Raw genomic sequence first — 56864 nt, 5'->3', positions numbered from 1 at the left:
CGAGTTCTGCTTCCGCGAGTTCCGCGAGGTCAAGAATTGGTTCACCATCAACGAGCTCATCAGCCTCTCGCACTCCCAATACATCCAAGGCAACTTCCCGCCCAACCATCACTTTGATGTGACGAGCGGCATCCAGAGCCAGCACAACGAGCTCGTTGCCCACGCCCGCGCCGTCAACCTGTATAAGGATCTTGACGAGACCGAGCACCTGGGCGGCCGCATTGGCATGGTCAACGTCCTGACGCCGGCATATCCTGCCACCGACTCGCCCGCCGACCAGCACGCCGCCGACCTGTACAACGCCTTCTACACCGACTTCATCATGGACGGCGCCTTCCTGGGCCACTACTCCGCGCGCACCCTCTCACTCATCAACGAGATTCTGCGTGCCAACAACGCCACGCTTACGGTTGAGGACAGCGACATGGAGGAGCTCGCCAAGGCGGCGCCCCGCAACGATATGTTCGGCCTCAACTACTATCAGTCGGCGTTTATCGCCGCCTACGATGGCGAGTCCACCAACAGCTTTAACGGCACCGGAGACAAGGGCACCTCGTGCTTTAAGTTTAAGGGCGTCGGGCAGCAGGTCGATATGCCGGGTATCCCCACCACCGACTGGGATTGGCTCATCTACCCGCAAGGCCTCTACGACACGCTCAAGCACATCAGCGCCACCTATCCCAACCTCCCCGTCATCTATATCACCGAAAACGGCCTGGGCCACAAGGACCCCGAGCCCGACGCAAACGGCATCGTCGCCGATCCCGAGCGCATCGACTTTGTCGACCAGCACATGGAGAAGGTGCTCCAGGCGCGCGCCGAGGGCGTCGACGTCCAGGGCTACTTTATCTGGAGCCTGCAGGACCAGTTCTCGTGGGCCAATGGCTATAACAAGCGCTACGGCCTGTTCTACATCGACTTCGACACGCAAAAACGTTACATCAAGCAGTCGGCACTCTGGTACAAGGAGCTCGCCGACACTATGGCGGACGCGCAGTAGCGCATCGCCTCGCTTTCCCCCGAGAAGGGAGCGGCCCTATGCGATACAAACCCAGCCGCTCCCCTCTCTCCCCCTGGGACCGACCCCGCCTGCACCCGGGCTTTTAGCAAGCGGGAGACCATATAGGTTTTCAACGTCCATGCCATTAAGATTTCATGCAAAGAGGAGCGTGAACTATGGAATCGATCGTTAAGTTCTTGGAGAAAGGTCAGCCGTACTTCGACAAGGTCTCTAAGAACATCTACCTTCAGGCCATTAAAGACGGCTTTTTGGCAGCAATGCCCATCATCCTGTCTTCTTCTGTCTTCCTGCTTATTTCGACCCTGCCGGGCGTTGTCGCCACGGTCGGCGGCTTTACGCTGCCCGACTGGTGGAACGTCGACGTCGTGAACTTCTGCAACAAGGTTTACAACTTCACGATGGGCGTCGTGGGCATCATGGTCGCCGGCACCACCGCAAGCGCGCTGACCGGCTCCAAGAACCGCCGCATGCCTGCCGGCAAGGCCATCAACGCCACGAGCACCATGGTCGCCGCCATGTGCGCTATGCTCATCTTGGCCGTTACCCAGACGAGTGCCAAGATCGACGGCGCCGATGTCTCGGTGTTCTTTACCGACAACATGGGCACCAAGGGCCTGCTGAGCTCCTTTGTCGCCGCATTTGCCACGGTCAACATCTATGCCTTCTGCATTAAGCGAGACATCACCATCAAGCTGCCCAAAGAAGTCCCCGGCGCCATCGCCCAGAACTTCCGCGACATCTTCGCCTTCAGCTTCTCCATCCTGTTTGTCGCTGTCATCGACGTTATCTGCCGCACCTGCTTGGCCGTCCCGTTTGCCAACGTCATCTCCACGCTGGTGAGCCCGCTGTTCGCCGCTGCCGATTCCTACGCCGGCCTCGCCCTCATCTGGTTCATGATCCCGCTGTTCTGGTTCATGGGCATCCACGGCCCCTCGGTCGTTAAGCCTGCCCTCAACGCCGCGCTGTTTGGCAACATCACCACCAACCTCGCCACGCTGCAGGCCGGCGGTCACCCCGCCCTCGCCCTGACCGAAAACTTCGGTAACTACATCGGCGAACTCGGCGGCACCGGCGCCACGTTCATTGTCCCGATCATCTTCCTGCTCTTTATGCGCTCCAAGCAGCTCAAGGCCGTCGGCAAAGCCTCTGTCGTGCCCGTGATGTTCGCCGTCAACGAGCCGCTGCTGTTCGCCGCGCCCATCATCCTCAACCCGTACTTCCTGATCCCGTTCCTGTTTGCCCCCGTGGCCAACGTCCTCATTGGTAAGTTCTTCATCGACTTTTTGGGCATGAACGGCTTTATCTATGCCATGCCGTGGGCACTCCCCGGACCGATCGGCACCTTCATCGACACCAACTTCCAGCCGATCTCTCTGGTCCTGGTTGTCGTCCTGCTGGTCGTTGACTTCTTGATCTACTACCCGTTCTGCAAGGCCTACGACAACGTCCTGTGCAAGCAGGAGGCCGAGACCCTGGCCGAAGAAGAGGCCGAGGAGACCAAGGCAGTCAAGACCGCTGCCGCCCCCGCCGTTGAGGCTCCTGTTGTCGAGACCGCTTCTGCCACCGAGGCCTCCGCAGCTCCGTCCGCCCTTAAGGGCAAGGATCTGAGGGTTCTGGTTCTGTGCGCTGGCGCCGGCACCTCTGCACTGCTCGCCAACGCGCTTAAGGAAGGCGCCGACGAGCTGGGCATCGGCATTACCGCCAACGCCGGTGCCTACGGCAGCCACTACGCCATCATGGACCAGTACAACGTCATCGTCCTGGCTCCGCAGGTTCGCACCTATTACAACGAGATGAAGGCCGACACCGACCGCCTGGGCATCACGCTGCTGTCGCCCAAGGGCAAACAGTACATCGACCTCACTAAGGATCCCAAGGGCGCCGTCGCCTGGATCGAGGAAAACCTCGAGGCATAAGACGCTGACACCACCTGCCGCTTGCAGACAATAAATGGCCCGTGCATCGATGTGTGATGCGCGGGCCATTTTGTTTAGACCGCACCCGTCCTCCTGTTCATCTCAATCTGTAACATCTAGCCGAGTTTTTCGGTCCTATCTGTTACAGATCGAGATGAACGCACAGGCCAAGCCGAAAATCTCAATCTGTAACATGTAGACCACTTTTGACCGTCTAGTTGTTACAGATCGAGACAAACGAAATAAGCCGGGCCAAAAATCTCGATCCGTAACATCTAGCCGAGTTTTTGGGTCCTAGCTGTTACAGATTGAGACAAACGGAATAGGCCGAGCACGTCTACGCCCGCAAGTCCTTTACGCTGGAACGCTCGACCAACACGCCCGAGACGAGCGTACGGCTTCTGGAGCTCGGGGCTTCCAGACCTGCGACGACCTCGTTAAGCGCACGGATGCCCAGCTCGCGGTGGCGAAACTTCACCGACGTCAGAATCGAGTTGGGAATCGTCTTGTAGAGCTCATCGTCGAAGCCGATCACGGACACGTCGTCGGGCACGCTGAGCCCTTTGTCACGTAGGGCCATCATCACGCCGTTTGCCATGCAGTCGTTAGCGGCGAGGACCGCCGTGCAATCGGGTTTATCGGCAAGCACAAGGCCCGCGGCATAGCCACTATCCGCATTCCAATCGCCTTGCAGGGGCTCGGGCGGCTCAATGCCACGTGCCTCGAGTGCCGCACGCCAACCTTTCATACGACACTGGCTCGACAGCGACTCTTTCTTACCAGAGACGAAGTACACGTTCTTGTGCCCGTGATTCAAGAAGTACTCGCACGCCATGCGCGCGCCGCCTTCTTGATCGTCACTGACGGTGGAGCAGGTAGGATGCTCCATCGGTGTGATAATCACCGTCTTGAGGTCTTTCGGTGCCTCAAAGGTATCAAAGTCATCGACCATCTGGCGCAGGTTGAAAATCATGCCGTCGACGGGAAGCTGCGACATCCTACGCGCCGCATCGGCAAGGGTCATCTTCTCCCCTGCCCGCTTTTTGATCATCGTGAGCGCAAAGCCGCGTTCTTCGGCGGCATCGGCGATACCGTCAATCATGTCCACGGCACCGCCCGACAAGTGAAACAGCACGACGCCGATGCACCCGTAACGGCCTAACTTGAGCGAACGCGCGGCAAAGTTGGTTCGAAACCCGAGCACCTCCATGGCCGAATGAACCTTATCGCGTGTCGACTCTCGCACGCTATCGGGCTCGTTGATCACACGCGAAACCGTCTTGAGAGAAACGCCTGCGGCAACTGCCACATCATTCATTGAGACATTTTTCTTGTCCATCGTTGCCACTGCTTCTCCACTCGGTTCTCTATCGCTTGTTTTTTTGTGTTCTAGCATACACTACCTGCTCGACTGACAAATCAACCGTTTACCGGACAATATCGACCGCTCACCCGTATATCCTTGTTGCTCTTCCAAAAATGTCTTACGTTGTCATTAACGAAATGACAACGTTGTCATTTCGCAATGCCTTCCTTAAGCAGGAAGGTTTCCGGGCAGTCCTGACCATCCATCGACGACCAGTTCCATCCACATGCATCGCGCATCAAGTAGCAAAGGAGCTCTATGGACGCCATCGTAAAGATGCTCGAAAAGCATCAACCGTTCTTTGAGAAGATCTCGAGGAACATCTATCTCCAGGCCATTAAGGACGGATTCCTTGGGTGCATGCCCATCGTCCTCACCTCTTCGATCTTTCTGTTGATCGCCACCCTTCCTGGCGTAGTTGGCATCACGCTGCCCCAACCGCTCATCGACTGGTGCAACAAGCTGTACAACTTCACCATGGGCGTTATGGGCATCATGGTCGCCGGCACCACTGCCAAGAACTTTACGGCTTCCATGAACCGTCGTATGCCCGCCGGCAAAGTGCTCAACGACGGTTCCACCATGGTGGCCGCCCAGTGCAGCATGCTGCTGCTCGCAGTCACGCAGTTCACCACCAAGTTCAACGGCTCCGAACTTTCGGTCTTCGATTGCACCAGCATGGGCACGCGCGGTCTGTTCTCGGCCTATATCGCCGCGTTCATTACCGTGTGGGTCTACAAATTCTGTGTCTCGCGCGATTTGACTATTAAGCTACCCAAGGAGGTCCCGGGGGCCATCGCTCAGAACTTCCGCGACATCATCCCCTTTGGCGGCGCCGTCATCATCTGCGGCATCATCGATGTCGTCGTGCGCAACCTCATGGGCGTTCCGTTCTCCGAGCTGCTTATCAAACTGCTCTCCCCGCTCTTTACCGCCGCAGAAACCTATCCTGGCCTTATCCTTATCCAGGCAGCCACCGCGTTCTTCTGGTTCATCGGCGTCCACGGCCCCTCGATCGTCCAGCCGGGCATCGACCCCATCCGTCTTGCCAACCAGGCCGAGAACCTGCAGGTTCTGCTGGCAGGCGGTCACCCCGCCCACTCCCTCACCTTTAACATGTCGCTCGTGGGTGAGTTCGGCGGCACCGGCGCCACGTTCATCGTGCCGCTTCTGCTGATTCTCTTTATGAAGTCCAAGCAGCTCAAAGCCGTCGGTAAGGCCTCGATTGTTCCTGTTGCCTTCGCCGTCAACGAGCCGCTGCTCTTTGGCGCGCCGATGATCCTTAACCCCTACATGCTCATCCCCTTTGTTGCCGCCGGTTGCGTCAACGTGAGTGTTGCCAAGTTCTTTATCGATAACGTGGGCATGAACGGCTTCTCCTTCGTGGTGCCTTGGGCTACCCCCGCCCCCATCGGCATCTTCATCACCACGAACTTCCAGCTTATCGCCCTGGTATTTGTCGCGATTATCATCTTGCTGGACGCCATCATCTACCTGCCGTTCTTGAAGGCATACGATAAGCTGCTCTGCGACCAGGAGGCCGAGCGCGCCGCCGAGCTGGGTCTCGAGTCCGATGGTGCCGCTTCCATCGCCGCCAGCACCTCTGCGCCCGCCATCGAGCAGACCGCCGCTGCCGTCGAGCCGACCGCCGCTGCCGCCGACAGCAAGCCTGTCGCCGATCAGCCCGAGCCCGCTGCCGATGCATCCGCCAAGAAGGATGTCGATGGCCTGAAGGTCCTCGTCCTGTGCGCCGGCGCCGGCACCTCTGCCATGCTCGCCAACGCCATCAAGGAAGGTGCCGCGCAGACCGGAGAGAACATCGCTTCCTCCGCAGGCGCCTATGGTCAGCACACTGCCATCATGGATCAGTACGACGTCATCGTGCTCGCCCCGCAGGTTCGTAGCTACTACAACGACATGAAGGCCGACACCGATCGCCTGGGCATTAAGCTGCTCGCTCCCCGCGGTAAGGAATATATCGACCTTACTCGCGACCCCGCTGGCGCCATCAAGTGGCTCCGCGAGAACCTCGACTAGTTCCTCCCTCTGTTGGTGCCCGGATTCCCGGTTCGGGCACCTCTCCCTATTCGTATCCCACAGAAAGGATGACTCATGACCAACCCCATGCAGTTCCCCGACGGCTTTGTGTTTGGCGGCGCCACCGCTGCTTACCAGGTTGAGGGCGAGACCCGTACACACGGCAAGGGCAAAGTGCCCTGGGACGATTTCCTGGCTGCTCAGGGCCGTTTCTCCCCCGACCCCGCAAGCGATTTCTACAACAAGTACCCGGTCGATATCGACCTGTGCCAGCGCTTCGGCATCAACGGCATTCGTGTCTCCATCGCTTGGAGCCGTATCTTCCCCAGCGGCACTGGTGAGATTAACCCCGAGGGTGTTGCCTTCTATCACGAGCTCTTTGCCACCTGCAATAAAGCCGGCGTTATCCCCTATGTCACGCTCGATCACTTTGATACGCCCGAGGCCTTTTACCAGAACGGCGGCGAGGGCTTCCTGACGCGCACGACGATCGACGCCTTTGTCGAGTACGCCAAGTTCTGCTTTGCCGAGTTCACCGAGGTCAAGCACTGGTTTACCTTTAACGAGATTCCCGCGACCGCCGAGGGCAGCTTTATCGTCGGCAACTGGCCGCACGGCGAGAAGTATCGCCTGGACAAGGCCTTCCAGCTCATGCACAACATGATGGTGGCCCACGCCAAGGCCGTCGTCGCCTTCCATGAGGGTGGCTTTGAGGGCGAGATCGGCATTGTCCAGAACCTGGAGCCCAAGTATCCCCTCGACCCCAACAACGCCGCCGACTGCGAGGCAGCTCGCATGGCCGACGTCATCAACAACCGCTGGGTACTCGACGCCACCTTCCGCGGCCACTATGCCGCCGACACGATGGAGGCTGCGACCAAGCTGTCCCATATCGCCGGCGGCGAGCTCGACGTCCGCGACGAGGACATCGCCGCGCTGACCGCCGCGCTCCCCTACAACGATTGCCTGGGCGTCAACACCTACAAGTGCCAGTTCCTGCGTGCCGCCGAGGGCGAAAATGACATCAACCACAATGGCACCGGTGACAAGGGCTCCTCGCGCTGGTTCCTCAAGGGCGTGGGCGAGTCATGCGTGCGCGAAGGCGTACCCACCACCGATTGGGACTGGATCATCTATCCCGAGGGCCTCTACGACCTGCTGCTGCGTATTAAGAACGATTACCCCAACTACAAGAAGATCTACATCACCGAGAACGGCATGGGCTATAAGGACGACTTCGAGGATGGCTTTATCGACGACGCCCCTCGCATCGACTATATGCGCCAGCATCTCGCATGGATCCTCAAGGCAATCGACGGCGGCGTGAACGTCGACGGTTACTTCGTGTGGTCGCTGCAGGACCAGTTCTCCTGGACCAACGGCTATAACAAGCGTTACGGCCTGTTCTACATCGACTTTGAGACCCAGAAGCGCTATCCCAAGGCAAGCGCGTACTGGTACAAGAACGTCGCGGAGACCGGCCTGCTCATGGCCTAACTTTTGCCGCATACCCCCTGTCGGCCGCATACGAATCCCTCCATGGGTTCGCATGCGGCTTTTTTGTTTTGGTGGGCCCGAGCGGATCATTCGTCTCGATCTGTAACATCTAGTCGAGTATTTCGGCCCTAGCTGTTACAGATTTAGACGAACGGGTGGCCCGGGCCGAACAATCTCGATCTGTAACATGTAGACCACTTTTGACCGTCTAGATGTTACAGATCAAGACAATAAGATAGTCAAATCCAAACTTTCCAAGCAGTTATGAAGCATGGTTTCTAGTTTTCGGTATCACGAACATACTTTCGGTATCATTTAATGATATTATGATATCGAAAGTGTGTTCGTGATACCGAAAGGAGCCGCATGCGCCAGTTCGATTACACCACAGTCCCAGCGGAACTCGAAGCAACTCCAATCACCAACCTCCTCCTCTCGATACGCGAGCATAAAGGCCGACAGCTTGCTCTGAGTCAAGTCAAACCCGAACTTCTATCGTCCCTTATGGAGGAAGCTAAGATCCAAAGCACCCAATCCTCCAACGGACTTGAAGGAATTGTTACCACCCAAAAAAGACTCAAAGCGATCATGGCGTATTCCGCCAAGCCAAGCTCCCGCGCAGAGGAAGAAATCGCTGGATACCGAGATGTGCTGTCGCTTATTCACGAGCAACACGATTCCATTCCCGTAACGCCATCGGTCATTCTGCAGTTGCATCGTGACCTCATGGTACACACAGCAATCTCGTATGGGGGCCATTGGAAAGATAGCGATAACGAAATCATCTCCATCGACGATCAAGGCAATCGATTTGTGCGCTTTAGGCCGCCTTCGGCCCTAGCAACCCCCGGACTTATCGAAGAAGCCTGTCGGTCCCTCAACGACGCCTTATCTCGTCAAGTTTGCGACCCCCTCCTTATATCATTCCGCTTCATCTTCGATTTTGTCAGCATTCATCCCTTCAACGATGGCAATGGCAGGATGAGCCGGCTCCTTACAACGCTGCTACTCGAAAAGACTGGATACGACGTTGCGCGTTACATCAGCATCGAACGACTTATTGAAGACAACAAGGCGCTCTACTACAACGCCCTCGCTGCAAGCTCCGCTGGATGGAATGAAAATCAAAACACCGAAGCACCCTTTATCCGTTTCATGCTCGGAACAACCCTGGCCGCCTACCGACAGCTCGAGCAGCGTACCTTAATTGAATCAAGCACTCGTCCCATGTCGAAGCAAGCGCGCATCGCCGTTCTATTTCAACAGAGACCCGGTGTCATTAAGAAATCCGACATCCGATCCAACTGCCCCGATATCAGCGAGGTTACCGTTAAACGAACCCTCGGTCAGCTTGTTAGTTGCAGCGCAATCGAAAAAACAGGAGCGGGTCGTTCGACGGGCTACATACTCAAAGACGTCCATGCTCTAGAACTATTCTTGCAATCCACATTACCCGATAGCGAGGCCGCAATAACAAAAGAGGCTCCAAAGGATAAGCTCCTTGAACGTGTAAACCACGCCGAGGATGAAAGCAGAGAGGGGCTCTATGAAGACTACGATTCATTCTCAAGGGACATAAAGACGAAATACGGAGTCTAGTCATATCCCAGAATAGCCTCATCCTTGTTGCCCAAAGTTATTTACGCGTCATTGTAAAGCGGTACCCCCGCGCCGGCAGGGGGCAGATGTATCGCTTGCAGCGCTAGCTAGCAAATGACCTGCGTGAGTTCCTCGATGGCGGCGCGATCCTCGGCGGCGATGCCCGGCTCGCACACCACGGCGTCCAGGCTGTCCAGACGGCAGAAGGTGTAGAAGTCGCGCTTGCCGATCTTACTGGAGTCGGCGATCAGATAGCGCGAGTCGGCCTTGCTAAAGGCGAGCTGCTGGATACGACCCTCATCCATATTAGACGTAGACACGTCGCCATCCAGAATGCCGTTGGCGCCGATAAACGCCGCGTCGATACCCAGCGCACGCAGGGTATCCTCGGCCGTTGGTCCCACAAAAGCGGCGGTACGGCGACGGTACATGCCGCCCACTAGGCACAGGTCGCAGTCCTCGCGCGCCTCGAGCAGGTTAAACACCGAAAGCGAATTGGTCACGATGCGCAGACGAAATGCCGGCAGCATCGAGGCCATCTGCTCAACCGTGGTGCCCGTACCCAAAAAGATGGTCGAGCCCTCCTCGATGAGCTTCACGGCGCGGCGCGCGATCTGCAACTTTTCCTCGGCATGCTTGGTGCGCTTTTCGCTGTGCGAATACTCATGGCGCAACATAGCATGTGGACGGCCCTGCGCACTGCGGGCTCCACCGTGCACGCGCTCGATCTCGCCCAGGCTCGCAAGCTCCTCGAGATCGCGGCGGATCGTCATATCCGAGACACCTAACGTATCAGAAATCTCTTTAACCGAGACCGTGCCCTGCTCTTCGAGCAGCTGACGAACCTTATCCTGTCGCTCTGCCTTAATCACGATGAATCCTCGCCGTTCTTTGCGCGCATATCATTCAAACAGTAACGAACAAATTGTATCAGACTCGTACGCGTCACAAATGAACGCCCGCGCAGCTCCAATCATCACTTTTTTGAGAAAAATACCCCCTGCTTTAGTGGGGTGTAGTGATAATCTCGCCTGTTCGCGCTACAGTTTGTCGGAAATACCTCGATGTTAGGAACCAAATGATCACTTCCGAGCTTTTCGGCACCGCGCCGTGCGGTACCCCCGTTCATCGTTACACCCTCAACGGGCCCGAGATCTGCGTTCGCATTATGGACTATGGTGCCACCGTGTTGGGCATCGACGTGCCCGACATCCCCGGCAACGTGCGCGATGTGGTGCTGGGCTTCGATAAGCTCGAGGATTACTTTGACAACCCCGCCTGCTTTGGCGCGACCATCGGACCTGTGGCCAACCGCACTGCAGGTGCCACGATCACCATCGCCGGCACGGACTGGCATATGCCCGCCAACGAGGGCACCAACAACCTGCACAGCGATCTTGAACATGGTCTGCACAAGCGCGTATGGGACGTTGAGCTCGACGAGGTCCACAATGCCGTACGCATGACCACCTCGCTTGAGGACGGTGAGCTGGGCCTTCCCGGCAACCGCACCTTTACGGCCGTGTTTACCGTGACGCGCACCGGCTGCTTCCGTATCGAATATGGCTGTGAGAGCGACCGCGCCACGTACGTGTCCATGACCAACCACACGTACTTTAACCTTGCCGGTCACAACGCCGGTATGGACTGTGAGCACTTCTTTGTTGCTAACGCTGCCCGCTACCTGCCCATCAACGAGCAGAACATCCCCACCGGCGAGATTGCTCCGGTCGAGGGCACGCCGTTTGACTTCCGTGAGCTGCGCCCCGTCGCGCCTGGCATGGAGGCCGACGATCCGCAGATTAAGCAGGCACGCGGCTACGACCACTGCTTGTGTATCGATGGCTATCAGTACGGTCGCAACCTGCGCCGCGCGATGCACGTCGAGGAGATGTGGACCGGCCGCGAGCTGGACTACTACACCACCGCCCCGGGTGTGCAGCTCTACACCGGCAACTGGCTGGGCGACGAGCACGCCAAGGACGATGCCAACTATGGCTGGGGCGCCGGCTTTGCCCTCGAGGCAGAGATGTACCCCGACACGCCGCACCAGCCGCTGTTCCCGCAGGGCATTGTGGGCCCGGGTCACCCCTACAGCAATGTGATCGAATACCACTTTATGAGGCACTAAGCCCATAATGCAACATATCGCACAGCAACGCCCGCCGGCACCACCGCCGACGGGCGTTTTGCTACCTAGTCATTGGAGACAGTCTTCACTGCCAGACGAGAAGGACTGTCCCAATCTGCCGGCACTTGGGGACGTTCCTAAAAGGCCGGCACAAAAGGAACGTCCCCAAGTGCCAAGGGTGTCCCCACTGACTAGTTGAACAGATTGCCGATGGGGTCGGGGTCGGAGCTGGGGAGGTAGCGAATTTCTAGCTCTATGCCGACCTTTTGCAGCTCTTTGAAGGCAGCGACGTCCTCCTCGCCCACGGCAACTGCGGACGTCACGGGGCGTCTACCCTCCCCTGCCTGCATATGACCAATGCTGATCTTGCTGATCGGCACACCGCCCTTAACCAGCGCGAGCGCATCGGCGGGTGAGGCCACCATAATCAGAATCCATTGGCGCGGCGTTGCGGTATGAATGATGTCGATGGTCCTTTGCACCGAGAAAAACCGCGTCCACACACCCTCGGGCGCCGCGACCCTCATAGGCGCCCACTTGCGCGAATCAGCCGCAATCTCGTCGTTGACGATTAGGACGAGGTTGGAACCCACAGCCTCGTTCCACAGCTCAACGTCTTGCCCGTAAATAAACCGATCATCGATACGTGTAAGAAGGATCCTGGGTTGAGCCATGGCAGCCCCATTCTGTTTGAGACCCGTAAGAGCAAGACATCGCGTTTCCAATATTAGTGCATTTAAAGTGAGAAAAGCCGTCAGAACACTTGCGCGGATTTGCGATGTCCCGTATCATAGACAGCCGTTGACGCCTCAGTTGCGTCACCACATGGCCGCCAGCGTAGCTCAGTTGGTAGAGCACCGCTCTCGTAAAGCGGGGGTCACCGGTTCGAGCCCGGTCGCTGGCTCCATTGCACAAGATAGCCGCCTTCGGGCGGCTTTTTTGTTGCCGATTTTGAGTGCGCATACGCCAACCCAAGCATCACCACGTCGATCTCTTCCTGCTCAAAAACAGAAAGCCCCGCCAACCGCAATCCCCAAGGGAACTGCGATTAACGGGGCTCAAACGCGCTCCCCAAGGGGAATCACGCTAGTTCACGAGCAGCTCGCTACTCTTCCCAGTAAGCATCTGCAAGCAGCTTAAAGCAAATCTTCTTGACCGGCTGTGCGCCATCGCCCGGGAACTCAAGCGTGGGCATGTGAGGCTCGCCGGCAACGAACAGCGCAAACTTGTCGTCGGCAAGATCGCCGGCGATCGAAGCGTCGGAATCGACCAGATCGTAGTCGTCCTTCTCGTCAAACTCCTGAACCAGCGTCAGGCTGCCCGTGGCGACCTTAAAGGCCTCGCGACCCTCGACGTCGATCTGCAGGTCGTGATAGCGCTGATGCGTCTCATAGTGAGCCTCGGCCTCGGGACGCGTCGTGGGAGCCATGACGTTCGCAAAGACCTTATCGCCCAGAATCGGATGGCTGCCGACCTCGAGCTGCGCCGGGTCGTTCTCCTCGAGCCAGTCAATCAACACGTCGAGGCCCTTGAGCATTCCGCGGTACTCCTCGATATCGCCCAATGCACCGTAAATCATCTAAATCCCCTCTCGGATCGTTTTTTGGCAGCTACTCGGTAAATGCGTTACCGACGCCGTTGCCACACACATACGTCTCGACCAGGGTAAGGTCGGGATTGAACACGACGGGGTCGGCGTCGCGTCACGGCATAATGCTACTGCACTTGCCGTCGACATGAGCTAGCAAGCGATGCCGGGGCCGCAGCACAAGCTCCTACAGCTCGGTCACGACAACGCCGTTGTAGACCTCGTCCCAACGATCCATGACCAAGTGGCCAGTCATAGGATCCATGGCATTGAGCTTGCCGCAGGTATTGGCGGTACGCAGCACCGTCTCATCATCCGCGCCGGCTGCGATGGCGTGCGCGAAGCCGGCAATGGTAGAATCGCCAGAGCCCGTAGCGTTAACGGCGGGGATATCGGGGGTCTTGGCGCGGAACGCGCGGCCGTTATGGAAGCCCACGGAACCGGCGGCACCCATGGACACGACGACCCAGGGGATATCGGAGAAGCGGGCATCAGAGGCGAGCGCGGCGCGAAGCTCGTCCACATCGTCGGTGGTAAAGCTCGTGCCCAGAAGGCCGTTAATTTCGGTCAGGTTAGGCTTAACCAGCTCAGGCTTGACCTCGGACTTGAGCGCAGCCTCAAGCGAAGCACCCGAGGTATCGAGCAGCACCTTGGCGCCGGCGTTCTCGGCAATGCCCGTGATCTTGGCGTAGTAGTCCGCCTCGACGCCGCGGGGCAGCGAACCCGAGATGGTAACGACATCGGCCTTGCTCGCAAGCTCGGCGAACTTGGCGGTAAAGGCATCGAGCTCCTCGGGGACTATCGTCGGGCCGCTCTCGAGCAACTCGGTCTGGTTGCCAGCATGAAGGATATTGAGGCAGATACGAGTCTCGCCCTTAATGGGCACAAAATCATTCTTAATACCGTTGGCATCCATGAGTTCCGCCATATAGGCGCCCATGTGGCCGCCGAGCAGACCGGTTGCCACAACGTCGTCGCCCAGCTGACCCAGCACACGGGCCACGTTGAGGCCCTTGCCGCCGGCGGTCTTTTCGGGCGTCACACGGTTGACGTCGTCGATAACGAGCTCATCGAGCTGATAGCGCGTATCGACAGACGGGTTCATCGTAACGGTGAGGATCATTTTTAGCTCCTTATCTCGCAGGCTCCTTGTGCCTCGCGATACGAGTCGACAAAACGGAATTACAGAATCTCGATCGTGAACGAGCGCACGATGGTTTCTTTGGGCTTGGCGATCAGGCAGCCGCGCTTATGCTCAAGCACGTCATCCTCATCGGAACAGGTCGAAAGGCCACCCCAGGGCTCAACTGCCACAAAATCACCCTCGGGCTTACTCCACACAATAAGATACGGGAAGCCCTCAAAGCTCAGGCGAACACCCTTGTCCTCGCCCTTCTTGGAAAGCGTGACCTGACGGCTCTCGAGCACGTCAAAGATGGTCTCCGCAAAATCGAAGAGCTCATGCGACAGAGGCAGCGTCTTTCCCACCATGGGATTCTTGGAACGCCTGTCCACATCGATCAATCCAGTCGAGGGAACGGCAGTGCAGAGTTCCGCAGCCTCGTCCTTCTCAAAGCGCAGCTCGTAGTCCGTATAGGCCTCACCCTCGTCGAGTGGGCACCTAAAGCCAGGATGTCCACCGATAAAGAACGGCATGTCCTCGGTGCCCTCATTGGTGACCTCATAGGAGACACGCACGGCAGCGTCCTCAAGCGTATAGCGGGCGACGAGCTTGAACGGATACGGATAATCTTTCAGCAATGCAGCGTTATCCTCGGATGCCAGACACACAGCCAGCTCGTTCGTGCTTTGGCTCAGCAGTTTCCACTCCTGCTTGCGCGCAAACCCGTGACGGGCGAGCTTCACATGATGCCCGGCGAACGTCATGGCGCTGCCGTCGCGCAGACCTCCGCAAATCGGGAAGCAAATCGGCGCCTGGCCGGACCACACGGCAGGATCGCCCTGCCACAAATACTCGCGACCGTCGGCCTCAATCGAGGTAAACGAGCCGCCGGCTGTGGAAACCTTGATAGAGATCGAATCGTTGGAGAGAGCGTATTCCATTGCCCATCCTTTCGAACAACTGCTTTTTGCTCGCAAGTACCCGTCTCGGCCCTAACCAAAGGACAAACCCGCATGTTCATCGATGCGTCCGGTATCCTAGCCATGCAACGGGGTACCATACAGACATTGACGTCATTACAGCTGAAAGGCCTTCTTATGCGAACCATCATCCTCTACGCCTCGCGTCACCACGGCAATACGAAAAAGCTCGTGGACGCCATCGTTGAGGCGCACCCCGAGATCGATACCCTCGATGTAAAAACGCTCGGAAAAAACGAGTATCCCGACCTGCACGAATATCATCTAATCGGTGTCGCTACGGGCATTTATTACTCCGAGATCGACAAAGATATGGCACGCGTGCTCACCAACGTGCTGCAGCCGCAGGACAAGGTGTTTGGCCTTATGACCTACGGTGGCAAAAACAAGTGGTACGGCAAGGATATCGATGGCATCTGCCGCATGAGACAGGCCATATTTATGGGCGTCTACGGCTGTCCCGGTTTTGACACGTGGGGACCGTTCAAGATTACCGGCGGCGTCCAAAAGGGACACCCAACCGCCGAGGAAATTAAGGGCGCCGTCGATTTCTTCGACAAAATCGAAGACGAGTACGGCGATATCATCGTCGAAGAGTATGCCAAGCGCGAGAAGCGTCTAGCCTACGAAAAGGAGCATCCTGCGGGAGGTCTTGTGGCCGGCGTCAAGCGCACAGCAAAGAAGATCGCTAACAAGCTGTAACTGTGAAGGTGCTTTTGAGCGTTTAACCCATACGGCGGGTCCGAGCAGATTCGGGCCCGCCGTCTTTTTCTATCGTTACTCGGTAAAGGCGTTGCCGACGCTCTGGCCGCCAACATACGTCTCGACGAGGGTGAGCTCGTGGTCGAATACGACAAAGTCAGCATCGCGACCCGGCATAATGCTGCCGCACTTATCCTCGATGTGCGCGGAGCGAGCCGGCACCTCGGTTGCCATGCGAATGGCGATATCGGCGCTGGCAATGCCCCAGTCGACAATGTTCTTGACGCCCTGGGCAAGCGTGAGCACCGAGCCGGCAATGCTCTTGCCGTCGGCGAGCCAGCACAGGTTGTCCTTCATGATAACGTCCATACCGCCACTGGTGTAGCTGCCCTCGGGCATCCCGCCGCAGCCCAAGCAGTCGGTGATGAGCACCGTATGCTGCCAGCCCTTAGCCTGCAGCAGTGCCTTGATAGCGGCGGGGTTCACATGCTTGCCGTCGCAGATAATCTCGGCGTAGGTCTCGGGGGTGGTCATAGCAGCGCCCACAACACCGGGCTCGCGGTGATGCAGACCGCGCTGGCCGTTATAGGTGTGCGTAAAGCAGCTAGCACCGGCATTGATGGCGGCGACGCACTCGTCATACGTGGCATCAGAGTGACCGATGCTGGTCACGACACCCTTAGCGTTCAGGGCGGCAGCATAGGCAGCAGCACCATCGCGCTCGGCGGCCATGGCGCTCTTAACGATACGTCCGCCGGCAGCCTCCTGCCACTGGTCGAAGACCTCCTCGGAGGGGTCGATCAGGTAAGCGGGGTTCTGTGCGCCCACGTGCTTCATGGTAAAGAAGGGGCCCTCCAGGTAGATGCCCTGAATGCGAGCACCGCAGAAGTCGGGGCCGCGGCCCTCGTCAGCCTGGGCAATAGCGGCACAGGCGTCCTTGATCTGCTCGACGCCATCGGTGAACGTCGTGGGCAGCCAGCTGGTGGTACCGCGACGGGCGAGCTCGGTCGAGCTGATATCGATACCCTCGGGATCGTTGTCAGTAGTTGAGTGGTTGTAGAAGCCATGGATGTGGGTATCGACCATACCCGGTGCGATCCACGATCCCGTGTAGTCCTTAATCTCGCAAGAGGGCTTGTCGGCCTGCCAGGCGCCAAAGACGCCATCCTCGACCATAAGATAGCCGCCCAGCTGCGGACCTGCCGGCAAGAAGAACTTGTCAGCCTTAATTGCGTACGTGCTCATATGCACTCCTTGCTTCTAAAGCAGTTGACTGTGGTGATGCTTATACCCGGTCCTAGTAAAAACAGAAAGCGCCCGCCCGCCGTTATGAGCGGACGGGCGCCCTTACAGGGGGGACGCGATTAAGCGGTGAAGGGGTGAATCGTCACGCCCTTAACCACGCGGTTGACCGTGCCAGTGGGGCTCGGCGTATCGGGCGTGTTGCCCACGCGCACGGAGTTGAGCAGGCTGATGGCCTGGGCAAACATCACGAACGGCAGGGCAAGGTAGCCCTCGGGGAGTGCCTCATAGCCCTTAAAGGTGAAGGACTCGCCCTCGTAGACGGTAGCGCCATCCTGCTGAACGGCAACGGTGTGCTGAGCGATCTCGTCGCCACCGATCTCGTTGAGGATGTCGATATCGTACTGACGGGTGTAGGCATCGTTGTTGACGAACACGAACACGAGGGTCTTGTCGTCGACGAAGGACTTGGGTCCGTGACGATAACCCATGGAGGTGTCGTAGGAAGTAGCGACCAGACCGTGAGCGAGCTCGAGGATCTTGAGCTGGCTCTCCTGGGCAAGGCCACCGAAGGAGCCGGAACCCAAGTAGGTCACGCGGTTGAAGTCGCCAGCCAGGTAATCGGCGACCTCGGGCTCACGATCGATGACCTCCTCGCCCATCTTGGCGATGGTCTCGACCCACTCGGCCTTCTGCTCGTCGGAAGCCTCGTCAAAGATGAGGGTAGAGAGCAGGGTCATGCAGGTGTAAGAACCGGTCATGGCGAAGCCCTTGTCGTTGGCGCGCGGGATGAGCAGCGTCAGCGCATTGGGATCATCAGCGGACTCGACGGCGAGCTTGCCCTCGGGAGCGCAGGTGATGTTGAGGAACTTGACGTTGTGGACGAGCTCCTTGGCAACGGCAACGGCGGCAAGGCTCTCGGGGCTGTTGCCAGAACGGGCAAAGGAAACCACGAGCGTGGGATCCTCGGCGCGCAGGAAGTCGCGCGGGGCGCTCACGATGTCGGTCGTGGCGATGGGCTTAAAGTCGTAGAGATCAGTGTTGCCAGCGTGACGCAGGTACGGGGCGCAGGTATCGCCAACATAGTCGGACGTACCGGCACCGGTAAAGACAACGGACAGACGGCCCTCGCCCATAGCGCGAGCCTCGGCCAGAAAGGCCTCGATGGCCTCCTTGTTCTCGCGATAGATGTTGAGCGTATCACGCCAGAGCTCGGGCTGCTGAGCAATCTCGGCCGTGGTGATCTGGGCGCCGAGCTCGGTGAGCTCCTCGACACTCTTCTCGAACATTTCTAATACCTCTCTCTAGAAGTAATCCTCTGACGTGCAATTATACACTTCAGTTGGTTATCTGGTAGTAACCAGTTAAATGCAAAGAATCATCACATGGAAACGATGTGAACACTAGTCGCCACGCTGGTGGTAAACCTTGTATTTAAACTGATCGGCACGAGCAACCGAGAGCGTATACTCCACAACCTCGTTTGACTCGTTATACGTAGTCCTGACCAAATCGAGCACAGGCGAACCCTCGACAATTCCCAAAAGATGGGCATCGGTGGGACGGGCTATGCTCGCATAAAACTCCTCTTCGGCCACGCGTATCTTTTGCTGAAAGTCCTGCTCAATCACATCGTAAAGCGGCTTACGCTCCAGCAGCGGTCGCTTTAGGGACAGAAATTGACGAACCGGTAGATAGCTACGTTCGACCATCATGGGCATGTTGTCGGCAGAACGAAGGCGCTTGAGCTTAAAAATGCGATCACCGATACGTAATCCCATATGCTCGGCCAGATTCTTATCGGCCTCCATCTCGCAAAACTCGAGAATCGTGGTCTCGGGGTCGCGACCCATCGCGCGCATCTGCTCGGTAAAACTGTAGGACTGCATAAGATTGGTTGCCTTTGCCGAACGGTCGGTCACAAAGGTACCGCGACCGTGCTGCCGAACCACCAGTCCCAAACGCTCCAGTTCCTGCAGAGCCAGGCGTACCGTAGTGCGCGAGAGGCCATAGCGTTCCGAAAGTTCGCGCTCGGAAGGAATCATGTCACCGGCGCGATATTCATGGTCAATCTTTTCGGTCAGAATATCGACCAGCTGATCGTACAGCGGTTGCTTACGCGCTCCGATCGCCATCCTATCCTCCCATTTTCTCAAACTCGGCTACTACCTTGGGTGTTTAGCATTATCTGTCTGCCACACCCGAATCATCAAGAAAACAAAAGCCGCGCGCTCTTTCGAGCACGCGGCTTTTAACATACACATGGCTTAAGGGGTCGGGGTGTGAGCCGCGTAGGGACACACCCCTCAAGCTAGAGCCTTACCAGATGCTCGGCCAGAGACCAAGCGGGCCAGCGCCCAGGATGCCCAGGACGAAGAGCAGCAGAATGCCCTTGGTCGGGGTCCAGCTGTGCTTAGCGAACATGTAGTAAAGCAGCAGCGTAAGCATAAGCGGGACGAGCTTCGGGACGATGGTGTTGAGGGTGTCGGCAACGGAGAAGTTGACCGGATCCTCGGTGACGGTGCCGTAGGTAACGGACTCCATGCCGTTGCCCAGATCGGTGACGCCGCACTCGACAGCGTTGCCGTCGGCATCGGAAGCGGTAAGGGCGTTGCCGTCCTTATCGGTCATGGCGATGGTACCGGCCTCAGCGGTCTCGGTATCGATGCCCTCCATACCGGTGAAGTTCTCGGCCTCCTTCTCGGAGACGATCACGGTAGTAGCGGAGAGGCCACGGGTGGTGCCGTTGGGGATCTGGAGGTTGATCTGGGTGCCACCCATGGTGACGACCAGGCAACCGACGACGAAGACGCCCATGATGGAAGCGGCACGCGTGAAGGCCTGCATGTTGGCAGTCAGAGCGTCAATAGCGCTGGTGCCAAGCTTGTAGGACCAGTTCATGAGCCAGAAGCGCAGAGCGAACTGGACGACGTTGAAGATCACCAGGAAGATGATCGGCGCAGCGGCGTTGCCGTTGATGGCCATGTTGGAGGTGATGCCGGCCGTGATAGGCACGAGCGTCAGCCAGAACAGGGCGTCACCGATACCACCGAGCGGGCCCATTGCGGCGACGCGGACGGCGCGGATCGTGGGGATGTCAACCTTGTTCTGCTCGAGCGAAAGCACGATACCCATAACAAAGGTGACGAGGAACGGGTGGGTGTTGAAGAACTCCAGGTTGTGGCTCATGGAAGCCGCGAGGTCGTTCTTGTTGGTGTGGATCTTCTCCAGACCGGGGATGATGGAGTAAAGCCAGCCAGCGGCCTGCATGCGCTCGTAGTTGAACGATGCCTGCAGGAAGCAGGAGCGCCAAGCCATCTTGTTGAGGGTCTTCTGGTCGAGCTGCGGAGCAGGAGTGAGATCCTCGTAGTGCTCCGGGATCACATACTCATTAGATGCCATCTTCGAAGTCACCTCCGTCAGAAACAGCTGCACCCTTCAGCTCGGTCTGCTGCTGGAAGTCCCAGAAAGCGATGCCGAAGCCGATGAGAGCGAGGATGAGCAGGGCAGGGGTTGCCAGAGAATCGTTGGCAACGGTGATGAGCGCGAGGCCAAAGCCCATGAGGAAGAAGCCCCACATATCGCGGTTCATCATAACCTTGAGCAGGACGGCGAAGCCGACGAAGCGCATCATGCCGCCTGCAGCGGAGAGACCGGTCTGCAGCCAAGTCGGGATGGCGGAAGCGATGGTCTGACCGATGGTAGCGCCAGCGATGAAGAACAGGGTGACGACGACAGCGAAGATCAGGCCGAGCAGAGCCATGGCGAAGTAGTTCAGACGCTCGATGCCCTTGGTGTCAGCGTTATGAGCCATGTTGTCCGCGGAGGACATGAGCGGCGACATAAGCGTGAAGACCAGGGTAACGCCGAGCTGACCAAGCAGAGCGAACGGAATGGCAAGGCCGACTGCCGCGTTGGGCTCGAGGCCCGTAGCGATAGCGAGAATGGCTGCCATGATGCCGCCGATGACGGCGTTAGGCGGCTGAGCGCCTCCGATCGGCATGTTGCCGATCGTCATGAGCTGATAGGTACCACCCACGAGAAGACCGGTGTTGAGGTCGCCAAGGATAAGACCGATGACGGCGCCGGTGACGATGGGCTGATAGAGAGACTCGAGGAAGTTGAACTGGTCGATTGCCGCGACGAACGTGACGATGAAGACCAGAGCGACCTGGATGATCGAGTATTCCATCTTGCTCCTCCTTTCAAAATGTATGTACGCACTTTGGATATCACGTACAGAACGTCAGGGTTTCAATCCTGACAACGTGGATCACGAGGATTACGAGAAGAGCTTGCTCGTGTCCTCAACAGGCGTGCTCGGAACGCGCCTGATCTCCAACTCCACCCCCAATTCCTGCAGCTCTTTAAACGCAGCGACATCCTCGTCGTTAACTGCGACGGAGGTGGCGACTTGGCGCTTTCCTTCCGACATGTGCATGTTGCCGATGTTTACCTTCTTTATAGGCACACCGCCCTTGACGAGCGTAAGCACGTCTTCCGGTGTTTCGGCCACGATGAAGATCTTCTGGCGCGGGCTCGCCTTGCCAATGACGTCGATGGTCTTCTGCAGGGAGAAGAAACGCGTAGCGACGCCGGCGGGAGCGGCCATCTTCATGAGGTTCTGGCGCATGGTGTTGGTCGACACATCGTCGTTGGCGACGAGGATGAGGTTGGAGCCCAGGGTGGAGTTCCACTGGGTAGCGACCTGACCATGGACCAGTCGGTTATCGATGCGGGTAAGAAGAATGTTGGGTTCTGCCATGTTGATCAGCTTCCTTTCGTTATTTGCTGACGACAGTTACTTGATCTCCTGAATCGCGTAACGCGAAACATCTACGACGGCACCGGATCGGACTTTGATCTGGACCTTTTCGCCTTCGATGCCCTTGACGGTTCCGTAGATACCGCCGGCGAAAAGAACCTCCTGACCCGGCTTGAGCTCGGTGTGCAGCTCCTTGAAGTACTTCTGCTTCTTCTTCATGTTGATTTGCGACCAGATGGTGTAAATCAAGCCCATGATGACAAGCAGGCCTAAAAGAGCAACCGAGGAGCTCAGGACGTTGGCTCCGAAATCGGCCATTAGATGCCGTCCTCGTCGCCGAAGATATCCTCTTCGTCGGAGCCGGCAACGGATGCGACCGTCTGGGCGGTGATGCCCGTCTGGCCAACGGTCACGGCCTGCTCGCCAAGCTCGGCGAGCGTGGCATTGCCGCGGAGGAACAGAAGCTCAATAACCATGGGAAGGTTGGTGCCAGTCAGAACCTCAACGTTGTCGACATCCTGGGCAATCATCATCGACTGGTTGAACGGGGTGCCGCCAAGCAGGTCGGTAAAGACGAGCACGCCATCGCACTCCTCGCGCATGGCGGTAATAGCGGCGCGGAGATCCTCACCGTAGGAAGCAGCCTGGTCGCCCTCAAAAGGAACGACGGTAAAAGCAGGCTGGTCGCCGGCAACCATAGCGATAGCGCTTGCAAGGCCGGGTGCGAACTGTCCATGACCGGTAAGAATAAAGCCAACCATTCAAATTTCCCTTCCGAAGGTGTGTACGATCTGTGTCCGATGATTTTCGGAAGCCAGCGGGCGCTCGCCCTTAAAGCTTCTTAGAAAGCGTTCTTTGAAGACCAGTGGTTTCTAAACTGGTAGTAACCACGTGACGTGTTGTTGTCACTATATCACCCCAGAATAGGTCGCTTTCGTTGATTCATACGGTAAAACGTTTTTGCACCGCTCACGGTGATATTTCGACCGTTTACCGGTCGTTAACACTTCTACCTGCGGTTTTGAAACCGTTTCGAAATGTTTTGGCAAAAGATCGGATCTTTTCCTGTGTCTAAACAACGTAGGGCGGCTAAATATAGCGTGTAGGAAAAATGCAGCTCATTGTGAAGATTTGTGAATTGGTCTTTTTGACTTAATACCAGTTAGAACCAGTTTAGAAATTATCGGTGAACGGTAGTTTTTGACCGTTCACCGGTTATTTGCAATCGTTTGCAGCCGTTTTCCCATATGAATTAGGGAGACCCGATGAAGCATTTGCGCGATTGCAGGAAATATCGATCTTTGTCCACCCCACCCGCGTTCCAAACTCCCATTCCCTGAATATGCTATAGCTCTCACTATTCGTCTCACAAACATTACTTACTCTAATCTGTAATTGTTTATCGTTTATCATTAATTATAATATAAGATACAAGTATCATCCAAGACATTGGTTGGAGGAGCTATGATCCGCTGGAACGTATCCAAATCGAATGAAGCCATCAACCGTGAACAGGCAATAGCCAAACTGAGGAAGCTCACTCGCTACTGCAAATGGGGCACAATCTGCACCATCGTGGCGCTCGCTCTGGCACTCCTCGCAGTCATTGCAATCGAACTTCTATTCATATTGCCTAGCCTCTCCCAAGGGTTCTGTCTCCAATCCGTAGAGCTTACGGCTGGCGAAGGGCCAATTCTCGCTCTCGTCGGCGCCAACGAACAGACCCCTCTTATGCTTGTCGCGCACGACGGTCATACTGCCATAGGGAGCGGCATGATGGCATGCCTCGCGCTTGCCATCGCGCTAAGCGCATACAGGTTTTTCTCCGCCATTGAAAAGGCGGGCAGGCCCTTTGACCTCGAATGCATCCGCATACTACGTCAAATAGGACATTTGTTCCTTATCGGCGGCGCCGCCGTGAAACTTTTTGGTGCCATAGTCACAGGGCTGATACTCTCAGGATTTGGCGGTAGCTTTACGGATGCGCTTGGCGGCCAGCATCTCGACCTCTCCATGCTCTTTGCGGGCCTGATTTTTAGCCTGATTGCCAGCATCTTCCGCTACGGGTATATCCTGCAAAAACAAGATGACGAGTTGCTCTAGGGGGAATCCATGATTATTCTGCGGCTCGACCGCATGCTTGCCGAACGCAAGATCTCATCCAAAGAGCTTGCGGAACGCGTGGGCATCTCCCAGGTCAATATGTCGCGCATCAAGACGGGCAAGGTTTCTGCCGTGCGCTTTTCAACTCTTGACGCGATATGCCGGGCACTCGACTGCCAACCGGGCGATGTGCTGGAATATATGCCTGACGATGAAGCCGATAATCTTTTTGGACTTAAAGATTCATAGGCATAATTTAGCCACCAGCGCCTAAACGCAAATAGCCCGCTAGAACAACATCCGTTCTAGCGGGCTATTCAGATATTTCAGCTACGCGCTCGGCGGCTCAGGCAAACCTTACGCAAACAGGCCGTAGATGCTGATGTTGGCCTTGGCGTACAGGCCGTTAGCATACTCGGTCCACTTGGAGCTGGCGCTCGAAGCCTGCGAGGAGTACTGCTGGTAGGCGGTGTAATAGGCGGTCATGGCCTGTTTATAGGTAGCGCTATCGGCAGTAAAGGCATCGTCGGCGAATGCCTTAGCGTAGGTGCCATCGGCGTCCTTCCAAGTGCCCTTTGAGCTATCCCACTCGTCGCCGGCAAGGTTGATGATGTAGTCGGCGTAGTCCTTGCTCGCGGTCTCCTCGTTGCCGTCAGCAGGCTCGGTCGGGGCGGTCGGCATGCTTGCGGAGCTGTCGCCGACCTTCTTCTTGTAGAGCTTCTGCAGCGTCGCGGACTGGCGGACGATCTGCTTGGCCTGGTCCTTGGAGACGCCATACTGCTTGGCCATGGTGTCGTAGTCAGAAGTGCCGATAGAATCCTCGGCGTACTTCTTCATCTCCTTAGAAGAGACGGTAATACCCTCGTCCTCGGCAGCATCGAGCAGAATCTTGTTGCGCACGTAGGACAGGATGACGTCGGCAGAAGGAGCCGTGTAGTTGCCGTCGCCGTCCTTGACGGTGTCGAGGCTGTACTGGCTCTCGATGGCCTCGCGCGCGGTGATGTCACTCTTCTTGCCGTTGTAGCTATAACTTGCCACGGTCGAATCGAGCTGGTCCTCGGTCAGGGTCGCCGAACCGACACCCTTGCCGCCAAAGCCGCCATTGCCAATAAAGAAGCCGACCACGGCAGCGATCACGACTGTAACCACGAAGGCGGCGATCATCGTCTTCTTGTGCTTGGATGCATGATCGTCCGCGTCGGAATCGTCCTCGTCCTGTTCCTCGGGCATGAGGTTCTCGTCAGCGGCATCTGCGGCGATCTGAGCCTCCAGACGGGCGTCCTCCTCCTCGGCCGTCGTACCGGCGGCAATGTGCTCGGCAGACGTACCGGCGACCAGATCGATCTTCTCATCCTCGTCACCATTGGGGCCTTCGCCGCGCTCGATGATCTGGATGCCGTCGATCTCGTCCTTCTCATCCTTCTTTTGAATCAAACCCATATCGGTTACTCCTTGTTAGGAAACATAGTCCCCAATAGAATACGCCCGACGGAGCGCCGGGCGTATTGATTCTTAGGTTATACGCAAACACTTAAGTACTATTTAGGCGTTTGCAGCCTGCATGCCTTAGACCAGGTGCGCGATAACGGCATCGGCGAAGGCCTGCGTACCCACGGCACCCGCAACGGAGCCAGTCTGGGCACGACGCACGTCACCGGTAACTTGCTCGCCCTCGTCGAGCGTGGCAGATACGGCGGCACGAATGCGATTGGCCGCATCGTTCTCGCCCAGATGATCGAGCATCATGGCAGCAGAGAGAATTTCTGCCGTGGGGTTAGCGATATCCTGGCCGGCGATATCGGGCGCGGAGCCGTGCGTTGCCTCAAAGATGGCGCAGTCGGCACCGATGTTGGAGCCGGGGGCCATACCCAGGCCGCCCACCAGGCCGGCGCACAGGTCGCTCACGATGTCGCCGTACAGGTTGGGCAGCACCAGGACATCAAAGTCGTTGGGGTTCTGGACCAGGCCCATGCAGGTGGCGTCGACGATCTTGTCGTTGAACTCGATGTCAGGATAGTTGGCGGCCACCTCGCGCGCAACGCGCAGGAACAGGCCGTCGGTCGCCTTCATGATGTTGGCCTTGTGCACGGCCGTCACCTTTTTGCGGCCGCAGCGGCGGGCGTACTCAAAGGCGTATTCCACAATGCGGCGGCTCTTGGCGATGGAGATGGGCTTGATCGAGATGGCGGAATCAGCGGCGAAGGTCTTCTGACCCGAGCGCTCGACGAGCTGCGAGAGCTCCTCGACCTCGGCAGCGCCCTCATCGAACTCGATACCGGCGTAAAGGTCCTCGGTGTTCTCGCGCACGATGACCAGATCGACGTCGCGGAAGCGCGAGCCGTCGCCCGGCTGCGACAGGCAGGGGCGCACGCAGGCGTACAGGTCGAAGTGCTTGCGCAGGGCGACGTTAACGCTGCGGAAGCCCGTGCCGACCGGTGTGGTGATGGGGCCCTTGATGGCAACTTTGGTCTCGGCGACCGCATCGAGGACGTGCTGGGGCAGCGGCGTACCGAACTCGTCCATGACGCCGGCGCCGGCCTCCTGGACGTTCCAGTTGATCTGGACACCGGTGGCCTCGACCACGCGGCGCATGGCCTGCGTAATCTCGGGACCGATACCGTCACCGGGAATCAGGACTACATCGTGCGCCATAATCTGTTACTCCTCGTCTTCGGCGTCGTCAGATTTCTTAACGCTAGCACGCTTCTTCTTTTTGGAGAGTTCCAGGCCAAAACGTTTAACAAGCATTTCGCAAATCTCGCTCGAACGGGCCTTGAGATAACTGCCCTTGCCGTTCTCGGCATCGAACTTAAGGCGCAGTGCGAGCTTGTCGGCGACCTCGGCGTCGATCTCGCCCTGGCTAAACTCGTACAGGCAACCGAGCATGTCGCGATACTCGAGGTCGCCGTGGTAGCACTGGATGGCCTCGTCCAGGATGGGCCAAGCCTCGCGCGAACGCTCGACGCTCGTGGCGCCCCATAGGCACAGCAGGCGGAAGGCGGCATAGCGCAGCGTGGAGGAAATCTCGTCGAACAGCGCGGTCTCGGCACCCTCAAAGGCATCGCCCAGCTGCTCGGGGCAGGTGGTGGCGAGCGCCGCCAGGGCATCGAGAGCCTCCCAGCGGGTCTGAGCCTCGGGGCGGTCGAGCGCCTCGATCAACGCGGGCACGCAGGGCACGACGCGCTGCGGATCGCGCTCGGCAAGCAGGTGCAGCACGCGGGCGGCAAACTGGCGCATGCGGCGCGTGGGGCAGCCGAGCTCCTGGACCAGTCGGTCGACGGCGTTCTCGTTCTCCTCTGCCAGCTGAAGCTGTGCCAGCTCCTCGTCGGTGAGCTGTTCGTCTTTGTTTTCTGCCATAGTTACCTCTTCTTACTATTTCTTAGCGTGCTTGCCAGCACCCTTGCTGTCATCGGTGACCGAGATGAGCTGTCGGTCTGCCGCGCCATTGCGACGCGCACGGCGGCGCTCCTCGGCGTCACCCGCGTCGGCGGCGGCGCGATGGGCCTTGTTGACGTTAAAGACCTCGTCGTGCTTGCGCCACGGACCGACGGACTCGCCAAAGCTCATCTTAAGACCGGCGATAAAACCGCCGAGCCAGCCGATCGGCGCAAACTGCACCAGCGGGAACAGCGAGAACACCCAGGTCAGCAGGACGACTGCCGCCGCTCCTGCAAAGTTGGCAATCCAGTAGTCGCGCTTGGTGATGACGCGCTTTTCGCAGGCCCACTGGCCGCACAAAAAGCCAATGTAGATCGCAAAGAGAAAGAGCACCAGCGCGAGCACCACGAACGTCCAGCTCATGGGCGCTACTCCTCGTGATGGTGGCCGCAGCAGCACTCGTGGCCGTCATCGTGACCGTGACCGCCGCAGCACTCGTGGTCTTCGCCGTGGTGGTGGCCACAACCGCACTCATGCTCGTCGCCGTGCTCGCCGCAACCGCAGCCCTCCTCGTGAGCACCATGCTCCTCGGGACGATACTGCGACCAGTCCAGTCCGGCGGCGATGGCGTCGGCCTCCTCCTTGTAGAGTACCGTGATGGCCTGGGTGCCCAGCTTGGCGCCGCCGATGGCGTCGAGCATGTCGTAGAGCGTAAAGGCCACGTCGGCGCCGGGCAGCGCAAGCTCGCGATCGTCGGCATAGGCGAGCGCCAAACGCAGGTCCTTAATGAAGTGCTCGACCATAAAGCCGGGCTTGTAGTCGCCGTCGAGCGCCTTGGGCGCCAGGCTCTCCATGGCGCCGGACTTGCCGGTGCCGCCCAGGATCATCTGACGGGTCTTCTCAAGATCAAGGCCGCTCAGCTCGGCAAACGCCAGCGCATCGGCCATGCCGACCATGCAGGCGCCCAGCGACACCTGGTTGGCGAGCTTGGCAGCCTGGCCCTTGCCGGCGCCATCGAAGCAGCAGATATTTGCCGCAAAGGTGGAAAGGATGTCGCGGACCGGGGCGATGTCGTTCTCGGTGGCGCCCACGATGGCCGTGAGCGTGCCGGCGATAGCACCGGACTCGCCGCCGGTGACGGGGCAGTCAAACGCCATGCGGCCGGAAACCTGGGCGGCCTCGGCAATATCGCGCGCGAGCTCGGGCGAGCTCGTGGTGAGGTCGATCAGGACCGCGCCGGGCTTGGTGCACGCGAGCAGGCCGTCGCCCGCCAGGTAGAGCTCCTCGACCTCGGAGGGATAACCCACCATGGTAAAGACGACGTCGGCGTTCGCCACGGCATCGGCCGGCGTATCGGCCCAGACAGCGCCGCGCTCGATAAGCGCCGCGGCCTTGGACTTGGTACGGTTGTTGACCGTGACGGGATAGCCGGCGTCCAGAATGTGGCCGGCGATGGGGGCACCCATAATTCCGGTGCCAATAAATGCGACAGAGAGCTTGTTTGCCATGAAACCTTTCCTTTTGGGTTGGGTGTTATTACCAGGTTGAATACTCGGTGCCAGCGTTTGGGCTGTGAGTTGAGGGCGATTACGGCCGCAGCGCCTGTCTACTGGCCGCGCACACGGCGGGCGATGCGGTCGGAAAGCGACGCCTTGTCGGCGCGGTTCTTGCCCCAAAACGCGCAGGCCACCATGCCAGGACCCACGTGCGAGCCGATGGTGGGGCCCACGGAGCTGCGGATAATCGTGACGTCGGCGCAGCCCTCCTCCTTGCGGATGGCGGCCTCGAGCCAGTCACCGTCCTTCTCGGCATCGGCCGTCATAATGGCGATGGGCATGGTGCGGTCGGGCACGTAGTTCTCGCGAAACGACTTGAGGATGGACTTGAGCGCCTTCTTGCGACCGCGGTTGACGCCGATCAGCGACAGCGAGCCGGCCAGGTCGTAAGACAGCTCGGGTTTGACATCGAGCTTTGCCGTGAGCTGTGCCGCTGCGGGCGGAATGCGGCCGCCGGCAGCCAGCGCATCGAAGCTCTCGAGCGTAAAGTAGCCGTGGACATAGGTCTTGGCCTCGTTTGCCCAGTCGACCAGCTGCTTGGCGGTAAGTCCCGCCGAGCGTTGACGGACGGCCTCGAGCGCCAAGAGCTCGCCGGTCGCGCAGGGCAGAGCGTTGTCGACCACGTAGAGCTCAAAATCGGGATACTCGGCGCGCACGGCATCTGCCGCCTGGCACGCGGAGTTGTAGCTCGACGACAGCGCCGAGGTAAAGCACAGGTAGACCGTGGGCGTACCCTCTTTGGCGCACTCGGTAAAGAACTCGATATAGCGACCGAGTGACACGGCGGAGGTAGACACGCGAGCGCCGGCGCGCATGCGGTCGTAGAACTCCTTGGGGCTCATGCTCGACCAGATATCGTCCGTGCGCTCCTCGCCATCGATGATAAAGGGGAAGCCCAAGATATCGACATCGAGGTTCGCAGCGACCTCGGGGCTAAAGTCGCAGCAGGTATCGACGACGATGCGGCAGCGGTCAGAATGGCCGGTAGATGCAGCCTTGTCCATCAAAGCGACTCCTTACGTAAAAAAGGCGGCCATCCGCATGGGATGACCGCCGGCCGTTAACTCATGCAAGTTAACGTATTTTACTCGTCAAGTGTTTCGATGCGGGGCTTGATGATGCCATATCCACCATTCTTACGGTGATACACCACATTGATGAGGCCAGTCGTCGCGTTCTCGAACACGTAGAAGTCGTGGCCCAGCAGATCGGTCTGTACCAGCGCCTGCTCCTCAGTCATCGGGGTGACATCGATGACCTTCTCGCGGACGAGCAGATCGTCCTCCTCCTCGGGCAGCAGCAGGTCGGCCAAATCCTCGACGCGCTCGACCGGTGCGACATCCGCTGCGCTGGCACCGCCCTGGCGGTTGTCCACGACCTTGGTCTTAAACTTGCGCAGCTGGCGGGTGACCTTATCGGCGGAGAGGTCGATGGCGGCGTACATATCTGCGCCATGCTCGGCAACGCGAATCACCGAACCGCGGGCACGAACCGTAACCTCGACGATTGCCGGGTTGGGGTTCGAGGGGTTCTTCTCATAGCGAAGCACAACGTCGACCGTCATGGGCTCGATATCGAAAACCTTGAGCGCCTCGCCGATCTTCTCATCCACATGCGCACGCAGAGCATCGGTTACCGTCGTCTTGCGTCCAGAAACCTTGATATCCATACGTGGCTCCAATCTGCCTCGGGGACTTACTGTACTGGCTATGTACCCACTGCCGTGCATTTAATCACCCGAATTCCCAAAGACCCGAATAACGATTGCTTGATACCGCATACCGAAGTCTCGCACTTTTCCGTGGCAAAGTGCGCTATAGGAAAGCGTCGGCTGAGTTGGTTTTTCTCCTGGAAATTGCCCTTGACCTGCTGGTTTTACGGAAACAAAAAAGCCGGGCTCCCCTATTGGGGAAGCCCGGCGGTGCGTGTTGAAACCGTGAAGAGGTGTCCTTTCCAACGTATAGGAGACGCCACCCCTAGCAATAACTAGCTATTGAGTTTGTTAATGTCGTCGTCGGTGATGGCGCCTTCCTGACTGGACGATTTGTCCTCGGAGGATGCGGTCTCATTGTTGGAATCGGAGGACTCGCTTCCGGAGGACATGGTCTCACTGGACTCAGAATCGCCCAGCTGCACGTTAGCGCCCGAAACCGTCTTAGTGGTGAGGTCGTAGGGCATCGTGCCGTACCAGACGCAGTGGACCGCCTCGAGCGTGCCGTCGGCCGTAATACCGTCGAGGGCATCGCTCACGGCACGGCACAGTTCGTCATTGGACGAGAGGCCCGCAACACTAAGCGTCGAGGGCGCCTCGAGCGAACCGACATAGGAGACCTCGCTCATCAGGCGTGCAAGGTAGCCGCCGGCCGTAGAGTCGCAGATCACATAGTCGACCTCGCCGGACTCGAGCGCCTCAAAGCACTCGTTGATGTTGGAATAGGTCTTTTGGTTGGCGGTGATGCTCTGCTTAGCAAGCGCCTCCTGCGAGGCCGAGGACATCTGAACGCCCAGGGTGGACGTGTTAAGGGTATCGGTGGAAACGCTGAGCGACCCACCATCGCTAGTTTTACCGAACACAGAAGCGGCATCGTACAGGCAGGCGCCGAGCGAGCTAATGTCCCCGTCCGTGGAGTTGATCTCGCCGATAAAGATATCGGCCTTTTTGTCGCCGAGTGCGGAACCTGCCGAGGACGCATCGACAAAGGCGACCTTAAGGCCCATGCGGCTTGCGAGGGCGCGGGCAGCGTCGACTGCATACCCCGTAAGCTCGCCGTCGGCGCCCTGCATTGCCTGTGGCGCATCGGAAGTATCGAGGGCGACCGTCAGGGTTCCGGGAGTGACCAGGGCATCATCCGACACCGCCGGCGTGACGGTCTCGTACTCGATCTGGTCGATCGTGGGAGTCGTGAACGTAGACAGCGGGTTGAACGCGCATCCGCTCAGGCCCAAAACGGCGATGACCGCTGCAGTCCCAGCACCTAACCGAGCCGCGTGCATCAAGCTGCCCCTCACCATGTCCACTACCCTGCCTTCTGTGTCGTATACGATCCGTGCGTTGCGCGGAATATCAGGTTGTTCCCACCAGCTGACCTGGTATTTGACCCCACACTTGCGCACCGGGGTGTTTGCTCGGGAGGCCGCAGCCACCTTCACGACTGACCCGCTCGCCCGCGAGGCGGTATTGCCCCAAAGAAAGTAGAACGGACGGTGCGGCTTACATCTAGGACGCGCCATGATCGCGCCGCGCGCACGCGGTCGCTTACGTGGATCCCTTTGACCGCGTCTGTCTTGGACTAGGACGGGCATTTCGCCCGTCCGCAACCACAGCCTGGTAGGAACGAAGCGCATTATAGCTAAGTTCAAGCTAAAGTTTAAGGTTAGGGGCGTCATTCGCATCGCGAGTACAGATTTGCAGGTCGGAGTGGGCTATTCGTGCCCCTATGAAGCCCGAAGCTCCCCTGTGGGGAGCTCCGGGGCACCCTTCTTAGGGTGCCGTGACCAAAAAATGGCAAATATGAGTACTGTCACCGATTTAGTAACAGGCAGTTTTGGCCTCTCGGACAGATTTCGCGCTCAGTGTCGCCAACCTGATGCTTAGTTATTCTACATTTGTTTATTATCTTCTTACTTTACGCCGCCTCCGAGTCCTAAATTCTTTGATTTTGCTGTTACTGATTTAGTGACAGTACTCATATTTGCCATATTTTGGCCAGGGCATATGATTAACCCCCCGTTTTCGACGCGAATTAGACCGGCTTAAGCCCAAAACACACCCGCAGCGTGTTAAGCAACGCCTCTTGCTTCTTTCTGCGGGCATCGACACGATTCCGGTACCGCTTTCGCATACGCTGGTGGATGCGCCATGCGAGCGCTTCCATCGCTTCCATGTCGCAAAGCATTTCGTTGTTGACCGTTGCGACCTCGATTCCCATAGTAATCAAGCCCGTGTTGCGTTTTTCATCATGGGTACGTCCCCTCCGGGAGGAATGGCCCAGCTCACCGTTGTATTCCAGGTCAAACCGGGCTGTCTCCTGATATGCATCGCAAACTGCATGGGGCATCCCCGAGATTGCCTGCGCGCGATCATCGAACTCGATCTTGTAGTCGGTCTTAAAGGGACCGCAGGCAAATCCTCCATAGGAAAACGGAAGCGAAAACAGGGCGAGCATGATGCACTCCATGGGCGAGCGCAGGTTTTCTGACAAGTAGGGACACAGACGCTGCAATTGTTTGGCCGCGTTTCCCTTGCATACCGCGAGGTAATCTGCCAAGCGATCGGGCGTCAGCACTGGCTCGACTTCAAAGTAGCCCACGTCTGTCGGTTGGTCCTTGTCCTTTGCAAGTTTGTTCGCAACGGGCGAGGTGTAGGGAGGCAGATACTTCCCGCGGTCGCTCAGTGAAATCTTAGAGCACAGTTCCTGGGTCAGGGCAAACGCCTGGATGCAGCCGACCTCGCGTGCAACGGCAACACAAAGGGCCTCGGGAGATAGGCTGTACACCCCCGGCTCCACCTCTAGAATCGAGCCGGCAGGCAACCCGGAAGACACGGACCAGCCCACGCCAGGCATGCGGCGGCGCTGCGCTGCAGACCCTACCAGCAAGCACAAATCCTCTTGCACCTCGCCGCTTGCGGCCCCAATCCGCACCAAGTCAGGAAGATAGATGTCCTCAGCCGAAGGCGACGAAGCGTTTAGTACGCGGCGCTCCTCATCGGGATCAAGGTCCTTCCAGCTGATATAGCCCATCTGCCGGCGCTCGGCGCGCATCATGCGCAGCGCCGAGGCGCCTGTTAGGATTACGGAAGCCGCTAGCTGTTCGCCTGTCGGCTCGTTGCGCCGCTCAATCTTTACTGCCACAAAACCACCCCTACCAAACACGTGCGATAGCAAGGCCATCGACTGCCGCAGCGCCGGCGCGCTTGAGTTCCGCCGAAGCCGCGGCCATCGTCGCGCCCGTAGTGATAACGTCATCGATAAGCAGCAGGCGGCGGCCGTGCACGTCCTCAACCGTCTCGTACATGCCTTGGGCACGCTCGCGGCGCTCCTCACGACCGAGTTCGCGCTGGTCGCCATGGCCGTACTTGACGAGGGCATCGAGCAGAGGAACACCCGACAGCTCGCAAAATGGGCGCGCAATGGCCTCCATATGATCGAAACCGCGCCGCCGAAACGCTGCCTCCGTCGCAGGCACAAACACCACCGCATCCGCACCGGACAGCACGCCTCCTAAGCGTTCGGGCGCTACGACCTGGGCATGCAGGGCGGTGTCGTAGAGCAACTCCGCCAGATACGGAGCCAGACGTCGCTCGCCCGCGTCCTTGTAAGCTTTAATGATGCGCGGCAGCGGATGCGCATAGACGGCGCACGCCAGGCAGCGGTCGAGCGCCTCCGACATTGCCGAGGACGTGCCCTCGACCGAACACTCAGTGCACAGCAAATCCCCAAACGGGGCACCGCATCGGATGCAGCTATGGCATGGGTCGATGAGCGTGAGCGCAGCCAGGCAGTCTTGGCAAATAAGCGTACCGGCGCGCTCGCAGCCGGCACATCGTGTTGGCGACAATGCCTCAAGCACCTCGCGTGCCGCCCGCTCGGCAAACGGTCGCAATTCGTCCGCAAACGGTAGGGCGCCGGCACCCTGCAGACGGCTCAATATGTTCAGATGGCTCTTCAAGACACAACCCTCCCTACGTTCGGTCGCAGGGAGGGTTGTTGATTCAGCGCTATGATACCCCGATGCGCTCGGGGCAAGGCGGGCTAAATCCGCTCGCAGGCGTTATTCGCCGGCGGGCGGTTGTGGTGCAGACGAAGACGGGGTCGAGCCCTCGCCACCATCCTGGCGCGGCTTGCGGGAACGGCGACGGCGACGGCGCTTCTGGCCCTGATCGGCCGAACCCTCGCTACCGCGATCCTCGCGCAGCTCGTGCTCATCGCGAGCGGCGCCACGCGAAGCCTTGGCGGCAGTCCCTCCGCCATCTCCGGGACGACGGCGCGTGACCTTGACCTCGCCATCCGAGACCTGATCGGCCACGGAGGGCACTGAGGGCTTCTGCTGCGCGCCCGAGGAATGGCGACGGCGCGGACGCGGCGCGCGCTCGTCATCGTTGCGTTGCTTGCCACCCTTGTCGGCAGGCGTATCGGAACCCGAACCACCCTTGGGGGCGGCACCAGCCTCGCGAGCAGCTGCGGCGCGGAAGGCGTCCTCGCGCTCCTCACTCGACAGGTGACGGCGACGACGGCGCGTGGGGTTCATGCCACCGCCGCGGTTTTGCTGCTGGGGCTGCTGAGCCTCGCGCTCACGGGAAGCGTTCTTGCCCGCGGCCGCGGCCTCGGTAACATCGCCCGAGCCCGCGCGCTTGCGACGACGACGGCCACCGGCGGCCTCCTCGACTTCGGGCACCTCGGCCTTGCCGCGGCCCTTTCCGCGGCCACGACCCTCGCCCTGGCCTTGACCGGCGCGAGCATCGGATTCAGCATCGCGACGACGGCGCTTGGGCATCGACGTACCGGCCAGACGGTCGGCACTCGACAGACCATCACCCACGTCGACGCCGTTCTCACGGTCGAGCTCCATGAGCGCCAGGCGCATCTCAGGCGACTCGATGCGCTCGAGCACGTCGCGCGTCACGCAGTCGGGGCGACAGTTGCAGCCCTGCTCGGCGGCCTTCTTTTTGCAGCCCTCCGAGCACGTCATGTCGGCCAGATTGACCTTGAAGACCTTGCCGTTCTCCAGACGCAGCACAAGCTGCTCGCGCGGCGTGTCATATTCCTGGATGCGCGCCTTGCCGAGCGGCGTGTCGATAAGCGTCTTCTTTTTGGGCGCGCGGCTCTTAAAGTCCTTGTACGCCTCGAACTCATAGCGCAGGCAGCACATCAGGCGGCCGCAAACACCGCTGATCTTGGACGAGTTGAGCGGCAGGTCCTGCTCTTTTGCCATGCGAATCGAGACGGGCTCAAACTGTCCGCCAAAACGCGTGCAGCAGAGTTCCTGTCCGCACTGGGCATAGCCGCCCACCAGGCGGGTCTCGTCGCGCACGCCGATTTGACGCATGTCGACGCGAATGTGCAGCGTCGAGGACAGGTCCTTGACGAGCTGGCGAAAATCGACGCGCTCCTCGGCCGCAAAGTAGAACACGGCCTTCTCGCCGCCAAACAGGTACTCGACGCCGACCGGCTTCATCTCGAGGTCGAGTTCCTTGACCAGACGGCGGAAATCAACCATGGCCTCGTCGCCCTGGATAGCCAGGTCGTCGGCAAGCTGCAGGTCGATGTCGCTCGCCACGCGCAGCACGGGTTTGAGTGGCTGACCGATCTCGTCTTGCGGCACCTCGAAGGGGTCGGCCGTGACCAGGCCAATCTCGGTTCCGCGCTCGGTCGAGCAAATGGCGTAATCGGCCTCGAGGATATCCAGATCCTGCGGATCGAACCACAGGTCGCGCGAGGCGTAGGTAAACTTAACGGGTACGACTAACGGCATTTCAGTGCCTTCCTGATATCGAACAGCATGACCTCGATGGCCAGCTGGGGAGTAACGTTTCTGGCGATGTTGCGCTCGGCGGTTGCGACCGCCTTGAGCGCCTGGGTGGCACCCGCAACATTGGTCGCGGCGGCAAGCCGACCGATCGTGTCGCGCACGTCTTCGTTCACCACGTCGGCCGCCTCATCCTGAAGCGTCAACAGCACATCGCGCATGAGCGTCCGCGCGCTCGCCAGCGCTTCCATGATACCCGAACGCTCGCGCGCGTTGAGTTCGCGCCTGTTGCGGTCCTCAAGCTGCTTCAATGCTCCACGCGACAGGTAGTCGGCGTTTTGCTCAAGCACCTTTTCCTGCGTGGACTTGACCTCGGCGAGCGGCGCCTTAACGGCGACGATGAGTGACTTGGCGAGGCTGAGCACATCAGCCTCGTCGGCGGCGATAAGCGAATCGATGGCGCGAACCATCTGGCGGCGAGCGTCCTGGCGCTCGGCGCTCTTAAGGAACTCGATGCCGCGCGTGGGGCTCCCCGCCACGGCGACCGCCATGCGACAACGCGCGAGGTCCTGGCCGGTGGCGCGGCTCACGGCCTGCGCGGCCACGGCGGGCGACACCAGCCGAAACGGCACGCACTGACAGCGGCTCACGATGGTGGGCAGCATCACGTCTGCCGAGGTGCCCAGCAAAATGAACATAACGCCCTCGGGCGGCTCCTCGAGCGTTTTGAGCAGCGCGTTGGCGGTGTTGGCGCGCAGCTGCTCGGCGCGGTCGATGATGTAGACCTTGGCCTTGGCGCGGATGGGCGCCAGCGGCACGTCATCGAGCAACTCGCGGGTCTGGGCAATGAGGTAGCCCGTGGCACTCTCGGGCGTGTAATAGTGCACGTCGGGATGCGTATGCCGAGCAACGCGCACGCAGCTGTCGCATGCGCCGCAGCCATCCTGCTCGCACAGGAAGGCCTGGGCGAGCGCCCATGCAGCGTCGAGCTTGCCGGCGCCGGGAGCACCCAAAAACAGGTAAGCGTGCGATGCGCGGCCGCCGGCGACGGCATTGGTCAAAAAGTCGCGCACGCGCTCTTGGGTGTCGAGCTTGGCCAACAGGCTTGTCTGAGCGGGGGCCATGTTACTCGGCCTCCTGGGCAAGCGCGGCGGCAACGGCGTCTTGGGAGATATCGAGACCGTGCGCGCGGACCTGCTCGACCGTCTTCGCAAAGACTTCCTCGATGGGCGCGGTGGCGTCGATGAGCTTTACGCGGCCTGGCTCCTCGGCGGCAATGCTGCAAAATCCCTGGTAAACGCGCTCTTGGAACGCCATGCCCTTTGCCTCCATGCGATCTGCCGCGCCACGGGCGGCCATACGCAGCGCCGCCTGCTCAGGTGTGATGTGGTAGACGAGCGTGAGCGCCGGATGCGTTCCCGCGACGGCCAGCTTATTGGCATCGCGTACCATCTGGCGATCGAGGCCGTCGGCAAACGCTTGGTAGCAGGTCGTGGAATCGTAGAAGCGGTCGCACAGGACCACCTTACCGGCCGCGAGGGCGGGGGCTATGACCTCGTGCACCAACTGGGCACGGGCCGCCTCGTACAGCAATAGCTCGCAGGTGTCACCCATCGCCGTGTTGGCGGGGTCGAGCAGCAGGGCGCGAATCTTTTCGCTGATGGCGGTACCGCCCGGCTCGCGCAGACTCACCACCTGGTAGCCGGCAAGATCGAGCGCACGGGCAAGCAGACGCGCTTGCGTAGACTTGCCGGCGCCGTCGACGCCCTCGAGCGTGATGAAGCTATGTTGAGCGGGCTCAAAAGCCATGGGCGCAGCCCCTTCCTACATGGCGCGTAAATGCAGATATATCAACCAAATCATGATACCCCAGGGGCAGGCGCGCCCCAACCACCAGGCGGCAGTTAGGGACGTTCCCAAACTGCCGGCCGAAAAGGAACGTCCCCAACTGTCATGATGGGGAATTTTGGACGATGGGTATAATCGTCGTATTGCATTGAAATGTGGCGAAAGGAGTGGCAATGTCTCGGTATTGCTCCTCGTGCGGCAAGCTTCTTGCAGATAATGCCAAGTTCTGCACCTCGTGCGGTGCACCCGTTGAGCAAACAACCGCGAGCGATAGCCAGCCCGCTTTTGAGCAGACCGGCTCCCTTGATATGCCGCAAGCCAAGGCGGACGACCCCCTCGCCTATCGCCCCGACCCCGCCGCAAGCCCCGCGGCCGTCGAGACCACGCAGCGCATACCCGTCGCGAGCGGCTCGCCCCAACAGCAGCCGGCTCCCTCATACGCGCCCGCTTCGCCACAGACCCCCGCTCCCAAAAAGAGCGGCACCGGGCCGCTTATCGCCGTTATCGTTGTGCTGGTGGCGATCATCATCGCTCTGGTCATCTTCTTTGCAATCAGACCGTTCGACAACGCCGCCACGCAGACGACTGCCGAGGTAGCTAAGCTGCACCATGACGTCGACGACGATGACCTAAAGCCCCTCGGCGATCCCAACAGCCTGTACGACGATGATGACGATGACGACGAGGATGGCGGCGAAGCAACGCTCTCCGAGCAAAACCTCTACCGCCGACTGAGCGAATACTACGACCTGCTCGAAGACCTCGACAGCCAGGTCCGCGCCTGCGCGCAGGCCTTCAATGGCAGCTATCTGGAAGAAGATCGCACCACCCGTCAAAATCTCGCCGACGTCGCCGAGCGCACGGAGGACACCATCGAGCAGTATTACGACATCGTCGAGGATCTGGACGTCCCGACGAGCTCCAGGAACTACAGCTCCTGGAAGGACATCGTTGCCCTGTACGACGACCTGGATCACCGCATCGACGCAATCTGTGATGCCTGGGAGATCAGCCTGAAATACGCCAAGCCTGCGGACCATAAGAATGAGATCGTGGCGCCGCTGTCACACGACAACGTGGCGGGCACCAATGACAATAAGTACCGCCTAGACTTTGAGGAGCGCTATCCCGGCGCCAAACCCGTCGAAGTGAACTAGCGCTTTGTCGTTCCCGAGCCAGCAGTTAGGGACGTTCCTAAACTGCCGGCAGAAAAGGAACGTCCCTAACTGCCGGTCAAAAAACGAGCGAGGATCGCAGGGTCCTCGCTCGTTTTTAGGGCAATGTTTCGACTGCGCCGCTACTTGTCGGTAGCCGCTTTCTTGGCAGTCGACTTCTTCGCCGTCGACTTCTTGGCGGTCGTCTTTTTGGCCGTCGTCTTTTTGGCCGCCGTTGTCTTCTTCGCCGTGCTCGCCTTGGTTGTGGTTTTGCGGCCGCGGGCGGGCTTCTTCTCCTTGGTCGGGCAGTCCATGTTCACGCAGATGCGCCACGGACCGCGCGCCGTGTTGACCACCACGATGGGGGCGCCGCACTCGGGGCAGGTCTCACCCGTCGCCTCGAGCTTACCGCGCGCCGGCAGAGGATAGCTCACGCCGCAGTCATCGTAGTTGGTGCAGCGGATAAAGCGCTTGCCGCTCTTCTCGCTCTTGTGCGCGATCAGGTCGCCATGGCGTCCGGCCTCGGCGCACACCTTACACTCGCCCACCTTAAGGTCGGGCTCGTAGTTGGTGGGGCACGTCGGGTTCACGCAGATCTCGAAGGCCTTCTGGCGGAACGGCTGGCACTTAATGCGCGGCGCGCCGCATTCGGAGCACACGGCGGCCTCGCCCTCGAGCGGGCTCACCTTGACACCGCTCGGCACCGGATAGGTCACGTCGCAGTCGGGCCAGCCCATGCAGCCGATAAAGCTGCCGCGGGTCTTGGCGCTCGTCTTCATAACCAGGTCCTTGCCGCACTTGGGGCAGGCGCCCACGCGCGCATCGGCCGTGACGGCGTCGCTGATGGCGTCGCCCAGCTCCTGCGTATGTTTGAGCAGCTCGTCGAGTACGCCGGCCAGCAGCGCGCGCGAGTGCGTCACGACATGCTCTTCGGTGTCCTCGCCGCGCTCCACGCGGGTCATATCGCCGTCAAGCTCGCTGGTCATATCGGGGCTCGTGATGCGCGGGGCAAACTGCGACAGCGCGTCGATGATGGCGATGCCCAGCTGGCTCGGCTCCACGGGATCGTTTTTGAGGTAGCGCACGGCATACAGGCGCTCGATGATGCTCGCACGCGTGGACTTGGTGCCCAGGCCGCGCTTTTCCATCTCCTGCACGAGCTTGCCCTGGCTGTAGCGAGCGGGCGGCTCGGTCTGCTTGGCCTCGAGCTTAATGTCGAACACGTCGACCGTATCGCCCTGCTCAAGCGGCGGCATCTGCTCATCGCGCTTAAGGCCGTACGGATAGGCCTCGCGGAAACCCGGGGTCACGAGCACGTCGCCCGAGGCCACGAACGGCTCGCCGTTAACGTCGAGCTCAAGCTTGGTGTTCTCGATGGTCGCGGGACCCATGAGCGTCGCCAGGAAGCGGCGGGCGATGAGGTCGTAGAGCTTGCGCTGGCCGCCGTCGAGCGTGGACGGATCGCCCTCGCCCGTGGGGTAGATAGGCGGGTGGTCGGTGGTCTCGACCTTGCCGCGCGTGGGCTTCATGGGGCCGGCGAGCACCTTTTTGCACACGGGCGCCAACGCCGGGTTGATCTTTGCCAGGTCGCTTACCACGGCGCCCAGATCGAGCGTCGCGGGGTACACGGTGTTGTCGACACGCGGATAGCTGATGAGACCCGCCATGTAGAGGGACTCGGCGATGCGCATGGTGCGTGCGGGCGATATGCCCTCGGCCGCAGCGGCTGCCTGCAGCGAGGTGGTCGCGAACGGCGTGGGCGGCTGCTGCTTGCGCGAGCGCTTCGTCACCGCGGCGACGGTTGCCGTCTTGATGCCGTCAACGTGGCCGTATGCCGTCTCGGCAGCATCTTTATCGGTAAAACGCGCCGTCTTGTGCGCGATCTTAAAGCGGTCGTCCTCGGCGGCGCCCTGCGCGGCACCCATACCGCGAATCTGCCAATAGTCCTCGGGCACAAACGCCATGCGCTCGCGCTCGCGCTCGACCACCAGGGCAAGCGTCGGCGTCTGCACGCGGCCGGCAGAGCGCACGTTACCAAAGCCGCCAAACTTGGCGAGCGTCAGGTAACGCGTGAGCACCGCACCCCAAATGAGGTCGATGTGCTGGCGGCTCTCGCCGGCGTCGGCCAGATTCTGGTCGAGCGAGACGAGATTATCGAAGGCCTGCGCGATCTCGGCCTTGGTAAACGAAGAGTATTGGGCGCGGGCAACCGGCAAGTCGGGCGCCACCTCACGCACCTTGTTGAGAGCGTCCGAACCGATCAGCTCACCCTCGCGATCGAAGTCCGTGGCGATGATGACGCTGTCGGACTTCTTGGCAAGGTTCTTGAGCGAGCGAATGAGCTCCTTCTCGGCCGGCAGCTTAATAACGGGCGCCCAGGTGAGATAAGGCAGGCTCTCGAGCTTCCAGCCCTTGATGGAGATACCGTCGGCAAGGAACGGCTTGCGCTTGGTGTCGTAGGGCGGACGTGCCAGGCCATCGGGCATGTCGGCCGGCAGCATCTCGCCGTCCTCGGTGACCGAATACCAGCCCAGCTTTTTATCGAACAGCACGCTGTCGCAAAAATCGGGCGCGAGGATGTGACCGGCAAGGCCGATCGTCACGCACTCCTCGCCCTTCCACTCAAAACGGTATATGGCGGTGTTGTACACCTTGTCCTTTTTGGGCTTGCCCGTGGACAGACGCTCGGCGATCTGGCGCGCGGCGTCGTTTTTCTCGGCGATGATGAGCTTCAAAAGAGGCTCCTATCTCATGTCTCTGCGGCTGCGCCCGCGCTTATGGCGGCCGACTTACGCCCTTGCTTGCTCGATCTGCCCGATGAGCCAATCGCACCAGGCATCCATGCCCTCGCCCTTGCGCGCGCTCACGGCAAACCGCGGCGCCTGCGGATTGAGGTCATCGAGTGTCTTAGTATACCTATCCATGTCAAAATCGAAAGCCGGGGCCACGTCGACCTTATTGAGCAGCTGCGCGCCGGCGTGCTGGAAGATGCCCGGGTACTTGATGGGCTTGTCGTCGCCCTCGGGCACCGAGAGAATCATGATGGACAGGTTCTCGCCCAGGTCAAAGTCGACCGGGCAGACCAGGTTGCCCACGTTTTCGATAAAGATGACATCGATGTTTTGAAGGCCCACCGCTTGGTCGAACGCGTCAACGGCCTCCATGATCATGTTGCCCTCAAGATGGCACAGGCCACCGGTGTTGATCTGGATGGCGGGCATGCCGGCTTCCTTCATGATGATGGCGTCGACGTCCGAGGCGATATCGCCCTCGATGACGGCACAGCGCAGGCCGGCTTTGTCACGCAGGCGCTCGTTGGTGCCCAGGATCGTGGTGGTCTTGCCCGAACCGGGGCTCGACAGCACATTGATCACATAGGTGCCTGCCTCATTAAATCGCTGACGCAGCTGGTCTGCCAGACGCTCGTTGCGCGACAGGATCGGCGATGCGATATCAATCGTTTTCTCGGCCATACTCGGCACTCCTTACTTCTGCCATTTGGTGACGGCTAATCGTCGGGGGTTTCGATTTCGATACTTGCGATGTCGAGTTCGCGGCCGTGCAGTAGGCGCACGTTGGCACCACCACACTGGGGACAGCGACAGTGGAAGCGATCGTGGTCGAAGACGTCGCCGCAGTCCAGGCACTCGCTTTGTGGATGGACTTCCTCCACGGAAAGCTCGCAGCCTCGCGTGAGCGGGTCCTCGTCGCGAAACGTCTCCCACGCAAAGTCGAGCGCCTCGCGCACCACCTCGGTCATATCCCCGATACGCAGCGTTACCAAAACGGCGCGCGAGGCCCCCGCCCCACGCGCCGCGCGAATCACTGTATCGAGTATGCCGTTGACAATGCCAACCTCGTGCATACCGATTTACTCCTCGTCGTCCTCGTCGTCCGAGAACAGGTCCAGACGGCTCACGAACAGGCCCTCCTTGCCCTCGCGCGCAGTAATGACCACGCGAGCGATGGCGAGCGAAATCTCGTAGAGCGAAAGCAGGGCACCGTACATAAGGCCCAGCGTGACGGGCGAGCCGTCGGGCGTGATCACAGCCGAGCCCACGAGCAGGCCCACGTACACGTAGCGCCAGGCGCCGCGGAAAGCCGCGTAGGACACGATGTGGAAAACGGACAGGTAGAAAATGATGAGCGGCAGCTCAAACGCCACACCAAAGCCGATCATAAAGAGCAGCTCCATGTTGACGTAGTTCTCCAGATCGGGCAGCGCAGTTGCGACGGCAGAGGTCTCGCCGATGAGCCACTCAAAGCCCGCAGGAATGATGATGAAGTAGCAGAAGATGGCACCCAGGAAGAACAGCACCGTCGAAGCGAGCACCGTGGGCACGACCCACTTGCGCTCGTTGGGGCGAAGCGCCGGCAGGAAGAACGCCAAGATCTGCCAGATGATCATGGGCGTGCACATGACAACGGCCATCTTGATGGCCAGCGAGAAGCGCAGGCCAAAGCCGCCGAGCGTGGTGGTGATGTAGAACTTACCGTCCGGCACAAACGAGCGGATGGGGTCTTCCAGGATATCGAGCACCACGGGCGTGGCGAAATACAGCACGATGGCGGCGGCAAACACCGATACGACCACGATGGTCAGGCGGCGACGGAGCTCTCCCAGGTGATCGAAGAGCGGCATGCGCGCAGGTCCGATAGGCATTACTCATCGCCTCCCTTCGGGGCGTCGGCGGCAGCGGCTTCGTCCTCGACCTCAAGCTCACGAGCGAGCTGGTCGACGACGGCCTTGCGCTTGCGGGGACGACGGGCGTAGAGGTCGGCCGTCGTGGGCTCTGCCGGCTCGGACTCGGGCTCTGCGGCAGGCTCGGGCTCGACGGCGGCAGTGGCAGCATCGGCAGCGGACACAGCAGCGGCGGGCCCAGCGCCCTCGGCCTCCGTCTCCTCGGCAGCAGCCTCGCCCTCAGCAGCACCCTCACTCGCGGCCTTCTCGGCGGCAAGGCGGGCACGGCGCTCGGCAAAGGTCTCCTTCTTTGCGGGCGCGGCCGTCTTGACGGCATCGGCGTCAGCATCGGAATCGTCATCGACAGCAGCCTTCTTGGGCTTGACCGGCGCCGAAGCGGCCTCACTTACCGGATCGATAATCTCGGACTGAACAACTGCCGTCATCTTTTCCTGCGTCTCGCGGAACTGACGGATGGCACGGCCGATCGTGCGGCCCATCTGCGGGAGCTTATCCGGGCCAAACAGCAAAAAGCCGAAGACCACGATGATTGCCAGCTCACCCTCTCCAATACCAAACACACATACCTCCAAGGCTCGATGTGAGTCGAGCCCGCACCGCGCCATTCGGCCGGAACTCGTCTATTCATTCGGTCAAGTATAGCGCCCGAACGCCAAAACGTTCGAGCGCATCACAAACATATGCCAAACGGCACGCCCCTTTTGGGGGCAAAGATTATGCAGCGGTGATCGAAATCTCCTGGTCGACACCCAACAGCTGAACCACGCGCATCACCGGGGGTTGCACGTTGGCGCAGCTAAAACGCTTGCCATGATCGGCTGCGTGGTGCGCGGCGCCCACAAGCACGCCAATGCCCGTCGAGTCGATATAGCTCACCTGGGCAAAGTCGAGCTCAACGGCCTCGGTGGGCTGCTCAAGCGCCAAGTCGATGGCGTTACGCAAACTGTCGGCGTTAGAGATATCGATTTCGCCGGTCACCTTAATGGTGTAGAGCTCCGGCGTGGGGTTGGTGGAAATACCCAAATCCATGTATACGCTCCTTTGCGTATCGAAAGTGCGGAAAAGTACGCGGCGCGGACTTGCAGAGCTCTGCGCGCTAGGCGCGCTCGGCACGCGTGATCTCGGCAGCGACGAGCTTGACGGCCAGCACCAGTACGTCGAGCGCGGCCTCCAGGTCCTCGACCGTGGGATAACTCGGCGCGATGCGGATGTTGGTGTCGCGCGGGTCCTTGCCATAGGGCCAGGTGGCACCAGCCGGCGTGAGCTTAACGCCCAGATCGGCACAAAGCGCGGCGACCTTTTGGGCCGAGCCCTCAGGACCATCGAAGCTCACAAAGTAGCCGCCGCGGGGATGCGTCCAAGTGGCGCAACCCGTGTTGCCCAGACCCTCGGTGAGCTTGCGCTCAACGGCCTCAAAGCGCGGGCGCAAAAATTCGGCATGCTTTTTCATATGCTCCTTGACCGCCTCGATGGTGGGAAGGAAACGCACGTGACGCAGCTGGTTGAGTTTGTCGGCGCTGATAAGGCCGGCCTTGAGGCGCTTGGAGAACTCCGCGATGACCGCAGGGCTCGCGCCGATAAAGCCGATGCCGGCGCCCGGGAAGGTAATCTTGGACGTCGAGGCAAAGGCCACCACGCGGTCCTCGGTGCCCGCCGCGCGAGCGAGGTCAAAGATATTGGCAAGCTCGTCGGTCTCGTCGTACAGGTCGTGCACGCAGTAGGCGTTGTCCCAGAAGATGCGGAAATCGGGCGCGGCCGTGGGCATCTCGACCAGGCGGCGCACGGTGTCCTCGCTAAAGGTGATGCCCGTGGGGTTGGAATACTTGGGCACGCACCAGATACCCTTGATGGAATCGTCGGCGGCAACGAGGCGCTCGATCTCGTCCATGTCGGGGCCGGCCTCGGTCATCGCAACGGGGACGTTCTCGATGCCCAAGTCGGCGGTGATGCCAAAGTGGCGATCGTAGCCGGGAACGGGGCACAGGAACTTGACCTTCTTGCCGTCGTGCGCGGCCTCGTAGGCATCCCAGGGCTCGCTGCCGCACGAACCACAGCGCCAGAACATGCCGGCGATGTCGTGCTCGATCAAAAGGCTCGACGAACCCAGCACGAGCGTCTGCTCGGCGGGGCAGCCCAGGAACTCCCCTGCCAACTTGCGTGCCGAGGGAATGCCCTCGAAGCAGCCGTAGTTGGAGCAGTCGACGTTGCCGTCGTGCAGATCGACCTCGGCATTGAGGATATCGAGCATGGGGCGCGAGATGTCCACCTGGGAGGGCGACGGCTTGCCGCGGGCCATGTCGAGCGCCAGGCCCTTGGCCTTGACCTCGGCGACCTCGGCTTTGAGCGCCTCGATGGCGGCATCGAGTTCGGTGGTTTCCATCTTCTGGTAGATCGTCTGCATGGGTGCGACCTTTCGCGAAGCGGGACGTTGCAGTTCGTCTAAGTATAGACCGCCACCGCCGCAACGGTATGAAGCCGTGATAGATTAAGTTCATCGCAATGAATTACGACATCGCCGCACATGCCGGCGTGGGGCGCCTAAGGAGGCATTATGGAATACGGTTCGTTTAGGGCTGAGGAATTCGGCGACCTGCAGCGCCTGATCGACGGGCTGTTTTACGACCGCCACGCCATCGACCGCCTGGACCTAATCGTGCAGGCCGAAATCTTGGACCTGGCGCCCGACCTTATGGAGATCGTGAACCTTTTGCCGCCCGGCTATTACGACCGCCAGTCACTTTGCGACCAGCTGAACTCCGCCTTAGCCGCCCACGGCTGGGGCGCCGTCTACGGCACCGTGGAATAGAACCACTCATTGGGGACAGACTTAAATGAGTAGTCCCAACCTGCCGGCACTTGGGCAGTCATTTAAGTCTGTCCCCAACGACTACCCAGTGACTAAAACGCCGCCTGTGATGGTATTCACAGGCGGCGTTTTCAAACTTGTATGTGCTCTTACTCGTCCTTGGGCGCAGGGTGTTTGCAGACCACGCTCATGTAGATCATGCCCAGCACGGCCGCGGTGACCGAACCGGCAAGAATGGCGGCCTTGGCGGCCAGGACCTCAAACTGGGCCGTCGGGAAGGCGAGGCCGCTGATGAGGATCGACATGGTAAAGCCGATACCGCCCAGAATGCCCACACCGGCGATCATATGCCAGTTGACATTGTGCGGCAGCTCGGAAATCTTGAGCTTAACCAGGGCAAACGTCATGCCAAAGATGCCAATCGGCTTGCCCAGCAGCATGCCAAAGTAAACACCGAGCGTCACCGGGTCGGTCAGCAGCGTGCTCATGTCCACGCCCACTAGGCGAACCTGCGCGTTTACGAACGCAAAGATCGGCAGGATCACAAAGTTGACCGGCGTGGAGATCAGACGCTCCATGCGGATGAGCGGCGGGGTCACGCGGTGCATGACGCGCTCGACCTTGGTAGTCGAGACGGTAAAGTCGTGCTGACCCAGGATGTGCGCCTCGTCGTCGTAGCGGTCGTCGAGCAACGGCAGGCACTCGCCCAGCCAGTCGGTAAGGCTATCGAGCTTAACGCCGCACTTGGCCGGAATGGTGAAGGCCAGGATGACGCCGGCGAGCGTGGCGTGCACACCACTCTTAAACATACAGAACCACAGCAGCAGACCCAGCACCGAATACGGGGCAAGACGGTAGTGCTGCGTCTTGTTGAGCCACACGAGCGCGCAGGTCACAACCGCAGCGGCGCCCAGCCAAAACGTGCTGGGGCTCTGGCCGTAGAAGATGGCGATAGCGGCGATGGAGATGAGATCGTCGGCGATGGCGAGCGTCGAGAAGAACACGCGCACGCCGTTGGGCACGCGGTTACCCAAAAGCGATAGCACGCCCAGCGCAAAGGCGATATCGGTTGCCATGGGAATAGCCCAGCCGTTGTGCGCGCCGGCATGGTTAAAGATCAGGTAGATGCAGGCGGGAACGACGACGCCGCCCACGGCCGCCAGCATGGGAAGCATGGCCTGACGCGGATTCTTAAGCTCACCGACCGTCATCTCGTACTTAAGCTCGATGCCCACCAGCAAAAAGAAGATCGCCATGAGAAAGTCGTTGACAAAGACCTCGACGGTAAGGCCAGCCGTAAGGCTGCCAAGACCCACATACAGCGGGGTCTCCAAAAAGTGATGAATAGCCTCGTAGGCATCGGTGTTGGCGCAGATGACCGCGGCGATGGCTGCGATCACCATGACGGCGGCGGAAATCGTGCCGTTCTCGGCAATGCGCTCCCAAATGTCGTGACGCTCAAAACGCTTGCGCTCACGGGTGTTGAACAGCTGCTCGGTTGCTGCCATGGGCGGCTCCTTTCGCGGGAAGGCTCCCGTCTTAAAAAAGCACGGCCCGCCCAAGTGGCGGCGCCGCGCTCCAACGTATTACGCTTGCATCTAGCCTACCCTGCGCGACAAGCGCGCGAGCGCGGCCGAAAAGCGGAACCACAGGTTGAACATTATTTGTTCAACGGCACGGGCGCCCCTGTCCAATAGGCGACGTGGTCCCGCGCATAAAAAACGACCGGAGCGCGGAGCATCCGCGATCCGGTCGTGAGCAGGTGGCAAAACCTAGCAGGCGGCCATGATGGGGGCAGCGACCTGCTTCTTGCGGGAAAGGACGCCCGGCATCCAGACGCCGTCGTGCTCGTCGGCAATGCCCAGGCCCTTCTGAGCGGCCTCGGTCTCGCCCTCGAGCAGGACCTGCGAGCCCTCCTCCATGATGTCGGTGATGCACAGGACGATGCCGTCGGCGCCCTTCTCGGCGGCGTAGGCGCGCATGGCCTCGCGGATCTCGTCAATCATGCCAAGCGCACGGCTTTTGTCGACAGTCTCGTACTGGCCGATGAGCAGCTTCTTGCCGGCGGGCTCGAACATCTTGATGTCGTTGCCGACCATCTCGGCTGCGGTGAAGGAGCCGGACGGACGGGTGAGGAAGACCTCCATGCCGAACTTGACCGGATCGACGCCCACCTGCTCGCCGAGCTTGGCGGCGACGGCGCGGTCGACATCGGTGGTGGTGGGGCTCTTGAGCATGAGCGTATCGGTCATCATGGCCGAGAGCAGCAGCTTGGCCTGGACGTCGGAAAGCTCAACGCCGAGCACACCGGCGAGCTTGGTGACGATAGTGCAGCTGGAGCCCCAGGGCAGGCAGATGTAGTGCAGCGGGCCGGCGGTCTCGAAGTCGCCGATGCGGTGATGGTCGACGACGCCAAAGACCGTGGCGTCCTTAAGGCCGGCGACGGACTGGGCAGACTCGTTGTGGTCGGTAAGGACGACGAGCTGGCCGGCCTCGACGGAATCGATCACGCGGGGCTCGGCAATGCCGGCGTCGGCGAGCAGCTTGGCGGACTCGGCCGGAAGCTGGCCCAGTGCGCAGGCCTCGTAGGTGTTGCCGGCATACTCAACCTGGTTGAGCAGCTGGGACAGGACGACGGCGCTCATGATGGCGTCGTTATCGGGATTCTGGTGACCAAAGACAAGAACGTTTGCCATGGAAATCCTCCACTTGATATGTGTACTTGGACGTAGCTATGGTAGCACGCTGACGCCGAACCCTATGAGATGGAAGGGCCGCAGCACAAATTGGGGCAGGAGCTGAGGCAAAGTCTGTCCCCTCTGCACCATGTGGTGCAAACTAACCTGCCCCCTTGCGCCAGCTATTTGCCGGCGGCGCGCAGGGCTACGTAGGCGGCACCGATGATGCCGGCGTCGTTGCCGAGCGAGGCGACCTCGATGGGCGTCTCGCGCGAGGCGGATAGCGCATAGTGCTGGAAGTGTTCGCGAACCGCGTCGAGGTAGACGTCGGCCGAGGCGGAGGCGCCACCGCCGATCAGGAACATCTCGGGGTCGACCACGTTGGCGATAAGCGCCAGAGCGCGACCGAGATAGTCGGCCATGGTATCGGCCGCGGCCAGCGCAAGCTTGTCGCCCTCGCGACAGGCCTGGAACACGTCCTTGGAATCGGAGGGGCCGGTGAGCTCGATGGGCCCGACGCCCGCCTTCTCGCACTCGGCAAGGTAGTTGCTCACCACGCCGGTGGCGCTGGAATACTGCTCCAGGTGGCCATGGCCGCCGCAGCCGCAGGTGCGCTCCTCGGCAGGATTCAGGCACATATGGCCGATCTCGCCGCCGGCGCCCACAACGCCCGATACCACATCGCCGTTGACGATAACGCCACCGCCCACGCCGGTACCGATGGTGACCATCACCACGTTCTGCACGCCCTTGGCAGAGCCGAGCCAAGCCTCGCCCATAGCAGCGGCGTTGGCATCGTTTTCGTACTTAACGACCGCGTCGGGGCAGTGCTCCTGAATGGCGATCTTAAGCTCGGGCAGGTTAATGGCAATGTTGGCCTTGACCTTGGCGTCGCCCGAAGCCGGGATGGGGCACGGAACGGCCAGGCCAATGCCCGCCACAAAGGCGCGCGGAATCTGTGCCTTGGCGACCACTTGGTCGATGGCCTCGGTCACCGCGGCAAAGCCCGCAGCGTCAACGATGGGAGGCGTGGGCACGCTGGCCTTGGCAAGCAGGTTGCCGTCCTCGTCGAACAGGCCCTCCTTAACCGAAGTGCCGCCGACGTCAATGCCGATGTAGTACTGCTTAGGTTCCATGGGAGCCCACCTTTCTCGTTTAAACATTGCCAGTATGGTACCGCTCCCAAGGCAAAAACCTGCCAAAAAGGGACAGGTTTGTTTTGGCAGGTTTTATCTGGGAAAACGCGAATGTCCGCTCAGCAGGCCGCGAAAGGCCTTCGCCAAAAACAACAAGCGCCGAGAGGCGGAGGCTCCCGGCGCCCGTGAAAGGGACTGTATTGTCTGTTGGATTGCACGGTCCGTCGCGGCGATAACGCCAGCTAGGCCTTCAGTGCCTGCAGCTGCTTGTGGACCTCGATGAGCTCTGTGGCCATGACGCGCATGGTCTCGGTGCCGGCCATCTGGTCCTCGGCATGCAGCAGAATCAACGGAGCCTCACCGTTACGCTCGCCGTTGGCCTCCTTCTTCAGAAGCCCCATGTGAACATCGTGGCCACCGTTATAGGCCTCGTCGCCCTGCTTGATAAGCTCCTCGGCGGCGTCAAAATCACCCTCCTTGGCCTTTTGCACGGCATTGATGTACATGCTCTTGGCGGTACCGACGTAGCTGATGATCTCGAAACAGGTCATCTGCAACTCGTTCATATCCTCCATATGCTGCACCTAGCCCATCACGCTAACGCAGTGGTCGATGATGCCGGCGGCGTTCATGCGACCGTAGTCAACCATGTTGATGACCTCGACCGGGAAGCGGCCAGCGGCCTCCTTCTCAAAATCGCCCTTGGTGTAGCCGATCTGCGGGCCAAGCAACAACATGTCGCACTCGTCCAGGTGATCGTGAGCCTCGTTCATGGGACGAGCCTCGATCTCGATATCCAGACCACGGTTTGCAACCTCGGCCTGCATCTTCTGGACCAGCAGACTCGTGGACATACCGGCATTGCAGCAGAGCATGATCTTCTTCATGGTTTCCTCCTTATAACTGCGCGGCGCGCAGACGACAACTGGTTGTATTTCTTGCGGTTATTGTGCCCTCTTTCTGCGCCCTTACGCAAAAGAGAGGTGCGGGCACCGGCACCGCGTACCGGCGCCCGCAACGGTGAAAGGGACGAACGTTAGGCGTTCTACTCGGCGAGAGCCTCCTGCTTGGCGATTGCCTTCTCGGAAATCTTCATAAAGGGCAGGTAGACAGCCATGCCAATGACAATCTCGAGGGCCTGCCACACGCCGGCGCGCCAGTCAAAGCCCGTAGCGAGCAGGGCATTGATGACGGGAGGCATAGTCCAGGGCACCTGGGCGATGCAGGGGCTGATGATGCCTGCGCAGGTAAGGCCATAGGTGATGCCGATGAACAAGTCGGGAAGGAGGACAAACGGGATCATGAGCGGCAGGTTGTACACGATGGGGTAACCGTAGATAACCGGCTCGTTGATGTTGAACAGACCAGGCAGGATAGCCATCTTGGAAACGGTCTCGGAAGCCTTGTTCTTGGAGAACAGGAGCGTGTCGAGCAGAAGCATGAGGGTGCAGCCCGAGCCGCCGATGAGGGCGAAGCTGTTAACGATCTGCATGTTCATGTAGTGATCGGGCTGGATGGTGCCACCGGCGGCAAAGGTAGCCATGTTGTCGACGATGAGCATGGTCAGGATCGGCTCGACGGTAGCGCCAGAGATGGTGGACTGGTGAATACCGACGCAGAACAGCAGGTTGGCAAGGGTGTAGATGAGGATAACAGCCCACGGACCGGCGTTCATGATGCTCTTGAGCGGGTTGGAGATGCACGTGGAGATGATGGCGCACAGATCGGTGCCGGCGCACACGGCGAGCAGAGCTGCGGCAAGAGCGAAGATCGCGAGGTTGAGCAGCATCGGGATCATGACGTTGAAGGAGTTGGAGACCGCGGGAGGCACGCCCTCGCCCAGCTTAACCTTGAGCTTCTCGACGCCAGAAATCTTGATGAAGAGCGAGACGGAAAGCAGGGCGATGATAATAGCCGAGAACAGACCGTTGGTGCCGGTGTTGGCAGTCGAAAGGGCGCCCGTGACCTCCGCGGAGGTGATCTTGTCGGTGAGCAGCGGGCTCGTGGCGGCAAGCGTGGCGGTAACCTGCTGCGGCATCATGATGACGAAAGCAGAGATAGCGACGACCACGCAAGCGAGCGGGTTATCGAAACGCTTGTTCTTGGCGAGGCTGTAGCCAATCAATCCGGCCAAGATAATGGCAGAGACGTTGAGGGTGCCCAGCGTAATTGCCGAACCCCACGTCTGAAGGTTGGCAAGGCCCGCCGCATCGAGCGGGAACAGGGGGAACACGACGTTGTTAATAAGAACCGCGATACCCGCAAGGATATAGAGCGGCGTGATGGTCGCGAAGGCGTCGCGCAGGGAACGCAGGTGAACCTGGTTTCCCACCTTCGCAGAGACCTCGGCAAACTTGTCGAGGAAGCTCTTTCCGTTGTCACTGGCCATGATTGCTCCTAACTATCAAATCCGGCCTTTTCCTATTCGCACGGTGGTCTGTCGCCCTCTGCCACCAGATGTGCCATGTGTTGCGCGCGGCGGCGCGCGGTCTGGGACTTCGCCCGGTCGCTAATCAACCACGTGGGTCGTGGCGACCTGTTTGAGCCAGGCCGCCGACTTCTTAAGACGGCGCTTGTAGCCGTCCATAAGGTCGACCTCGACAAAGCCGTAACGATTCTTAAAGGCATTGGCCCAAGACCAGTTATCGATAACGGCCCAATAATGGTATCCGCGGCACTTGGCGCCCTCGTCGATGGCCTTGGCCACCCACTCCAGGTGCTGACGTACAAAGTCGACACGGTAGTCATCCTGGATGGTTCCTTCGGCGTCACGGTTCTTGTATTCGTCCATGATGCCGATGCCGTTCTCGGAAACGAACCACTCAAGATCGGGGTAGTTCTTGGCGCAGTCCATGCCAAAGTCGTAGAGGCCCTGCGGGTAGATCTCCCAGCCGCGGCTCTCGTTCATAACGGCGTCGGGCCATACGTACTCGTCGGCAAAGTGCGGCAGGCCGTACTGGTCGACCTTGCTCGCCGGCGCCTGAACACGCGTGGGGTGGTAGTAGTTGCAACCGAGCCAGTCGACAACACCCTGCTTGAGAATCTCTTGGTCTCCAGCACGGAACGGGAGCTTAACGCCGCCCTCGGCCAGGCTGTCGAGCACGTCGGCAGGGAGCTCGCCCTTGGTAATGAGGTCGAGCCACCAGCGGTTATTGATGCCGCTGGTCATACGCACGGCCTCGAGGTCTGCCTCGCTGGGGTTATCCTTGGTGTAGACCGGGGTAAAGCAGTTGATCATGCCGATCTTGGCATCGCTGCGAATGGCGCCCTCGTCATAGGCGCGACGATAGTTGCCCACGGCCAGCGCATGTGCCAGTGAAATGTGATACTGCACGGTGCGGGCGCGGCTAAAGTCGTGGAGCTGCGGGAACCACACGCCCTCCTGATAGCGCTGTTCGGGCTCGACGATGGGCTCGTTAAAGGTGAACCAGTACTTAATCTCCTGGCCAAACTCGTGGAAGGCGACGTCGGCGTAATGCGCGTAAGCCTCGACGACCTCACGGCTCTCCCAGCCACCACGGTTAAAGAGGTAGGTGGGCATGTCAAAGTGGTACAAGTTGACAAACGGCTCCAGGCCGGCCTCGCGAGAGGCGCGGAACAGCTCGTGATACCACGCAGCACCCTCCTCATTAAGATTGCCGTCGGCATCGAGCAGACGGCTCCACTGGATGGAAGTGCGATAGGTATTCAGGCCCAAGTCCTTCAAAATGCGAAAGTCTTCCTGGTACTTGGCCATAAAGTCATTGCCGGCATAAGAGCCAACGCAGTTATAGAACGACCCCAGATCCTGGATGGACCAGGTGTCCCACAGGTTCTCGAGCTTGCCTCCCTGGTTCCACTGACCCTCAGTCTGCGGGCCGGACATAGCGGCGCCAAAGAAGAAGTCGCTGGGCAGCTGATACTGAGCCATCAAAGTCCTCGCTTTCGTGTCTAGAGCTTTCGGTTGGAGACGGGTTTGCTTTGGCAGGCAATCCGGCGCGGGCGCGCACCGGATTTCCGGATATCCGACCCGCCAAAACAAAGCCGTCCCCAAACAGTACAAGGAAACGCCAATGCATCTCGCTTGTTGTCAGTAACTATAGCGCTCTAATTTTCTATGTAAAGCGTCTTTTTCATTTTTCTTTATCGAACTTCTTTCATGAAAGCCATATGGATGCTTTTTAAGTAGGTATACTTTCTATATATCGACGCAAATATGAAGGGAGGATTGCATGATTCCCAAATATGAGGCGATAGCTGCAGATATCCGTCGAAGCATCGAGGACGGCGCACTTAAACCGGGCGATAAGTTGCCCACCGTCGTTGAATTCTGTGAGCTCTATGGCGTTTCCAAAATCACCGTCAAACGAGCGATTGAGCAGATCACCGAGGAAGGCCTTATTACCAGCCGGCGCGGATCGGGCACCTACGTCAAGGACACGGCGGGACTTCCCGGCCAGGTGTTTTTTCAAGGCAAGAACGACCGTGCCCAGGGCTTTTCGTATGAGCACCGCGGGGAAAAGGTGACCTCGGTGGTCTACGATTTCTCGATCGTCAATCCGCCGGCAGAGGTTGCGACCCAGCTGGGAATGGCCGAGGATGACTTCGCCTATCACATCGTGCGCGTGCGCCAGGTCGACGAGAAGCCCATCGTCATCGAGTACACCTATATGCCGCTAGAACTGATCCCGGGCCTTAAAAAGAGGGACCTGTACGGATCGGTCTACGGCTTTATCCGCGAGCAATGCGGGCTGAAGATTTCGAGCTTCCATCGCACCATTCGCGCTGTCGCGGCAACTGAGGAAGAGGCTGAGCGCCTGGATACCAAACCCGGCTCTCCCCTGCTCGAACTCAACCAGATTGGCTTCTTGGATAGCGGCGCCGCGTTTGAATATTCTATCTCGCACAACGTAGGCGACCGCTTTGAGCTGCACAACGTAACGTTGGCATAAGTTTTTGTAGTCCGGTGGGTGCTCGTTTTGAGCTGTCTTACGCGGCACCCGCACAACCTTATGGGAGTATGCACATGTCCGATTTGATTAAACTCACGCCGATCTTCCACGAGAAGATCTGGGGCGGCCGCCAGCTCGAAACCGTATTTGGTTACGACATTCCCGAGGGTCCCATCGGTGAGTGCTGGGCCATCTCGGCCCACCCCAACGGCGACTGCCAGATTGCGGAGGGCCCGTATGCCGGACACACGCTGTCGTGGCTGTGGGCCGAGCACCGTGAGCTCTTTGGCGACTGCGAGGGCAAGGAGTTCCCGCTGCTCATTAAAATTCTGGACGCCAAGGACGATCTTTCGATCCAGATTCATCCCAACGACGAGTACGCCGCCGAACACGAGAACGGCAGCCTGGGCAAGACCGAGTGTTGGTATGTCCTGGACTGCGAGCCCGGCGCCACGATTATCGTCGGGCAGCGCGCCAAGGATCGCGCCGAGGCCGCACAGATGATCAAGGACGGCCGCTGGGACGACATGCTCAACATGCTGCCGATCCGCAAGGGCGACTTTTTCCAGATTGACTCCGGTACCGTGCACGCCATCAAAACCGGCACGCTCATTTTGGAGACGCAGCAGTCGAGCGATGTGACCTATCGCCTGTACGACTACGACCGCCCCGGCACCGACGGCAAGCTTCGCCCTCTGCACATTGAGCAGAGCCTCGACTGCATCGATTTTGATGTCCAGGCTCCGACCGACGGCACCGTGACCGCACCCGAGATCGACGGCGTGACCGAGCTCGAGTCCAACCCCTGCTACACCGTCGATCGCGTGCGCGTCAACGGCAGCAAGACCTTGGAGCAGCGCCGGCCCTTCATGTGCCTGTCGGTCATCGACGGCGAAGGCACCGTCTGCGGCGACCCCGTCCACAAGGGAAGCCATCTGCTAGCCCCCAGCACCGTCACCTCCATCGACCTCGAAGGCAAAATGGAACTGATCATCTCGCACCTGTAAGCCACCGGTCCCCAAGTGCTCGCCGGGATGGGCGCGGGGTTTGATCGCCTGCTCGGGCAGTCCTGCTCGCACGGAGAGCACATTAAGTGCTCTCCGGCTCGTGCGGAACTCGCGATCGACCAAACCCCGCG

Annotated in this window: 54 protein-coding genes and 1 tRNA gene (1 of these 55 running past the window's edge); 14 read left to right on the top strand and 41 right to left on the bottom strand. The window is 59.7% G+C overall.

The features are described from left to right. Both lacG (DW732_RS07140) and DW732_RS07135 read left to right on the top strand, forming a co-directional pair. A protein-coding gene (gene lacG, locus DW732_RS07140) for a 6-phospho-beta-galactosidase (RefSeq protein ID WP_006234822.1) crosses the window boundary here: on the top strand, window positions 1-1000 show its 3' portion. It extends 449 nt beyond the left edge of the window; 1000 of the gene's 1449 nt are visible here — the last part of the coding sequence; the start codon falls outside the window, past its left edge; its stop codon occupies window positions 998-1000. A gap of 176 nt (window positions 1001-1176) precedes the next feature. After that, on the top strand, window positions 1177-2937 hold the full coding sequence (locus DW732_RS07135) for a PTS lactose transporter subunit IIBC (protein ID WP_118099154.1): 1761 nt from the start codon (window positions 1177-1179) through the stop codon (window positions 2935-2937). A 337-nt stretch (window positions 2938-3274) separates the two neighbouring features. Here the strand turns inward: DW732_RS07135 and DW732_RS07130 are convergent, their stop codons facing one another. Continuing rightward, window positions 3275-4276 carry a LacI family DNA-binding transcriptional regulator gene (locus tag DW732_RS07130; RefSeq protein ID WP_158567375.1) on the bottom strand — a complete coding sequence of 334 codons (1002 nt, stop codon included), beginning with the start codon at window positions 4274-4276 and terminating at the stop codon, window positions 3275-3277. 285 nt (window positions 4277-4561) lie between these two features. Between DW732_RS07130 and DW732_RS07125 the strand changes: the two genes are divergently transcribed. The 3 genes from DW732_RS07125 to DW732_RS07115 all read left to right on the top strand — a co-directional run bounded on the left by DW732_RS07125 (window position 4562) and on the right by DW732_RS07115 (window position 9436). Continuing rightward, window positions 4562-6340, top strand: a complete 1779-nt coding sequence (locus DW732_RS07125; protein WP_118099152.1) for a PTS lactose transporter subunit IIBC — start codon at window positions 4562-4564, stop codon at window positions 6338-6340. 75 nt (window positions 6341-6415) lie between these two features. After that, window positions 6416-7837: a 6-phospho-beta-galactosidase gene (lacG, locus tag DW732_RS07120; protein ID WP_199407118.1), complete on the top strand. Its 1422-nt coding sequence runs from the start codon at window positions 6416-6418 to the stop codon at window positions 7835-7837. A 366-nt stretch (window positions 7838-8203) separates the two neighbouring features. Then, window positions 8204-9436 (top strand): Fic family protein, encoded by a 1233-nt coding sequence (locus DW732_RS07115; protein WP_117743264.1) that lies wholly within the window; start codon window positions 8204-8206, stop codon window positions 9434-9436. A gap of 107 nt (window positions 9437-9543) precedes the next feature. Here the strand turns inward: DW732_RS07115 and DW732_RS07110 are convergent, their stop codons facing one another. Continuing rightward, a complete protein-coding gene (locus DW732_RS07110; protein WP_233539394.1) occupies window positions 9544-10308 on the bottom strand; it encodes a DeoR/GlpR family DNA-binding transcription regulator in 765 nt (254 codons plus the stop codon). Between the two features lie 206 nt (window positions 10309-10514). On the opposite strand from DW732_RS07110, the gene DW732_RS07105 reads away from it, so the two are divergent. Beyond that, a complete protein-coding gene (locus DW732_RS07105; RefSeq protein WP_118099151.1) occupies window positions 10515-11567 on the top strand; it encodes an aldose epimerase family protein in 1053 nt (350 codons plus the stop codon). 191 nt (window positions 11568-11758) lie between these two features. Here DW732_RS07105 and DW732_RS07100 read toward each other — a convergent pair whose 3' ends face one another. Next, complete coding sequence (locus DW732_RS07100) at window positions 11759-12241, bottom strand: PTS sugar transporter subunit IIB (RefSeq protein ID WP_117876856.1); 483 nt, start codon at window positions 12239-12241, stop codon at window positions 11759-11761. 157 nt (window positions 12242-12398) lie between these two features. Here DW732_RS07100 and DW732_RS07095 point away from each other — a divergent pair. After that, a tRNA-Thr gene (locus DW732_RS07095) sits at window positions 12399-12474 on the top strand. Window positions 12475-12672: 198 nt separating this feature from the next. Here the strand turns inward: DW732_RS07095 and DW732_RS07090 are convergent. From DW732_RS07090 to DW732_RS07080, 3 genes are all read right to left on the bottom strand, one after another. Continuing rightward, window positions 12673-13146, bottom strand: a complete 474-nt coding sequence (locus DW732_RS07090; protein ID WP_117654927.1) for a YhcH/YjgK/YiaL family protein — start codon at window positions 13144-13146, stop codon at window positions 12673-12675. A gap of 196 nt (window positions 13147-13342) precedes the next feature. Continuing rightward, the gene (locus tag DW732_RS07085) at window positions 13343-14278 is read right to left on the bottom strand and encodes a hexose kinase (RefSeq protein WP_117743268.1); all 936 of its coding nucleotides are present in this window, start codon (window positions 14276-14278) and stop codon (window positions 13343-13345) included. A gap of 59 nt (window positions 14279-14337) precedes the next feature. Beyond that, the gene (locus DW732_RS07080; RefSeq protein WP_117743269.1) at window positions 14338-15219 is read right to left on the bottom strand and encodes an aldose 1-epimerase family protein; all 882 of its coding nucleotides are present in this window, start codon (window positions 15217-15219) and stop codon (window positions 14338-14340) included. A 156-nt stretch (window positions 15220-15375) separates the two neighbouring features. Here DW732_RS07080 and DW732_RS07075 point away from each other — a divergent pair, with 156 nt between their 5' ends. After that, window positions 15376-15960, top strand: a complete 585-nt coding sequence (locus DW732_RS07075; RefSeq protein WP_233505087.1) for a flavodoxin domain-containing protein — start codon at window positions 15376-15378, stop codon at window positions 15958-15960. A 75-nt stretch (window positions 15961-16035) separates the two neighbouring features. Here the strand turns inward: DW732_RS07075 and nagA are convergent, their stop codons facing one another. The 8 genes from nagA to DW732_RS07035 form a co-directional block, all read right to left on the bottom strand. Beyond that, on the bottom strand, window positions 16036-17205 hold the full coding sequence (gene nagA, locus DW732_RS07070) for an N-acetylglucosamine-6-phosphate deacetylase (RefSeq protein WP_117735494.1): 1170 nt from the start codon (window positions 17203-17205) through the stop codon (window positions 16036-16038). Between the two features lie 119 nt (window positions 17206-17324). Continuing rightward, complete coding sequence (locus DW732_RS07065; protein ID WP_117743270.1) at window positions 17325-18491, bottom strand: SIS domain-containing protein; 1167 nt, start codon at window positions 18489-18491, stop codon at window positions 17325-17327. Window positions 18492-18605: 114 nt separating this feature from the next. Next, a complete protein-coding gene (locus DW732_RS07060; protein ID WP_117735495.1) occupies window positions 18606-19337 on the bottom strand; it encodes a GntR family transcriptional regulator in 732 nt (243 codons plus the stop codon). Between the two features lie 184 nt (window positions 19338-19521). Further along, window positions 19522-20604: a PTS system mannose/fructose/sorbose family transporter subunit IID gene (locus DW732_RS07055; RefSeq protein WP_055251210.1), complete on the bottom strand. Its 1083-nt coding sequence runs from the start codon at window positions 20602-20604 to the stop codon at window positions 19522-19524. Next, complete coding sequence (locus tag DW732_RS07050) at window positions 20594-21394, bottom strand: PTS sugar transporter subunit IIC (RefSeq protein WP_089572403.1); 801 nt, start codon at window positions 21392-21394, stop codon at window positions 20594-20596. The genes DW732_RS07055 and DW732_RS07050 overlap by 11 nt, the downstream gene beginning before the upstream one ends. 90 nt (window positions 21395-21484) lie before the next feature. Beyond that, entirely contained in the window at window positions 21485-21967 is a 483-nt protein-coding gene (gene agaV / locus DW732_RS07045; protein WP_089572404.1) for a PTS N-acetylgalactosamine transporter subunit IIB, read from the bottom strand. Between the two features lie 36 nt (window positions 21968-22003). Further along, window positions 22004-22285, bottom strand: a complete 282-nt coding sequence (gene yajC / locus DW732_RS07040) for a preprotein translocase subunit YajC (RefSeq protein WP_022094612.1) — start codon at window positions 22283-22285, stop codon at window positions 22004-22006. Further along, window positions 22285-22728 carry a PTS fructose transporter subunit IIA gene (locus tag DW732_RS07035; protein WP_117743271.1) on the bottom strand — a complete coding sequence of 148 codons (444 nt, stop codon included), beginning with the start codon at window positions 22726-22728 and terminating at the stop codon, window positions 22285-22287. The genes yajC and DW732_RS07035 overlap by 1 nt, the downstream gene beginning before the upstream one ends. A gap of 703 nt (window positions 22729-23431) precedes the next feature. On the opposite strand from DW732_RS07035, the gene DW732_RS07030 reads away from it, so the two are divergent. Together DW732_RS07030 and DW732_RS07025 are read left to right on the top strand one after the other, a co-directional pair. Then, window positions 23432-24070, top strand: coding sequence for a DUF2975 domain-containing protein (locus tag DW732_RS07030; RefSeq protein WP_118099150.1), 639 nt, complete (start codon window positions 23432-23434; stop codon window positions 24068-24070). Between the two features lie 9 nt (window positions 24071-24079). Further along, on the top strand, window positions 24080-24319 hold the full coding sequence (locus DW732_RS07025; protein WP_118099149.1) for a helix-turn-helix transcriptional regulator: 240 nt from the start codon (window positions 24080-24082) through the stop codon (window positions 24317-24319). 108 nt (window positions 24320-24427) lie between these two features. Here DW732_RS07025 and DW732_RS07020 read toward each other — a convergent pair whose 3' ends face one another. The 13 genes from DW732_RS07020 to tmk form a co-directional block, all read right to left on the bottom strand. After that, window positions 24428-25510 (bottom strand): hypothetical protein, encoded by a 1083-nt coding sequence (locus tag DW732_RS07020; protein ID WP_117798428.1) that lies wholly within the window; start codon window positions 25508-25510, stop codon window positions 24428-24430. A gap of 126 nt (window positions 25511-25636) precedes the next feature. Next, on the bottom strand, window positions 25637-26722 hold the full coding sequence (locus DW732_RS07015) for an isocitrate/isopropylmalate dehydrogenase family protein (protein ID WP_118099148.1): 1086 nt from the start codon (window positions 26720-26722) through the stop codon (window positions 25637-25639). Between the two features lie 6 nt (window positions 26723-26728). Further along, complete coding sequence (locus tag DW732_RS07010) at window positions 26729-27427, bottom strand: hypothetical protein (protein WP_117798427.1); 699 nt, start codon at window positions 27425-27427, stop codon at window positions 26729-26731. A gap of 15 nt (window positions 27428-27442) precedes the next feature. Next, complete coding sequence (locus DW732_RS07005; RefSeq protein WP_055310425.1) at window positions 27443-27871, bottom strand: hypothetical protein; 429 nt, start codon at window positions 27869-27871, stop codon at window positions 27443-27445. 5 nt (window positions 27872-27876) lie between these two features. After that, the gene (locus DW732_RS07000) at window positions 27877-28956 is read right to left on the bottom strand and encodes an NAD(P)-dependent oxidoreductase (RefSeq protein WP_117763427.1); all 1080 of its coding nucleotides are present in this window, start codon (window positions 28954-28956) and stop codon (window positions 27877-27879) included. A gap of 98 nt (window positions 28957-29054) precedes the next feature. Then, window positions 29055-30008, bottom strand: coding sequence for a DegV family protein (locus tag DW732_RS06995; protein WP_117763426.1), 954 nt, complete (start codon window positions 30006-30008; stop codon window positions 29055-29057). A gap of 80 nt (window positions 30009-30088) precedes the next feature. Beyond that, window positions 30089-30673, bottom strand: coding sequence for a ribosome hibernation-promoting factor, HPF/YfiA family (hpf, locus tag DW732_RS06990; RefSeq protein WP_035137685.1), 585 nt, complete (start codon window positions 30671-30673; stop codon window positions 30089-30091). A gap of 317 nt (window positions 30674-30990) precedes the next feature. Next, window positions 30991-32016, bottom strand: a complete 1026-nt coding sequence (locus DW732_RS06985) for an ABC transporter substrate-binding protein (RefSeq protein WP_233505196.1) — start codon at window positions 32014-32016, stop codon at window positions 30991-30993. 731 nt (window positions 32017-32747) lie between these two features. Beyond that, window positions 32748-33857, bottom strand: a complete 1110-nt coding sequence (locus tag DW732_RS06980) for a hypothetical protein (protein ID WP_117763423.1) — start codon at window positions 33855-33857, stop codon at window positions 32748-32750. 10 nt (window positions 33858-33867) lie between these two features. After that, on the bottom strand, window positions 33868-34674 hold the full coding sequence (locus tag DW732_RS06975; RefSeq protein WP_233539393.1) for a ComF family protein: 807 nt from the start codon (window positions 34672-34674) through the stop codon (window positions 33868-33870). Window positions 34675-34776: 102 nt separating this feature from the next. Beyond that, window positions 34777-36477, bottom strand: a complete 1701-nt coding sequence (ricT, locus tag DW732_RS06970; protein ID WP_117798424.1) for a regulatory iron-sulfur-containing complex subunit RicT — start codon at window positions 36475-36477, stop codon at window positions 34777-34779. Continuing rightward, window positions 36468-37595: an ATP-binding protein gene (locus DW732_RS06965; RefSeq protein ID WP_118099147.1), complete on the bottom strand. Its 1128-nt coding sequence runs from the start codon at window positions 37593-37595 to the stop codon at window positions 36468-36470. Before DW732_RS06965 ends, ricT begins: the two co-directional genes overlap by 10 nt. A gap of 1 nt (window position 37596) precedes the next feature. Then, window positions 37597-38280, bottom strand: coding sequence for a dTMP kinase (gene tmk / locus DW732_RS06960; protein WP_118099146.1), 684 nt, complete (start codon window positions 38278-38280; stop codon window positions 37597-37599). 212 nt (window positions 38281-38492) lie between these two features. On the opposite strand from tmk, the gene DW732_RS06955 reads away from it, so the two are divergent. Next, a complete protein-coding gene (locus DW732_RS06955) occupies window positions 38493-39476 on the top strand; it encodes a zinc-ribbon domain-containing protein (protein WP_117763420.1) in 984 nt (327 codons plus the stop codon). A 140-nt stretch (window positions 39477-39616) separates the two neighbouring features. On the opposite strand, the gene DW732_RS06950 is transcribed toward DW732_RS06955, so the two are convergent. From DW732_RS06950 to DW732_RS06920, 7 genes are all read right to left on the bottom strand, one after another. Then, the gene (locus tag DW732_RS06950) at window positions 39617-42208 is read right to left on the bottom strand and encodes a DNA topoisomerase I (protein WP_118099145.1); all 2592 of its coding nucleotides are present in this window, start codon (window positions 42206-42208) and stop codon (window positions 39617-39619) included. Between the two features lie 54 nt (window positions 42209-42262). Continuing rightward, a complete protein-coding gene (gene hypB, locus DW732_RS06945) occupies window positions 42263-42946 on the bottom strand; it encodes a hydrogenase nickel incorporation protein HypB (RefSeq protein ID WP_117798420.1) in 684 nt (227 codons plus the stop codon). A 35-nt stretch (window positions 42947-42981) separates the two neighbouring features. Next, entirely contained in the window at window positions 42982-43338 is a 357-nt protein-coding gene (gene hypA, locus DW732_RS06940) for a hydrogenase maturation nickel metallochaperone HypA (RefSeq protein ID WP_117735512.1), read from the bottom strand. 6 nt (window positions 43339-43344) lie between these two features. Beyond that, complete coding sequence (tatC, locus tag DW732_RS06935) at window positions 43345-44136, bottom strand: twin-arginine translocase subunit TatC (RefSeq protein ID WP_022093860.1); 792 nt, start codon at window positions 44134-44136, stop codon at window positions 43345-43347. Next, on the bottom strand, window positions 44136-44735 hold the full coding sequence (locus DW732_RS06930; RefSeq protein ID WP_158567374.1) for a twin-arginine translocase TatA/TatE family subunit: 600 nt from the start codon (window positions 44733-44735) through the stop codon (window positions 44136-44138). The genes tatC and DW732_RS06930 overlap by 1 nt, the downstream gene beginning before the upstream one ends. A 154-nt stretch (window positions 44736-44889) precedes the next feature. Next, window positions 44890-45204: an STAS domain-containing protein gene (locus tag DW732_RS06925; protein ID WP_117735514.1), complete on the bottom strand. Its 315-nt coding sequence runs from the start codon at window positions 45202-45204 to the stop codon at window positions 44890-44892. Between the two features lie 67 nt (window positions 45205-45271). Beyond that, window positions 45272-46576, bottom strand: a complete 1305-nt coding sequence (locus tag DW732_RS06920) for an aminotransferase class I/II-fold pyridoxal phosphate-dependent enzyme (RefSeq protein WP_117798419.1) — start codon at window positions 46574-46576, stop codon at window positions 45272-45274. A 150-nt stretch (window positions 46577-46726) separates the two neighbouring features. Between DW732_RS06920 and DW732_RS06915 the strand changes: the two genes are divergently transcribed. Further along, a complete protein-coding gene (locus DW732_RS06915; protein WP_055251249.1) occupies window positions 46727-46981 on the top strand; it encodes a hypothetical protein in 255 nt (84 codons plus the stop codon). A gap of 149 nt (window positions 46982-47130) precedes the next feature. On the opposite strand, the gene nhaA is transcribed toward DW732_RS06915, so the two are convergent. The 7 genes from nhaA to DW732_RS06880 form a co-directional block, all read right to left on the bottom strand. Further along, window positions 47131-48489: a Na+/H+ antiporter NhaA gene (gene nhaA, locus DW732_RS06910; RefSeq protein ID WP_118099143.1), complete on the bottom strand. Its 1359-nt coding sequence runs from the start codon at window positions 48487-48489 to the stop codon at window positions 47131-47133. 264 nt (window positions 48490-48753) lie between these two features. Beyond that, window positions 48754-49677, bottom strand: a complete 924-nt coding sequence (locus DW732_RS06905) for a manganese-dependent inorganic pyrophosphatase (RefSeq protein ID WP_055251253.1) — start codon at window positions 49675-49677, stop codon at window positions 48754-48756. Between the two features lie 164 nt (window positions 49678-49841). Then, window positions 49842-50795: an ROK family protein gene (locus DW732_RS06900; protein WP_233539392.1), complete on the bottom strand. Its 954-nt coding sequence runs from the start codon at window positions 50793-50795 to the stop codon at window positions 49842-49844. Window positions 50796-51037: 242 nt separating this feature from the next. Beyond that, entirely contained in the window at window positions 51038-51370 is a 333-nt protein-coding gene (locus tag DW732_RS06895) for a PTS lactose/cellobiose transporter subunit IIA (RefSeq protein ID WP_199407153.1), read from the bottom strand. Between the two features lie 9 nt (window positions 51371-51379). Beyond that, window positions 51380-51682, bottom strand: a complete 303-nt coding sequence (locus tag DW732_RS06890) for a PTS sugar transporter subunit IIB (protein WP_055285538.1) — start codon at window positions 51680-51682, stop codon at window positions 51380-51382. A gap of 158 nt (window positions 51683-51840) precedes the next feature. Further along, entirely contained in the window at window positions 51841-53184 is a 1344-nt protein-coding gene (locus tag DW732_RS06885; protein ID WP_118099142.1) for a PTS sugar transporter subunit IIC, read from the bottom strand. A gap of 120 nt (window positions 53185-53304) precedes the next feature. Beyond that, on the bottom strand, window positions 53305-54705 hold the full coding sequence (locus DW732_RS06880; protein WP_118099141.1) for a glycoside hydrolase family 1 protein: 1401 nt from the start codon (window positions 54703-54705) through the stop codon (window positions 53305-53307). Between the two features lie 301 nt (window positions 54706-55006). On the opposite strand from DW732_RS06880, the gene DW732_RS06875 reads away from it, so the two are divergent. Further along, a complete protein-coding gene (locus tag DW732_RS06875) occupies window positions 55007-55726 on the top strand; it encodes a GntR family transcriptional regulator (RefSeq protein ID WP_118099140.1) in 720 nt (239 codons plus the stop codon). A gap of 74 nt (window positions 55727-55800) precedes the next feature. Beyond that, window positions 55801-56733, top strand: a complete 933-nt coding sequence (locus DW732_RS06870) for a type I phosphomannose isomerase catalytic subunit (protein WP_370214350.1) — start codon at window positions 55801-55803, stop codon at window positions 56731-56733. Window positions 56734-56864 lie beyond the last annotated feature (131 nt).

Source organism: Collinsella sp. AM28-11LB, from assembly GCF_003469895.1.
GTDB lineage: Bacteria > Actinomycetota > Coriobacteriia > Coriobacteriales > Coriobacteriaceae > Collinsella.
This window is presented reverse-complemented; position numbering and strand designations above follow the sequence as displayed.

Excerpts from the sequence above, each read along its gene's own strand:
- DW732_RS07115 (WP_117743264.1), top strand. The coding sequence starts at position 8,204 with ATGCGCCAGTTCGATTACACCACAGTCCCAGCGGAACTCGAAGCAACT.
- DW732_RS06875 (WP_118099140.1), top strand. The coding sequence starts at position 55,007 with ATGATTCCCAAATATGAGGCGATAGCTGCAGATATCCGTCGAAGCATC.
- DW732_RS06955 (WP_117763420.1), top strand. The coding sequence starts at position 38,493 with ATGTCTCGGTATTGCTCCTCGTGCGGCAAGCTTCTTGCAGATAATGCC.
- DW732_RS06885 (WP_118099142.1), bottom strand. The coding sequence starts at position 53,184 with ATGGCCAGTGACAACGGAAAGAGCTTCCTCGACAAGTTTGCCGAGGTC.
- yajC (WP_022094612.1), bottom strand. The coding sequence starts at position 22,285 with ATGGCCGATTTCGGAGCCAACGTCCTGAGCTCCTCGGTTGCTCTTTTA.
- DW732_RS07090 (WP_117654927.1), bottom strand. The coding sequence starts at position 13,146 with ATGATTTACGGTGCATTGGGCGATATCGAGGAGTACCGCGGAATGCTC.
- DW732_RS07125 (WP_118099152.1), top strand. The coding sequence starts at position 4,562 with ATGGACGCCATCGTAAAGATGCTCGAAAAGCATCAACCGTTCTTTGAG.
- DW732_RS06995 (WP_117763426.1), bottom strand. The coding sequence starts at position 30,008 with ATGGACAAGGCTGCATCTACCGGCCATTCTGACCGCTGCCGCATCGTC.
- DW732_RS06900 (WP_233539392.1), bottom strand. The coding sequence starts at position 50,795 with ATGGAACCTAAGCAGTACTACATCGGCATTGACGTCGGCGGCACTTCG.
- DW732_RS07060 (WP_117735495.1), bottom strand. The coding sequence starts at position 19,337 with ATGGCGATCGGAGCGCGTAAGCAACCGCTGTACGATCAGCTGGTCGAT.
- DW732_RS07130 (WP_158567375.1), bottom strand. The coding sequence starts at position 4,276 with ATGGACAAGAAAAATGTCTCAATGAATGATGTGGCAGTTGCCGCAGGC.
- DW732_RS06880 (WP_118099141.1), bottom strand. The coding sequence starts at position 54,705 with ATGGCTCAGTATCAGCTGCCCAGCGACTTCTTCTTTGGCGCCGCTATG.
- DW732_RS06965 (WP_118099147.1), bottom strand. The coding sequence starts at position 37,595 with ATGGCCCCCGCTCAGACAAGCCTGTTGGCCAAGCTCGACACCCAAGAG.
- tmk (WP_118099146.1), bottom strand. The coding sequence starts at position 38,280 with ATGGCTTTTGAGCCCGCTCAACATAGCTTCATCACGCTCGAGGGCGTC.
- DW732_RS06985 (WP_233505196.1), bottom strand. The coding sequence starts at position 32,016 with ATGGTGAGGGGCAGCTTGATGCACGCGGCTCGGTTAGGTGCTGGGACT.
- DW732_RS07100 (WP_117876856.1), bottom strand. The coding sequence starts at position 12,241 with ATGGCTCAACCCAGGATCCTTCTTACACGTATCGATGATCGGTTTATT.
- DW732_RS06870 (WP_370214350.1), top strand. The coding sequence starts at position 55,801 with ATGTCCGATTTGATTAAACTCACGCCGATCTTCCACGAGAAGATCTGG.
- lacG (WP_199407118.1), top strand. The coding sequence starts at position 6,416 with ATGACCAACCCCATGCAGTTCCCCGACGGCTTTGTGTTTGGCGGCGCC.
- DW732_RS07000 (WP_117763427.1), bottom strand. The coding sequence starts at position 28,956 with ATGGCAAACAAGCTCTCTGTCGCATTTATTGGCACCGGAATTATGGGT.
- DW732_RS07010 (WP_117798427.1), bottom strand. The coding sequence starts at position 27,427 with ATGGCAGAAAACAAAGACGAACAGCTCACCGACGAGGAGCTGGCACAG.
- DW732_RS07005 (WP_055310425.1), bottom strand. The coding sequence starts at position 27,871 with ATGAGCTGGACGTTCGTGGTGCTCGCGCTGGTGCTCTTTCTCTTTGCG.
- ricT (WP_117798424.1), bottom strand. The coding sequence starts at position 36,477 with ATGCCGTTAGTCGTACCCGTTAAGTTTACCTACGCCTCGCGCGACCTG.
- DW732_RS07105 (WP_118099151.1), top strand. The coding sequence starts at position 10,515 with ATGATCACTTCCGAGCTTTTCGGCACCGCGCCGTGCGGTACCCCCGTT.
- DW732_RS07075 (WP_233505087.1), top strand. The coding sequence starts at position 15,376 with ATGCGAACCATCATCCTCTACGCCTCGCGTCACCACGGCAATACGAAA.
- DW732_RS07080 (WP_117743269.1), bottom strand. The coding sequence starts at position 15,219 with ATGGAATACGCTCTCTCCAACGATTCGATCTCTATCAAGGTTTCCACA.
- DW732_RS07015 (WP_118099148.1), bottom strand. The coding sequence starts at position 26,722 with ATGGCGCACGATGTAGTCCTGATTCCCGGTGACGGTATCGGTCCCGAG.
- hpf (WP_035137685.1), bottom strand. The coding sequence starts at position 30,673 with ATGGATATCAAGGTTTCTGGACGCAAGACGACGGTAACCGATGCTCTG.
- DW732_RS07085 (WP_117743268.1), bottom strand. The coding sequence starts at position 14,278 with ATGATCCTCACCGTTACGATGAACCCGTCTGTCGATACGCGCTATCAG.
- nagA (WP_117735494.1), bottom strand. The coding sequence starts at position 17,205 with ATGAGCACGTACGCAATTAAGGCTGACAAGTTCTTCTTGCCGGCAGGT.
- hypA (WP_117735512.1), bottom strand. The coding sequence starts at position 43,338 with ATGCACGAGGTTGGCATTGTCAACGGCATACTCGATACAGTGATTCGC.
- DW732_RS07065 (WP_117743270.1), bottom strand. The coding sequence starts at position 18,491 with ATGTTCGAGAAGAGTGTCGAGGAGCTCACCGAGCTCGGCGCCCAGATC.
- DW732_RS06925 (WP_117735514.1), bottom strand. The coding sequence starts at position 45,204 with ATGGATTTGGGTATTTCCACCAACCCCACGCCGGAGCTCTACACCATT.
- DW732_RS07055 (WP_055251210.1), bottom strand. The coding sequence starts at position 20,604 with ATGGCATCTAATGAGTATGTGATCCCGGAGCACTACGAGGATCTCACT.
- DW732_RS07050 (WP_089572403.1), bottom strand. The coding sequence starts at position 21,394 with ATGGAATACTCGATCATCCAGGTCGCTCTGGTCTTCATCGTCACGTTC.
- DW732_RS06890 (WP_055285538.1), bottom strand. The coding sequence starts at position 51,682 with ATGAAGAAGATCATGCTCTGCTGCAATGCCGGTATGTCCACGAGTCTG.
- DW732_RS06895 (WP_199407153.1), bottom strand. The coding sequence starts at position 51,370 with ATGGAGGATATGAACGAGTTGCAGATGACCTGTTTCGAGATCATCAGC.
- DW732_RS07030 (WP_118099150.1), top strand. The coding sequence starts at position 23,432 with ATGATCCGCTGGAACGTATCCAAATCGAATGAAGCCATCAACCGTGAA.
- DW732_RS07025 (WP_118099149.1), top strand. The coding sequence starts at position 24,080 with ATGATTATTCTGCGGCTCGACCGCATGCTTGCCGAACGCAAGATCTCA.
- hypB (WP_117798420.1), bottom strand. The coding sequence starts at position 42,946 with ATGGCCGAGAAAACGATTGATATCGCATCGCCGATCCTGTCGCGCAAC.
- DW732_RS07135 (WP_118099154.1), top strand. The coding sequence starts at position 1,177 with ATGGAATCGATCGTTAAGTTCTTGGAGAAAGGTCAGCCGTACTTCGAC.
- DW732_RS06915 (WP_055251249.1), top strand. The coding sequence starts at position 46,727 with ATGGAATACGGTTCGTTTAGGGCTGAGGAATTCGGCGACCTGCAGCGC.
- nhaA (WP_118099143.1), bottom strand. The coding sequence starts at position 48,489 with ATGGCAGCAACCGAGCAGCTGTTCAACACCCGTGAGCGCAAGCGTTTT.
- DW732_RS06920 (WP_117798419.1), bottom strand. The coding sequence starts at position 46,576 with ATGCAGACGATCTACCAGAAGATGGAAACCACCGAACTCGATGCCGCC.
- tatC (WP_022093860.1), bottom strand. The coding sequence starts at position 44,136 with ATGCCTATCGGACCTGCGCGCATGCCGCTCTTCGATCACCTGGGAGAG.
- DW732_RS07035 (WP_117743271.1), bottom strand. The coding sequence starts at position 22,728 with ATGGTTGGCTTTATTCTTACCGGTCATGGACAGTTCGCACCCGGCCTT.
- DW732_RS06905 (WP_055251253.1), bottom strand. The coding sequence starts at position 49,677 with ATGGCAAACGTTCTTGTCTTTGGTCACCAGAATCCCGATAACGACGCC.
- DW732_RS07020 (WP_117798428.1), bottom strand. The coding sequence starts at position 25,510 with ATGGGTTTGATTCAAAAGAAGGATGAGAAGGACGAGATCGACGGCATC.
- agaV (WP_089572404.1), bottom strand. The coding sequence starts at position 21,967 with ATGGCAGAACCCAACATTCTTCTTACCCGCATCGATAACCGACTGGTC.